Origin of the sequence: Rheinheimera pacifica (genome assembly GCF_024809855.1) — a bacterium.
Taxonomy (GTDB): Bacteria; Pseudomonadota; Gammaproteobacteria; order Enterobacterales; family Alteromonadaceae; genus Alishewanella; species Alishewanella pacifica_A.
Map to the genome: position 1 here is coordinate 1 of NZ_JANUEM010000018.1, position 56,626 is coordinate 56,626.

Annotated in this window: 54 protein-coding genes and 3 pseudogenes (1 of these 57 cut by a window edge); 28 read left to right on the forward strand and 29 right to left on the reverse strand. The window is 48.6% G+C overall.

The genetic code is table 11. From position 1 onward, the window contains the following. The 4 genes and pseudogenes from M2404_RS17900 to M2404_RS20365 all read left to right on the forward strand — a co-directional run. Positions 1–265 (forward strand): annotated as a pseudogene (locus tag M2404_RS17900) (mercury(II) reductase); the annotation flags it as partial. Between the two features lie 17 nt (positions 266–282). After that, positions 283–648, forward strand: coding sequence for a mercury resistance co-regulator MerD (gene merD, locus M2404_RS17905; protein ID WP_001277463.1), 366 nt, complete (start codon positions 283–285; stop codon positions 646–648). Next, positions 645–881, forward strand: coding sequence for a broad-spectrum mercury transporter MerE (merE, locus tag M2404_RS17910; RefSeq protein WP_001087807.1), 237 nt, complete (start codon positions 645–647; stop codon positions 879–881). The genes merD and merE overlap by 4 nt, the downstream gene beginning before the upstream one ends. Before the next feature lie 65 nt (positions 882–946). After that, on the forward strand, positions 947–1,168 hold the full coding sequence (locus M2404_RS20365; protein WP_083844212.1) for a DUF3330 domain-containing protein: 222 nt from the start codon (positions 947–949) through the stop codon (positions 1,166–1,168). Here M2404_RS20365 and lspA read toward each other — a convergent pair. After that, the gene (gene lspA, locus M2404_RS17920) at positions 1,062–1,574 is read right to left on the reverse strand and encodes a signal peptidase II (protein ID WP_259241124.1); all 513 of its coding nucleotides are present in this window, start codon (positions 1,572–1,574) and stop codon (positions 1,062–1,064) included. The genes M2404_RS20365 and lspA overlap by 107 nt on opposite strands. A 3-nt stretch (positions 1,575–1,577) precedes the next feature. Continuing rightward, on the reverse strand, positions 1,578–2,474 hold the full coding sequence (locus M2404_RS17925; RefSeq protein ID WP_259241126.1) for a cation efflux transmembrane domain-containing protein: 897 nt from the start codon (positions 2,472–2,474) through the stop codon (positions 1,578–1,580). A gap of 95 nt (positions 2,475–2,569) precedes the next feature. On the opposite strand from M2404_RS17925, the gene cadR reads away from it, so the two are divergent. The 5 genes and pseudogenes from cadR to M2404_RS17950 all read left to right on the forward strand — a co-directional run bounded on the left by cadR (position 2,570) and on the right by M2404_RS17950 (position 8,252). Continuing rightward, positions 2,570–2,977 carry a Cd(II)/Pb(II)-responsive transcriptional regulator gene (gene cadR / locus M2404_RS17930; protein WP_259241128.1) on the forward strand — a complete coding sequence of 136 codons (408 nt, stop codon included), beginning with the start codon at positions 2,570–2,572 and terminating at the stop codon, positions 2,975–2,977. 278 nt (positions 2,978–3,255) lie between these two features. After that, a pseudogene (locus M2404_RS17935) lies at positions 3,256–4,265 on the forward strand (IS3 family transposase); the annotation flags it as partial. A 143-nt stretch (positions 4,266–4,408) separates the two neighbouring features. After that, on the forward strand, positions 4,409–5,461 hold the full coding sequence (locus M2404_RS17940) for an IS110 family RNA-guided transposase (protein ID WP_259241129.1): 1,053 nt from the start codon (positions 4,409–4,411) through the stop codon (positions 5,459–5,461). Positions 5,462–5,484: 23 nt separating this feature from the next. Further along, a pseudogene (locus M2404_RS17945) lies at positions 5,485–5,682 on the forward strand (IS3 family transposase); the annotation flags it as partial. 53 nt (positions 5,683–5,735) lie between these two features. Continuing rightward, positions 5,736–8,252: a tetratricopeptide repeat protein gene (locus M2404_RS17950; RefSeq protein WP_215399366.1), complete on the forward strand. Its 2,517-nt coding sequence runs from the start codon at positions 5,736–5,738 to the stop codon at positions 8,250–8,252. Between the two features lie 161 nt (positions 8,253–8,413). Here M2404_RS17950 and M2404_RS17955 read toward each other — a convergent pair whose 3' ends face one another. The 3 genes from M2404_RS17955 to M2404_RS17965 all read right to left on the reverse strand — a co-directional run bounded on the left by M2404_RS17955 (position 8,414) and on the right by M2404_RS17965 (position 10,631). Further along, the gene (locus M2404_RS17955) at positions 8,414–9,199 is read right to left on the reverse strand and encodes a hypothetical protein (protein ID WP_215399367.1); all 786 of its coding nucleotides are present in this window, start codon (positions 9,197–9,199) and stop codon (positions 8,414–8,416) included. Between the two features lie 201 nt (positions 9,200–9,400). Then, positions 9,401–9,961: a recombinase family protein gene (locus M2404_RS17960; protein WP_215399368.1), complete on the reverse strand. Its 561-nt coding sequence runs from the start codon at positions 9,959–9,961 to the stop codon at positions 9,401–9,403. A 295-nt stretch (positions 9,962–10,256) separates the two neighbouring features. Next, positions 10,257–10,631 carry a hypothetical protein gene (locus M2404_RS17965; protein WP_259241130.1) on the reverse strand — a complete coding sequence of 125 codons (375 nt, stop codon included), beginning with the start codon at positions 10,629–10,631 and terminating at the stop codon, positions 10,257–10,259. 157 nt (positions 10,632–10,788) lie between these two features. Between M2404_RS17965 and M2404_RS17970 the strand changes: the two genes are divergently transcribed. Genes M2404_RS17970 through M2404_RS17980 form a run of 3 tightly spaced genes read left to right on the forward strand, consistent with a single transcriptional unit; the run spans position 10,789 to position 13,176 of the window. Then, entirely contained in the window at positions 10,789–11,400 is a 612-nt protein-coding gene (locus tag M2404_RS17970) for a DUF6795 domain-containing protein (RefSeq protein WP_259241131.1), read from the forward strand. A 27-nt stretch (positions 11,401–11,427) separates the two neighbouring features. Continuing rightward, positions 11,428–12,588: a lipase family protein gene (locus tag M2404_RS17975; RefSeq protein WP_259241132.1), complete on the forward strand. Its 1,161-nt coding sequence runs from the start codon at positions 11,428–11,430 to the stop codon at positions 12,586–12,588. A 24-nt stretch (positions 12,589–12,612) separates the two neighbouring features. After that, the gene (locus M2404_RS17980) at positions 12,613–13,176 is read left to right on the forward strand and encodes a hypothetical protein (RefSeq protein WP_259241133.1); all 564 of its coding nucleotides are present in this window, start codon (positions 12,613–12,615) and stop codon (positions 13,174–13,176) included. 204 nt (positions 13,177–13,380) lie between these two features. On the opposite strand, the gene M2404_RS17985 is transcribed toward M2404_RS17980, so the two are convergent. From M2404_RS17985 to M2404_RS18000, 4 genes are read right to left on the reverse strand one after another with little or no spacing between them, the layout of a single operon-like run. Beyond that, positions 13,381–15,126 (reverse strand): S8 family peptidase, encoded by a 1,746-nt coding sequence (locus tag M2404_RS17985; protein WP_259241134.1) that lies wholly within the window; start codon positions 15,124–15,126, stop codon positions 13,381–13,383. A gap of 20 nt (positions 15,127–15,146) precedes the next feature. Continuing rightward, positions 15,147–16,265, reverse strand: coding sequence for an InlB B-repeat-containing protein (locus M2404_RS17990; protein ID WP_259241135.1), 1,119 nt, complete (start codon positions 16,263–16,265; stop codon positions 15,147–15,149). Positions 16,266–16,306: 41 nt separating this feature from the next. Beyond that, the gene (locus M2404_RS17995; protein ID WP_259241136.1) at positions 16,307–16,885 is read right to left on the reverse strand and encodes a hypothetical protein; all 579 of its coding nucleotides are present in this window, start codon (positions 16,883–16,885) and stop codon (positions 16,307–16,309) included. A gap of 26 nt (positions 16,886–16,911) precedes the next feature. Continuing rightward, positions 16,912–17,955, reverse strand: coding sequence for a hypothetical protein (locus M2404_RS18000; RefSeq protein ID WP_259241138.1), 1,044 nt, complete (start codon positions 17,953–17,955; stop codon positions 16,912–16,914). A gap of 487 nt (positions 17,956–18,442) precedes the next feature. Between M2404_RS18000 and M2404_RS18005 the strand changes: the two genes are divergently transcribed. Continuing rightward, positions 18,443–19,171, forward strand: coding sequence for a DUF6710 family protein (locus tag M2404_RS18005; protein ID WP_259241139.1), 729 nt, complete (start codon positions 18,443–18,445; stop codon positions 19,169–19,171). A 40-nt stretch (positions 19,172–19,211) separates the two neighbouring features. On the opposite strand, the gene M2404_RS18010 is transcribed toward M2404_RS18005, so the two are convergent. Both M2404_RS18010 and M2404_RS18015 read right to left on the reverse strand, forming a co-directional pair. After that, positions 19,212–19,523 carry a hypothetical protein gene (locus M2404_RS18010; RefSeq protein ID WP_259241140.1) on the reverse strand — a complete coding sequence of 104 codons (312 nt, stop codon included), beginning with the start codon at positions 19,521–19,523 and terminating at the stop codon, positions 19,212–19,214. Further along, a complete protein-coding gene (locus M2404_RS18015) occupies positions 19,513–20,556 on the reverse strand; it encodes an Arm DNA-binding domain-containing protein (protein WP_259241141.1) in 1,044 nt (347 codons plus the stop codon). Before M2404_RS18015 ends, M2404_RS18010 begins: the two co-directional genes overlap by 11 nt. Before the next feature lie 100 nt (positions 20,557–20,656). Here M2404_RS18015 and M2404_RS18020 point away from each other — a divergent pair, with 100 nt between their 5' ends. Further along, positions 20,657–20,863 (forward strand): helix-turn-helix domain-containing protein, encoded by a 207-nt coding sequence (locus tag M2404_RS18020; protein WP_259241142.1) that lies wholly within the window; start codon positions 20,657–20,659, stop codon positions 20,861–20,863. 468 nt (positions 20,864–21,331) lie between these two features. Here M2404_RS18020 and M2404_RS18025 read toward each other — a convergent pair whose 3' ends face one another. The 7 genes from M2404_RS18025 to M2404_RS18055 form a co-directional block, all read right to left on the reverse strand. Further along, complete coding sequence (locus M2404_RS18025) at positions 21,332–21,742, reverse strand: hypothetical protein (RefSeq protein ID WP_259241143.1); 411 nt, start codon at positions 21,740–21,742, stop codon at positions 21,332–21,334. A gap of 2 nt (positions 21,743–21,744) precedes the next feature. Next, positions 21,745–23,937 (reverse strand): hypothetical protein, encoded by a 2,193-nt coding sequence (locus M2404_RS18030; RefSeq protein WP_259241144.1) that lies wholly within the window; start codon positions 23,935–23,937, stop codon positions 21,745–21,747. Next, on the reverse strand, positions 23,930–25,516 hold the full coding sequence (locus tag M2404_RS18035) for a tyrosine-type recombinase/integrase (RefSeq protein WP_259241145.1): 1,587 nt from the start codon (positions 25,514–25,516) through the stop codon (positions 23,930–23,932). The genes M2404_RS18030 and M2404_RS18035 overlap by 8 nt, the downstream gene beginning before the upstream one ends. A gap of 237 nt (positions 25,517–25,753) precedes the next feature. Beyond that, complete coding sequence (locus M2404_RS18040) at positions 25,754–26,947, reverse strand: site-specific integrase (RefSeq protein ID WP_259241146.1); 1,194 nt, start codon at positions 26,945–26,947, stop codon at positions 25,754–25,756. Positions 26,948–27,276: 329 nt separating this feature from the next. Then, the gene (gene ssb, locus M2404_RS18045; RefSeq protein WP_259241147.1) at positions 27,277–27,885 is read right to left on the reverse strand and encodes a single-stranded DNA-binding protein; all 609 of its coding nucleotides are present in this window, start codon (positions 27,883–27,885) and stop codon (positions 27,277–27,279) included. Between the two features lie 21 nt (positions 27,886–27,906). Then, positions 27,907–29,271: an MFS transporter gene (locus tag M2404_RS18050; protein ID WP_259241149.1), complete on the reverse strand. Its 1,365-nt coding sequence runs from the start codon at positions 29,269–29,271 to the stop codon at positions 27,907–27,909. A 99-nt stretch (positions 29,272–29,370) separates the two neighbouring features. Next, positions 29,371–30,597, reverse strand: a complete 1,227-nt coding sequence (locus tag M2404_RS18055; RefSeq protein ID WP_259241150.1) for an MFS transporter — start codon at positions 30,595–30,597, stop codon at positions 29,371–29,373. A gap of 167 nt (positions 30,598–30,764) precedes the next feature. On the opposite strand from M2404_RS18055, the gene M2404_RS18060 reads away from it, so the two are divergent. Then, entirely contained in the window at positions 30,765–33,101 is a 2,337-nt protein-coding gene (locus M2404_RS18060; protein WP_259241151.1) for a glycoside hydrolase family 65 protein, read from the forward strand. Further along, on the forward strand, positions 33,098–33,745 hold the full coding sequence (gene pgmB, locus M2404_RS18065) for a beta-phosphoglucomutase (protein WP_259241152.1): 648 nt from the start codon (positions 33,098–33,100) through the stop codon (positions 33,743–33,745). Before M2404_RS18060 ends, pgmB begins: the two co-directional genes overlap by 4 nt. 251 nt (positions 33,746–33,996) lie before the next feature. Here pgmB and M2404_RS18070 read toward each other — a convergent pair whose 3' ends face one another. Beyond that, entirely contained in the window at positions 33,997–35,028 is a 1,032-nt protein-coding gene (locus tag M2404_RS18070; protein WP_259241153.1) for a LacI family DNA-binding transcriptional regulator, read from the reverse strand. 280 nt (positions 35,029–35,308) lie between these two features. Here M2404_RS18070 and M2404_RS18075 point away from each other — a divergent pair, with 280 nt between their 5' ends. The 4 genes from M2404_RS18075 to M2404_RS18090 all read left to right on the forward strand — a co-directional run bounded on the left by M2404_RS18075 (position 35,309) and on the right by M2404_RS18090 (position 41,187). Next, positions 35,309–37,570, forward strand: a complete 2,262-nt coding sequence (locus M2404_RS18075; RefSeq protein ID WP_259241154.1) for a TonB-dependent receptor — start codon at positions 35,309–35,311, stop codon at positions 37,568–37,570. A gap of 119 nt (positions 37,571–37,689) precedes the next feature. After that, on the forward strand, positions 37,690–40,512 hold the full coding sequence (gene uvrA / locus M2404_RS18080; RefSeq protein ID WP_259241155.1) for an excinuclease ABC subunit UvrA: 2,823 nt from the start codon (positions 37,690–37,692) through the stop codon (positions 40,510–40,512). Positions 40,513–40,576: 64 nt separating this feature from the next. Next, entirely contained in the window at positions 40,577–40,900 is a 324-nt protein-coding gene (locus M2404_RS18085) for a type II toxin-antitoxin system RelE/ParE family toxin (RefSeq protein WP_259241156.1), read from the forward strand. Continuing rightward, positions 40,897–41,187: a helix-turn-helix domain-containing protein gene (locus M2404_RS18090; protein WP_259241158.1), complete on the forward strand. Its 291-nt coding sequence runs from the start codon at positions 40,897–40,899 to the stop codon at positions 41,185–41,187. The genes M2404_RS18085 and M2404_RS18090 overlap by 4 nt, the downstream gene beginning before the upstream one ends. 13 nt (positions 41,188–41,200) lie before the next feature. On the opposite strand, the gene M2404_RS18095 is transcribed toward M2404_RS18090, so the two are convergent. From M2404_RS18095 to M2404_RS18115, 5 genes are all read right to left on the reverse strand, one after another. Then, positions 41,201–41,662 carry a methyltransferase family protein gene (locus M2404_RS18095; RefSeq protein WP_259241160.1) on the reverse strand — a complete coding sequence of 154 codons (462 nt, stop codon included), beginning with the start codon at positions 41,660–41,662 and terminating at the stop codon, positions 41,201–41,203. A 14-nt stretch (positions 41,663–41,676) separates the two neighbouring features. After that, positions 41,677–43,005 carry an ATP-binding protein gene (locus M2404_RS18100; RefSeq protein ID WP_259241162.1) on the reverse strand — a complete coding sequence of 443 codons (1,329 nt, stop codon included), beginning with the start codon at positions 43,003–43,005 and terminating at the stop codon, positions 41,677–41,679. A gap of 100 nt (positions 43,006–43,105) precedes the next feature. After that, positions 43,106–43,861, reverse strand: a complete 756-nt coding sequence (locus M2404_RS18105) for an HNH endonuclease (protein ID WP_259241164.1) — start codon at positions 43,859–43,861, stop codon at positions 43,106–43,108. A gap of 119 nt (positions 43,862–43,980) precedes the next feature. Continuing rightward, positions 43,981–44,772 (reverse strand): putative porin, encoded by a 792-nt coding sequence (locus M2404_RS18110; RefSeq protein ID WP_259241165.1) that lies wholly within the window; start codon positions 44,770–44,772, stop codon positions 43,981–43,983. A gap of 229 nt (positions 44,773–45,001) precedes the next feature. After that, the gene (locus M2404_RS18115; RefSeq protein ID WP_259241166.1) at positions 45,002–45,391 is read right to left on the reverse strand and encodes a hypothetical protein; all 390 of its coding nucleotides are present in this window, start codon (positions 45,389–45,391) and stop codon (positions 45,002–45,004) included. Positions 45,392–45,548: 157 nt separating this feature from the next. Between M2404_RS18115 and M2404_RS18120 the strand changes: the two genes are divergently transcribed. From M2404_RS18120 to M2404_RS18140, 5 genes are all read left to right on the forward strand, one after another. Further along, positions 45,549–45,935, forward strand: coding sequence for a DUF4920 domain-containing protein (locus M2404_RS18120; protein ID WP_259241167.1), 387 nt, complete (start codon positions 45,549–45,551; stop codon positions 45,933–45,935). A 182-nt stretch (positions 45,936–46,117) separates the two neighbouring features. After that, positions 46,118–48,391: a TonB-dependent receptor gene (locus M2404_RS18125; RefSeq protein WP_259241168.1), complete on the forward strand. Its 2,274-nt coding sequence runs from the start codon at positions 46,118–46,120 to the stop codon at positions 48,389–48,391. A 13-nt stretch (positions 48,392–48,404) separates the two neighbouring features. Next, positions 48,405–48,671: a hypothetical protein gene (locus tag M2404_RS18130; RefSeq protein ID WP_259241170.1), complete on the forward strand. Its 267-nt coding sequence runs from the start codon at positions 48,405–48,407 to the stop codon at positions 48,669–48,671. After that, positions 48,661–48,924 (forward strand): hypothetical protein, encoded by a 264-nt coding sequence (locus M2404_RS18135; protein ID WP_259241171.1) that lies wholly within the window; start codon positions 48,661–48,663, stop codon positions 48,922–48,924. Before M2404_RS18130 ends, M2404_RS18135 begins: the two co-directional genes overlap by 11 nt. Then, positions 48,925–50,448 (forward strand): PepSY-associated TM helix domain-containing protein, encoded by a 1,524-nt coding sequence (locus tag M2404_RS18140; protein ID WP_259241174.1) that lies wholly within the window; start codon positions 48,925–48,927, stop codon positions 50,446–50,448. Between the two features lie 45 nt (positions 50,449–50,493). Here the strand turns inward: M2404_RS18140 and M2404_RS18145 are convergent, their stop codons facing one another. Together M2404_RS18145 and M2404_RS18150 are read right to left on the reverse strand one after the other, a co-directional pair. Next, positions 50,494–50,961 (reverse strand): hypothetical protein, encoded by a 468-nt coding sequence (locus tag M2404_RS18145; protein WP_259241176.1) that lies wholly within the window; start codon positions 50,959–50,961, stop codon positions 50,494–50,496. Continuing rightward, complete coding sequence (locus M2404_RS18150; protein WP_405047796.1) at positions 50,954–51,493, reverse strand: DUF6942 family protein; 540 nt, start codon at positions 51,491–51,493, stop codon at positions 50,954–50,956. The genes M2404_RS18145 and M2404_RS18150 overlap by 8 nt, the downstream gene beginning before the upstream one ends. A 101-nt stretch (positions 51,494–51,594) precedes the next feature. On the opposite strand from M2404_RS18150, the gene M2404_RS18155 reads away from it, so the two are divergent. Continuing rightward, entirely contained in the window at positions 51,595–52,458 is an 864-nt protein-coding gene (locus M2404_RS18155; protein WP_259241180.1) for a DUF817 domain-containing protein, read from the forward strand. A gap of 48 nt (positions 52,459–52,506) precedes the next feature. Here the strand turns inward: M2404_RS18155 and M2404_RS18160 are convergent, their stop codons facing one another. From M2404_RS18160 to ccoG, 3 genes are read right to left on the reverse strand one after another with little or no spacing between them, the layout of a single operon-like run. Beyond that, positions 52,507–53,142, reverse strand: a complete 636-nt coding sequence (locus M2404_RS18160; protein ID WP_259241182.1) for a thiol:disulfide interchange protein DsbA/DsbL — start codon at positions 53,140–53,142, stop codon at positions 52,507–52,509. Positions 53,143–53,192: 50 nt separating this feature from the next. Next, complete coding sequence (locus M2404_RS18165; protein WP_259241186.1) at positions 53,193–54,188, reverse strand: serine/threonine protein kinase; 996 nt, start codon at positions 54,186–54,188, stop codon at positions 53,193–53,195. Positions 54,189–54,196: 8 nt separating this feature from the next. Continuing rightward, on the reverse strand, positions 54,197–55,624 hold the full coding sequence (gene ccoG, locus M2404_RS18170; RefSeq protein ID WP_259241188.1) for a cytochrome c oxidase accessory protein CcoG: 1,428 nt from the start codon (positions 55,622–55,624) through the stop codon (positions 54,197–54,199). 266 nt (positions 55,625–55,890) lie between these two features. On the opposite strand from ccoG, the gene M2404_RS18175 reads away from it, so the two are divergent. Together M2404_RS18175 and M2404_RS18180 are read left to right on the forward strand one after the other, a co-directional pair. Next, positions 55,891–56,253, forward strand: a complete 363-nt coding sequence (locus tag M2404_RS18175) for a hypothetical protein (RefSeq protein WP_259241189.1) — start codon at positions 55,891–55,893, stop codon at positions 56,251–56,253. Between the two features lie 14 nt (positions 56,254–56,267). After that, a protein-coding gene (locus M2404_RS18180; protein ID WP_259241190.1) for a DUF3010 family protein crosses the window boundary here: on the forward strand, positions 56,268–56,626 show its 5' portion. Its footprint extends 64 nt past the window's final position; the window shows 359 of its 423 coding nt (coding positions 1–359); it begins with the start codon at positions 56,268–56,270; its stop codon lies off the right edge, out of view.

The window sequence follows — 56,626 nt, forward strand, 5'->3', positions numbered from 1 at the left end:
GCCGCGTGCGCTTGCCAACTTCGACACACGCGGCTTCATCAAGCTGGTCATCGAGGAAGGTAGCGGACGGCTCATCGGCGTGCAAGCGGTGGCCCCGGAAGCGGGTGAACTGATCCAGACGGCGGTGCTCGCCATTCGCAACCGTATGACCGTGCAGGAACTGGCCGACCAATTGTTCCCCTACCTGACCATGGTCGAAGGGCTGAAGCTCGCGGCGCAGACCTTCAGCAAGGACGTGAAGCAGCTTTCGTGCTGCGCCGGATGAGGAAAAGGAGGTGTTCAATGAGCGCCTACACAGTGTCCCGGCTGGCCCTTGATGCCGGGGTGAGCGTGCATATCGTGCGCGACTACCTGCTGCGCGGGTTGCTACGGCCGGTCGCGTGCACCACGGGCGGCTACGGCTTGTTCGATGACACCGCGTTGCAACGGCTGCGCTTTGTACGGGCTGCCTTCGAAGCGGGTATCGGCCTGGACGCACTGGCGCGGCTGTGCCGGGCGCTGGATGCTGCGGACGGTGACGGTGCGTCTGCGCAGCTTGCCGTGTTGCGGCAACTCGTCGAGCGTCGGCGCGAGGCCCTGGCCAGCCTCGAAATGCAACTGGCCGCCATGCCAACCGAACCGGCACAGCACGCGGAGAGTCTGCCATGAACAGCCCAGAGCACTTGCCGTCTGAGACGCACAAACCGATCACCGGCTACTTGTGGGGCGCGCTGGCCGTGCTCACCTGTCCCTGCCATTTGCCGATTCTCGCCATTGTGCTAGCCGGCACGACGGCCGGCGCGTTCATCGGGGAGCACTGGGGTATTGCAGCCCTCACGCTGACCGGCTTGTTTGTCCTGTCTGTGACGCGGCTGCTGCGGGCCTTCAAGGGAAGATCATGACCGCTTCCCAGCCAGCCGAGAGTGGGCAGCTTTGAGCTTCGCTACCAATCTGGAGGAGTACCACCATGAACGCAAACGCCCCGAACACTGCCAGTTGCACCACCTGCTGCGTATGCTGCAAAGAAATTCCGCTCGATGCCGCCTTCACCCCGGAAGGCGCGGAATTGTATGGCGTAGGTGTCAGTCAGATCCATCCGGCTCGGCATTGGTGTTTGCTTTTTTACCCAACAAGCTGCTGGAAACGAAAAGTAAGGCACCGAGGACAATTGCAATATCAGCCAGGTTGAAGGCCGGCCAATGCCAGTCTCGCCAATAGAAATCAAAGGAATCCACAACATAGCCGCGAAAGACCCGGTCAATCAGGTTGCCCATGGCGCCACCGAGGATAAGACTGTAAGCGATGGCTTCTCCTTTATGACGATTTTCAAGGATCAGCTTGATCAGAAAAATCGAGACCACTACCGCGATTCCGATAAAAAAGTAGCGCTGCCAGCCTCCACCATTCGCAAAAAGACTGAATGCGGCACCGGTGTTCCATAGGTGCACCCAGTTAAAGAACGGGGTCACCGAAACATACTCGCCATAGGCCATTGATTGCTGCACCAGCCACTTTACAGCCTGATCAGACGCTGCCAGCAGGCCCGATATGGACAATAGGGCATACGGCGAGAGCTTTTTGCCAATAATGGACATTGCTTAATCCTTGAGCGCCAGAATGCGTCTAGCACCGTTAAGTACAATTACCCCCGCGATGGTGCCGATAATCAGATCCGGATAATTGGAACCGGTCCACGCGACCAGGGCGCCGGCGGTGATGACCCCCAGGTTGATCACCACGTCGTTGGCCGAGAATATCCAGCTTGCCTTCATGTGCGCCCCGCCTTCCCGATGTTTGGATATGAGCAGCAGACAACTGGTATTGGCAATCAATGCGACGAATGCGATAGCCATCATCACCAGCGATTCAGGCTCACTACCGAATACAAAGCGTCTCACCACCTCTACGAGCACGCCCACAGCCAAGATCAGTTGCAGTACACCAGCAAGATGCGCGGCACGTACCTGCATTTTCACGCTATGTCCAACCGCATAAAGGGCAAGCCCGTACACCGCCGCATCGGCAAAATTGTCCAGGGATTCTCCAATCAGGCCGGTGGACTGGGCGATCAGACCGGCAGTCATTTCCACCACGAACAGAAGTGCATTGATGCCGAGCAACCAGCGCAGGGTCCCGGATTCTTGCTTAGCAGAAGCTGCCGAAAACTCGGCGGCCTTGATGGTCTCCGGATTTGCAGCGACGGTTTCCTGAAGCGAGGCGCCTAGCCCCAAGGTCTTCAGTTTCGAGGTGACGGGCTCGACCTCGCCGTCATGCACGACCTTCAGCCGGCGGTTCGACAAGTCGAAGGACAGCGCCCGAACCTCCTCAAAGCCGTTCAGGGCTAGGCGAATCATTCGCTCTTCTGATGGACAGTCCATCTTCGGCACGGCATAAACACTGACCCATCTCCCTGGCGCCTCGGAGGAGGCCTGTATATCGGTATCCGCTGCGGACATTGCATCACCGCCACAGGCGCCACCACAGGATTTGCTCATGATACGACTCCACTTGAACAATGTTGTGGTACCATTTTAAACTATAAAGCTACTATAAGGTCAATAGAGTAAAGAATCCGTTGGGGAGGAGGCTGATGCGCATTGGTCAGTTGGCGCAGTTGGTAGGGGTCGAAACACAGACGATCCGCTTCTATGAACAGCAGGGCTTGTTGCCGCCGCCTGATCGGCAGGACAACGGTTACCGTGTCTATACCGAGAAGCATGGTGAGGGGCTGGCCTTCATCCGTCGCTGCAGAATCCTAGGCCTGTCACTGGCTGAGATTCACGAACTACAGAGCTATCAGGACGACCCTCATCAGCCTTGTACCGCCGTCAACGCCTTGCTCGATGATCACATCTCTCATGTGCGGTCGCAGATAACCGCTCTGCAAGCGCTTGAGAAACAACTCGTTTCACTGAGAGCGAGTTGCAACGATGACCGGGAAGTTGAGGCGTGTGGGGTTCTTGCTGGAATTAGCGAAGGAAACATGCACCAGCTGTAGGTGAAGCATCAACCAGATAATCCGATGAGATGCCGGTCTGTCTCACTCTCATGCAAAGGTAAGATCAACCATTTAATCCGCTTACCCAAAAATATCAGCTCTGTTCAAGTGGAACCAACATCGACCTAAGCTCAGTGGTATTGTAGGTAAAGAAAATATTGCTCAGCAGACACAACAGACGCACAATCAATAATCCAAATACCAGTCACTTTGTAGTGGTCTAATAAAACCGGACACCATTTTAGGTGGTAAGATTACCACGTTAGAAGAGGTGTTCAATGGCAAAACAACGTCGTACGTTTTCAACAGAATTTAAGCGTGATGCTGCCGGTCTGGTGCTTGACCAGGGCTACAGCATTGCAGAAGCAGTTAAGTCACTTGGTGTGGGCGAGAGCGCACTTCGCCGCTGGGTAGAGCAGCTTGAGCAAGAGCGCGGTGGTGTCACACCCAAGGCTAAGGCCCTGACGCCGGAGCAGCAGCGGATTCAGGAGCTGGAAGCCAGAGTGAGCAGACTGGAGCGGGAGAAGGCCATACTAAAAAAGGCTACCGCACTCTTAATGTCAGACGAGTTCGAACGTACACGCTGATAGACCAGTTAGGGGAACATGAAGCGGTAGAAGTGGTCTGTGAAGTGTTTGATGTGCCAGCCAGCAGCTATTACGAACATAAGCAGCTCAGTAAGCAAATCAACGTCGAACGGTTAGAGCAGCGTTGTAAAATCAAAGAGCTGTTCAAAGCCAGCCGTCATTCTGCCGGTAGCAGAACCTTGCTTGGCATGATGCGGGAGCTGGGTTATGAGATTGGTCGCTTTAAAGTCATGAGCCTGATGCGAGAGGCAAAGCTCATCAGTAAGCAGCCGGGGCCACATCGTTACAAAACGACCCAGGTTGAACGGCTTGATATTCCTAACCATCTCGACAGAGAATTTAATGTCAGCTCGCCTGATAGCGTGTGGTGCGGTGATATTACCTACATCTGGGCAGAAGGCCGCTGGCACTATTTGGCTGTAGTTTTGGATTTGTACCGTCGTAGTGTTGTTGGCTGGGCGCTATCAGCCAAGCCTGATGCAGAGCTGGCGATTAAAGCACTGGATATGGCGTATGAGCAACGTGGCAGACCGCAAGGTGTGATGTTCCACTCTGACCAGGGCAGCCAGTATGCCAGCCGCTTATTCCGTCAACGGCTGTGGCGTTATCGCATGACACAAAGCATGAGCCGCCGGGGTAATTGTTGGGATACAGAGAATATACTTACCAGTGCTGACAGTAATAATCTGACCCGTGCTGGGATTGACCTTGTGTCTTTGTGTTGACCTGTCGATTATTGCTCGTCAGTTAAAGTTGGGATCATTCCAGTATCCGTGACCTAATAGGAGCATTGTTTTGCATCTTCAGTGTCCAGTCCGGTGGCTGGTTTACTGAGGAAAAACTGATGAACCGTGATCACTTAAATAATCAACTCACCCTTGGAGTTGATACTCACCTTACTAGCCACGTTGCTGTTCTGATTAACAATATTGGTCAGGTTGTCGATACGCAGGAGTTTCCCGTCTGTTTTATTGGATATGAAGAACTTTTTAACTGGGCAAAGTCATTTGGAAATATTAAACAGGCTGGATTGGAAGGAACTGGCACTTACGGTGCTGGTCTTTGCAAGTTCCTTGAAGAAAGAGGTTTGAAAGTCTTTGAGGTCAATCGGCCAAACAGGGCGAAACGTCGACTCAGGGGAAAATCAGATCCCACCGACGCTGAGAATGCAGCGAGGTCAGTTCTTGCGAATGAGTCCACGGCTATCCCCAAGTCACATGATGGGGTTGTTGAAGCCTTGAGGTATCTTGTTGTTGCCCGAAAAAGTGCTGTTAAAGCCCGAACTCAGGCTATCAATCAAATCAGAGCGCTTCTAGTCACAGCCCCTGAACAAATTAGGGCAGCGTGCTATGTTCCATCGACCTGTCAGTGCATAGCTGCCTGTAAACGTATTCAAGGCGAGGACAGTGATGTGCTGTTAAGTACTTTGGCGGCAATGCTCAATCTATTAGCCGATCGTTGGCTTAGTCTAACTGAAGAACTCAGACTAATAGGAAAACGCCTGACAGAGCTGACTAAATCAACAGCCTGCCACTTACTTGAGCAATTTGGTGTTGGCCCATACGTTGCTGCCACACTCATGGTCACAGCTGGTGATAATCCGACCCGGCTTCATAAAGAGTCTTCATTTGCGGCGTTGTGTGGTGTAAATCCGTTAGAAGCATCATCAGGTAAAACTCAACGTCATCGCCTTAACCGAGGCGGTTCAAGGGATGCCAATAATGCGCTGTGGACAGTAGCTCTGATTAGAATGCGAAGTGACCCGAGAACAAGAGTTTATGCGGCTAAGCGATCAACTGAGGGTAAATCAATTAAAGAGATCCAACGATGCCTCAAACGTTACATTGCTAGAGAGCTTTACCCCATAATGGTATCCGATCTGTCCGTACTAACGTGATAGCTTGACATAGGAGCGTCACCCCAATGGAAAGACTGTTCAGAAGCTTAAAATCTGAGTGGGTGCCGGTAACGGGTTATATGAGCAAAGCAGAAGCACAGCGTGATATCAGTTTTTACCTGATGGATTATTACAACTGGCGCAGGCCACATCAATTCAACGATGGTGTGCCACCGGCAAAAGCGGAAGATCTATCTAATTTACTGTCCGGAATTAGTTGACCACTACACTTTGATTTGGTAAACGTCGACAATTAGCATGCAAAGGAGTGCAGGTGGTTTTTTCTACTGTTGAATATGACGGTCAAATCGATTTCAGCAAAGCGGCAAAGGCTGTTCGAGCTAAAAATGAAAAGTTGCTACGCGCTTACTTGAAGAAATTTGGCAGCAAAATAGCTGGCAGCGTAAGAATCGATTTCAGTAATTTGGATGGTATGGAGGAAGGTCGGCTTTTTAACGAAGTGGTATGCCATATTTTATGGCATGTGAAATTTAGTCGCGCTACGGATATCTTGCCATCTCTGTATTCTGCTTATGAGTGTGCAGTTCAATTAGATCCAGACGGAACTTACTCGAATGAACACTTCGCTATGCATTTCAGCAAACATATTCAAAGTATTACCCCGTCCGACGTTATGTCATTTTTCGAGAAGAAGAATACAAATGTTCCATTCTTATTCGGCTTTACCTTCTTTGCAGCCCAATATCATAGCGCGTGTACCTCGCATACTAAGCCTTCGTTGGACGATGAACTCCAGGCGCTTTTTGCGGTATTAGATGGTAATTGGAGCATCTACTTGCTCTTTGTTGCATTACGGCATGTCAACGACAGAGAATCACTTCATACCATCTTAAAAAGAGAGCTTTTGCATCTTGGGGAAGATCAATGGGGTATGGTACAAGCGCTGCTAACACCGGGTGATAATGCTTTCCTCCCAATAGCGGAGGGCGACATTCATTTAAGCGCCTATCGAGACTTCCTATGGACTCTTGAGAATGACGCTGAACCTGGATACAGCGATGTGAGGCGAGTGTTAGAAGCACTGCTCTATGTTCAGCAAAGTGTTACCTCGTTTTTCCGTGAATATCAGTCCATGTTGGATGATTTTCATATCATCATTCCGATGGTGATTTTCTATCAACGTCTTAAGGAATTTGATTGTATATATGCCTCCGCAATCAGTAAGTTGATAGAAGCGAAACATCTACCCGGCATGCCAGCTCGACCGTTTGAGACTATCAAGGCATTCTGCGACTATTTTTCCGATAGTGAGCGAAAATGGTTAGCAAAATGGGATATGACTCTGTGTTCCTTTGAACTGCAATATTATGCTGATGATTACAGCCATTCTGGGCTAAGAATGCGACTCATTGATTTACTGTGTTCAGTGGGGCAAGAAGACTCATATTTCGAAGAGTTCAATTTACTGGAAAAACCCGAGTTTGATGACGATGGCGAACAAATTAATGATATCAAAGCACACCTTAACGTTGCAGATTATATTAGGGAAGAAATGTATGGTAAGTGCGCTATCCAGCAAGTCCGCTCGGCATATAGGGTAGTCTACAGATGGCTTTCTGCCCATAGCCAGGCTACGTTAGCAGAGGAATGGGAGGACTCGCCTGACCCGGGAATACTCGATCCCTTCAGGTTGCAGTATTTTTACGACGAGATAATTGGCGATATTGTTCATCATCCAAAATACAATGACCTAGAAATTGCAGCCAAACTTACCAACAGTGTTTACGCTGCACTCGCAGAAACCCCATATTGCCTTAGTTTGCCACTTAAGTTCTTTAAAGCATATTTTTCAAAAGACTACGACGAGGCGATATCTCTATACCACGACGTTGTGAATAGCGACTCTGGTTACAGCAATTCGGCGGCCAACAATCTGGCTCTTATTTATATCAAACGTCAGGACTATGTGTCGGCTCAAAATGTAATTAATACTATGGATGAGGGGGAGTCGAAAGCTGCCAGACAAAAGCAATTGGAAGTTAAACTTAAAAAAGAAGCTGAAATTCAGAGTATCCTCGCAATACCGAAGTCAGAACTCATTTTATCCAATGTCAGCAATTTACACCTACTATATCTGGCAGCAGCCGTCTATATGGCGCATGCAAGCAAAGAAACCTTCATCCATCTCCGGCCAAACCCCATAGTGTCGTTGTTGGTACCCTATTATCACACATCACACACGATCATCAGAGAGTTAATGACTACTGAGGTACTGAGGTTTAGCGGAAATGGATTCGCGGACTTTGATCCTGAAACAGCGACTCAATATTCACTGACATCGCTTCCTCTAATACCCAACATAAAAGGCTATTTCAATATCGATATCTGCTTAGATTTGCTAAGAGATGAGATCAAGAAACGGACTTTTGAACAATCAGAAGTCACAGAGTGTGAGAACAAACTCAAGGTAGCATGGCTTCTGAATAGTTTCTATTACAACTTGAGTAAGGTATTTGACACAGAAGATGTTGTATTAACATCAGGCGATTATGAGGATATAACTCCTCTCGTAGAGCGTTTTACTCCCAGCCAGCTTTATTCCATTGCATGGAGCGCAGTTAACTTTGTATCCGGTAACATGACAATGTACGGGTTTGGACAAAAGACCGCTTGTGAGCGATTGCTGCCGAGATTGCTGAAAAGTTTAAGGGAGTATTCTCATATTGATTTTAAAGCCAAGACGTTTGGTCGCCCTAAACTACCAACTTTTCACCTAGAGCGTATACTCTTTTGGGTCGATGGAATTTCACCAGAAGATAGGTTCATTTGAAATTACATGTTTGAGATTAAAATGCCCTCAACCACTGCACGAGCTCTCTGTATTTCAAAACGAAAGAGCTCGCGTGCAGCCTCTTATTTCAAGACTAGTAAGGAGCTACGATATAATTTTGACTTGGATGCGTAGAGTACAGAACCCTGACTCGATAAACTCTAATCAGGACTCTTCGTTTTAGCCGCTTTTCTGGCTGCAGTTCTCTCTATTCGAGAAATCACAGAAGACATGGTCACTTTTCTCATACCTGCTTCTTGAGATGAAAAACTACCAGCTCGAAAGGTGCTAGAGAAAGCACTTCGTTTTTCCGCTGCTGTTTTGGTCATTTCAGTTTGCTCCAATTCTTGGTAGAGATAATCGACTTTAGTTCTAAGGTATGAAGTATAACGTAACTGATCAAACTCATCCAACAAATTGTTCATTTGTCGTACAAGATAACGCCCCGATTGCCAGATATCAATACTTCTCTTACCACCAGTGGCGACATCCTTGACGGAAGCATACCTCATCGCCCCTTCGAGGTTACACCCTAAATTACTGAGTTTCTTCTTTCTATGAGTATAGTAAAAAAAGTCAGCCGCATGCACACCTCCTGAACCCAAGTAAAATATAGGTTCATTGTTTATGCTTTTAGGATAGAGATTCGAATCTTGATGATCAATTATTGAACCGTCCCCTAAGCCAATAACTAGCTTTTCCAGTTTTTGTTCATGTTCAGAAACCATAGCCATCAATCTTAGATAATCATCGATCTGTATGACATCCATAGACCAAGCTTGATCAACGATTATGGCAATTTCATCACCTGCATACAGCATGATTTCATTATCAAAAAGGATAGCTTTTCTGGTATCGTGCGCATCGCTAAAATGATGGGTACCAATAAATGTCCATCGTGAATCAGCAGCCCAGAAATGCTGATTAATGCCAAAAACAGTTGTCATCTTAAAGTTGTGAGTTCCATTCTGACTCAGCTTAAATCAGGCATTGAATTGATGATTTACTGTGAATTTACATGACAATCATCGGGTTGTCATGCGTAATATTGATACTGAAAATTTAGTGCTCATAAATTATCCAGTTTCAGGAATCTAATAGCATGCTACAAATTTTAGGATGCATTTTTCTATTTTAGGTAAATTAACTTAATTCCCGAGGCGGCTATTAAGGGACTTGTTTAACGTCACCCGGCTAACACCAAAATGCTTTGCCACTTCGGTCTTAGTTATTCTAGGGTCCAACAGCATAGCAGCGGCTTTCTGAATATCCGCTGGGCTCATCGAGAGTTTCCGGCCTCCTTTGCGCCCTCTAGCCCTTGCGGCAGCCAAACCAGCGAGCGTTCGTTCCCGAATAAGGTTGTGTTCAAACTCGGCCAAAGCTCCAAATATGTGGAACACTAACTTACCGCCGGCGGTGGTCGTATCAATCGCCTCGGTAATCGAGCGAAAGCCGACCTGTTTTGCTTCAAGCTCAGTAATGAGCTCAACCAAGTCTTTGAGTGAGCGTGCCAGGCGGTCGAGTTTCCAAACAACTAGTACATCACCTTTACGAAGCATCCGCAGGCAGTTTTGCAGTTCAGGCCGCTCGCGCTGCTTGCCGGTGATCTTCTCACTAAAAATCTCCTCACAGCCGGCTGTTCTTAATGCATCGTTTTGGAGATCAAGAGATTGGTCTTGAGTACTCACCCGGGCATAACCAAAAATCATCGCACACCTCTGACAACAGACTCACCATTTGGATTCTAGCTCAAATGCATAGAAAAGGTACCTAACCTTTACATAGATTTATTTACAAAATTTATTTACACGTTTTGAGGTTGAAGGGAGTTGATTTGAGCGTCGGCAGGGAGTGTAAAGAAAACGATCGTTTTCTATCCGCTTTGCCTGTGCGCTATGCCTCATATTGGGACTCAGTTCACAACAAATCTAATGGGTAAGCGTATTACCTGACTAAGTTCATATCAACTCATTGAAGGGAAGATGTTCGATTCTGGGATTGGAGCTATTGCCTCTGCGCCATGAACTGCAGCGTACTCTGATATTCGTTAAGCAACCGATTGTAGTCGTTATTTTTATAACGCTTTTGCCGAATAGCTGTTTTGAGCTTCTTGATTTCTTCTACGGGTATGGTGCTCACGATGATACCTTGGACATCAACGCAAATCCTGTCGACCGCATCAACAAACTCTTGATCACGCAACTCCAGAAAAGATTTCTCCAGCCTTACCGCCGCCTCGTATAGTTTTAGACGATTACGGCTGCTGTACAACGGGACATCATGCTCTAACGCGCGCTTAGACTGTGAGAGAACAAGCAGGTACTCGATAACGAACTCCAAATCTGCAACGCTCACTTTTGTCGATGTTGTTTTTGGCATAGTTACCTTCAAATGCGTTATTTAACTAACGTTCATATTAGTTCAAACCTCCTATAAATGCCTCCCACCTCAAAAATTAACATCAATAAAACAAATTTGACATCATTGGGCAAAGTAATAAAATAACTGTCATTAAATAAACAACTGGATTGTAGTAATGCTTGGATGGCAGCCTATTGGTTACAAGGCGATGGCCGTTAGCTTGGGGCTTATACTTTCTGTGTTAACAACAAACGTGGAGGCAGGTGTGTTTGATTGGCTCAAACGAACAGAAATTAAGTGGTCGCCCGAAATACATGGAGTTGTCACCTTGCAAGGTAAGCCTGTAGTGAACAGAGAAATTAAGCGCCGGTCGTACTATGAAGGTGAAGAACGTTACGACAGCACAACTACAGATGATAACGGACATTTTCATTTTCCCCAGAAAACTAAGAAAGTTCGTCGTGTCTTATTTGATGTCAGCGTATCAATGGAGCTGTATGTTTCTGATTATCCAAGAAAAGACGAGAAAGATCTGGTTTTCCGTATCGCTAACCTGAATCACCTGAACTATAAAAGTCTCGACCTCATCCTCAGTGATCTGCAATGCGAATTGGCAACCGCCAGCAAAACTGAACAACTCAAATACCTGGAAAATCCTGAGCTGTCAGATATTGCTCCAACATTTACATCGAAATGCCAATTTACACATTCTGACAAAGCCATATTCTCAGATGATGAACTGCAACGCCTGATAGAGGAAGACGCTAAAAACATCGAGAGCCTTTAACGCCTTATCCATAAACAAGGACGGATTATGAAGACGATTACCCCAAAAACTGCTGTATGGCTGGCACGAGCACCTTACGAAGCCCAAGATATAAAAGCCGGGCAAAATTACACTGCAGGAAAAAAGTTTATCACTGAGCATTTTGACTTTAGCCAAACCGGTGGCGTGGTTCATGGCACGTCAGGCAGTATAATTTCTACGCTGTTTAACCGCACAACCGGTTTTGCCATTATCGGCAAAGGTAAAGGCCATTTTACCGGTGATGTCGCACTGGGTATTCGTGGCACAAATATGAAAAGTGGTCGTGACTGGTTCAGCAACGCCAATGCCAGCTTAGCGACCGCCGATAATAGTAGTGCTGTGCATTCCGGGTTTCAGAAGGTATTTAAAAGTATTCAACCGGCATTGGAGAAACAGCTAGCACCTCTACTGAACACCAACAGTAATGGCGTGGTTCATTGCGCAGGCCACAGCTTAGGAGGTGCCCTAGCAAGCCTCGCCGCCATCTGGATTAAACAACACTTTGGTAATCGTGTAGCGCTATATACCTATGGTGCACCACGAGTGGGATTAAACGATTTTGCGCTTAAATCATCCGGCAGTATAGATAAGATATTTCGCTGTTTGCATGGCGATGATCCAGTGCCTATGGTCCCCGTATGGCCATTTTATCACGCACCGCTAAATGGCAGTAGCGTACTGTTAACGGCAGCAACCGGTATTAATATATCTTCGCACTCAATGATGGAGAACCCGGGTTATGTCACAACATCTCGCGGCCAATGGGAAGATTTACAGCGCAAAGGCGACGTGGTTAAAGCTGTGCGATTAATGTATGACCGCCGTTTTGAATGTAGCTTTAGCACGCACTGGCAAGAACGCCTGAGCCACGCCCTGATAACTTTACTGAAAGATGCCGGCATGTTAGCCGGGATCTCGGTACAAATGACCATCAGTGGTATTATGACGTTTTATGACCATCTGGCTTTGACGGTTGAGAAAGTCGCGCTTATGTCGCCACAATTTGAAACACAGGTAATGGGCTTACTTGGCCATATGCTGGTATTTGCAGGCAAAGTCACTACCGCAGTTACCGAGCTTACCGCACGCTTCATTCGGTGGGTGTTTAAAGTAACCCTGGAAGCATTATATCGGGTAGCACGTCGCGCGATTGAAATGGTTAGTTAAGATTTTCATAGGCTCACCACATCGATGATTTATCGCTTGAAGCCGATCGTCAACAGTGTTGAAGTGCCCGATCTCAGCCTGCTGCAGTTTGCTGATCTTCTGAGGGATGACGATTATTCACTGATCCTGAGACAGCCCAGGACTAACGAGTCTTTATCTGCACGCTGGAAAACTGTTAAATGTGACTTAGCTCCTGAGTATATAGAAGGGAAAAAGATCCCTGACGTGTCATATTGGGGCTCGTATTTGTTTATGACCCAGCGCGCTTATGAAGCATTTGGCGGACCTTTAAAAGAAGAAGGTGAATTTTTACCCCTGACTGTCGCCGGCCAACCGATGTATATCTATATCCCGTTGACGTTTGGCCAAGAGGATACGACTCGCACAGTCAAACATTTTGAGGATGGGTATGAATGCGGCCTGGAACAGCTGGTATTTGTTGATGACGATGTCGCTAGTAGGTGGATATTTAAGTCAAAGCTGTATGGGTACCATGCTCTATTTTCCACCGACACATTTAAGAGGCAATTTGAGGAAGCGGGTTTTACCGGGCTGGAATTTGATGCTGATTTGGCTGGCGTGTTCTAAGGCGCACATCGTGTATTCGCATAGGTGTGTCAGTCTTCTGAAAGGCTAATTCTAACGTCTATCAACAGCCGTGATGTATATACGTTACGCAGGGTAACGTATATACATAGCCTGGCGGCAAGGTTTGTGTAAGAACCGCACCATCGGTGGCTCTGGAACACGTCAACAGCTCTGCCGGTTTCACCGACAAAGCTGTTCTGTTGGTTACTCCAAACAAGCTTCCGGCGTTTCATTCAGCGCCAGAGTCGATAGCGGGATAGGGTATTGACATTGCCCCTGCGCATCGCAGCGACGAACGAACACGGTGCGATCTACAAACTCAGACTTATCCATCACGATTGTTGATTGAGTGTAAGAACCTGACAACCCAGTGCCATCTTCTACCGTCTGTCCGCTGCGCAATGCATGAACTTCAATATACTCTCCCTCATTCAGTGCCGCCATTGAGCCCATTTTAATCACCGCCTGATCACACAGCTTCTGACCTTTTGACAGGTTTTCCAGCATCCATTTTTGGCGACAGGCTGACACGGCGTTCAATGACAGGGTTAAGCTGTCCAGCGTACCATCTTGCAGCTTCTGTGCGTTTTCATACAGTTTTACCGCATCTAACACACCATTGGCGCAGCCCACTTCATTACACCGAGCACCGTCTACCCAGCGGCTTACTGATGAGATCGGCATTAATGATGCCCACTGTGCAGGCGTAAAATCAAAGTCCTTTTTCGCGTTAGCAATCATACCCGCGACTAATGGCGAAGCACTGCTGGTGCCTGACCAGTAACCCACTTTATTGTCGATCACCAGACCCACCACTTCTTCGCCAACCGCCATCACATCCAGTTTAGGGCCATAGTTACTAAAGCTGGCAATATCAGCAGGGTGACCGCTCAAGCCTGTATTGGTTGCGCCTACGTTGATCACGTTTTCACAATTACCCGGAATGTAGAAATCCGCAGAATCACCTTCGTTGCCAGCAGACGTCACCAACACAAAACCTGCGGCAGTAGCGCGGTTAATCGCTGTTTGGATATAAGACGGGCATAATGCATCTGCATTTTTACCGCCTAAGCTCATGTTGACCACACCCGGCACACCGTCAAAATCAGGGAAGCCGTTAATGCTGTCACCACTTAACCAGTTTAACGCCGTCGCCACATCAGACATAAAACCTGAGCCGCAACGCATAACCCGTAAAGGGTGAATGGCCACATCGCCTGTCGTGCCTGCAACGGCCGTGTCATTGTTGATTTTCGCGCCCACCACACCGGCTACACCAACACCATGCATATTACTGCAAGATCCACCTTCTACGATGAAATCATCTTCAAGAAACCCCGGGCCAGGCCGTGAATTTTCATCGACAGTTTCAAAGTTAAAGCCTGGCTGGTAATCCAGATCATTGGCTACACGAAAGCCGGTATCCAGCACGTAAACGTGGATCAGCTTTTCCGGGTTTTTCAACAATGTCCATTGTGACAAAATAGATGAGCCGTTCGGGTTGTCAGCACTGTTGTCCGAAAAATAGAACTGTTCTGCAAAGTATTGGTCATTCGGCGCCTCAAGGTTCCAGGTGCCGACACTCACCGCAATGTCTTTTTCCACAAGCTGATACCAACCTGTTTCAGACAGGATCTGGATAGCCTGCTCCAACGGCAACTCCGCTGGTACGCTCACTACCTGGCTTTTCAGCTCGGCGGCTTTAACACTTGAAGCCTGCGCAGAGTATACCCGGTTTTGAACCGGCACCGGTACACACCAGTTAGTGCCACTGTTTAAGGTGAAACAGTGACTGTCAGTTTGTGACGTTGACTGTGCACTCACGCGTTCTGCACTATCTGTCTTAAAACTCACTACCAGACGCTGCAGTGCTTCAGCAGCCGCGACCGGCACTGACATTACCGCTGCGCTGCATGCAATGGCGAACAGGGTTGTGTTAATTTTCTTCATGTAAAGCTCCTTATCCGTCATTACAGGGCGCAGCCGGTATTGGCCAGCAAGCCGTCGAGGTAGGCCACATCGTGGTTAAACACCCAGACACCGTCTTGCACCGCACCAAGCCCGGTATTACCTGTAAACAAAGAGACGGTGCCAAGCTCAGGGCTAATATAAAACTCGCCCGTAGTAACAGGCGTCATACCCTCAGCCGGGAGCATGGCAAGGTAAGCATTAATATCCTGTTTGTATGTCGAGGCATAGCTGCTGAAACGGGCCAGGGCATCGTCAAACTGGGCCTGCAATGCGGTGTCGTTACTCTGACCAGCGAGGTAGGCGTTTAACTGCGCCAATAACATATCAAAGACGTTAGCGAAGGCTGCCTCAAGGTGAGGACGCTCTGCTACCATGACATTAAACGAGGCGTCATGGCCCAGCACATCCGCCACATCCTTGAGAGTTGTTACCAGGCGTTTTTCTTCGTCCAGGCCAAGCAGACGCTCATAGTTATCAGCAAAGGTTTGAATGCCGGCCAACTGACCTGCAAAGGAGCTATTTGTAATGTTCACATTGAGTGAACCGCTTTGTTGTCTTGTTGCATCTGCTCCATCTTGTACAGTCCAGATAAGGTTTACACTCAGGTCTCGGTCAGTTTCTGCTGCGGTATAGCGATAGGACGTCTCGCTCAACTTCGTCAGCGCCAGAGTGCTGCCGCCCACCGAGGTCGTAACGCTGCTGATCACTGCGCCGGAGGCAAAACGTGGTGTTATCACAAATTCGCCGCTGCTGCCCTCATCAACACTTTCTGATAAACCACTGATGCTGGCTTCAAAAGGTCTGATCACAAAACCGGCGCGCACCGTACAATTTGCGTTAACCGCCCCAGTGCGGTAAGTGTTGCCCTCCAGAGTCCCGTCACAGCCGGTGACACTTTGCACGGAATAGTTTGCTTCCGGCTGAACCGTGAGCGTGACCTGACTACCTCTGATAACGCTTTGTGATGCTGGGGTAATGCTGCCGCCAGTGCCCGCTGTGGCGGTCACTGTAACCTGGCTATCCCCTCCGCCACCGCCTCCACAGGCGGCAAGTAGCATACTGAGACAACTAATTAAAATAACCCTTTTTCGTTTGCCGGATGTTGCTCTTTTATACATAAATATTCTCCTACTGCTGAGTAAATCTAAACGGTGTGTACTTAAGATGCTTCAAGCACATCGCGCTTTTGCGTACGCTGCTTAACGGCACCACTTGTTGCCTCGTTAAACAGTCGCTTGATATCGTCCTGAATGAAAAAAGCATGGATATTGCGCACGATGACGCTGGCTATCATGCCCGCGGCAAACGCGATAAGACCTGCGATAAATCCTTCGCTGTACCAACCAATACCACCGGCAATAAATGCCAACAATATAGTCAGAACGCATGGCGCAGCATTGCATGCAAAATTGCGCGCTGCCGATTTGTCGTCAAAACGTGCAATATCACCGGTGCTGTAATTGAGATAACCAATGTAATCTGCATTGCCGCCATCGTCCTGCACTATCACCATGGCTATTGCATGCCCTGCTCTTGCATCGACTGCGACATTACCCAGCGTGATTTTCTCTTCATTGCCACCTGGGGTTTTAAGCCAAAACTCCTGGATAGTCATTTGCTGAGAGTGAATGCGAGTAGGGCTATCACGGGTGCCATTTCCGGTTGAATAAACATGCGTTTTTGAATGCTTACTGCCTTCAAGGTAGGTGCCTTCGAGCAAGCTTACAGTTAATTCCATTGAGTTCTCCTGCCTGTGTTGTTAAATCAAAAAAGCAGCCAAAGCAGCAACAACGCACCGCCGATGACGACAGCAACTTTCACTTTCACGCCAGAGGGATCTCGCTGATGAGCGGCTTTAAGTCGATTGAGTTGCTGTTGAAATTGACGAGCGTACTCAGCTTTACTGTCCAGCTGATGGGTCTGGGCGAAGGCCTTGGCACTCTCCATTCCTGTCGCAGTATGCTGCTGCACTTTCGCGCCAATCCCGCTAAAGCGGCCCAGGATTTGAGCTGCAGGGAGCGGGTTAGCGTTATATCCAAAGGTGTACACCAAAATACACACGAGGCTGATAAGGTGCAGAGTAAATGCTGTTAACAGCGAGGGAGGGAACACATCGAACACGTCACTGAAGCGGCGAAGCTCTGCCAGATAGGGCCGAAGCGAGAACAGCTCAACGACATACACTACCGCCATCAGGTAAAACACTGCCGAGACGATTAAGGCTGGTATACGATGCAACGCTAAGCCATAGGCCAGCATGCCACTTATGGCGAGCAGCCACATCAAGAGCACCGAGGAGTCTTCTTCGGCAAAGGGTGAGCCTTGCGATGCTATATCAATCCACTGAAAGGTGATGGCAAATACCAGCAGGCTGATTAGCATCCGCTTATTCATGACACAAGAGAGGTCAATCGGGTGAGCCCGGAGATAGGCCACAGCTTTGGGTGTAACCATCACAAGAATCAGGCTAATTAGCAGCGGGTTGCTACCGATAAGCCAAAATGGATCGATACCATTGCGCACAAAAAGTGAGCCAAGCATCCACAACACGACTGTCAATACAACCGCAGCCCCAACGGATGCAGCAATGTACGCAATGCCGGGCATACTGCTTTGTTTGCGGTATATGCTAATGCCCTTGTAAATAATCAGCCCGAGCAAACTCAGCAAAATAACGTTGCCAGCAAGCGGCGAGTAAACGAACAGCATCACAACAATGCTGAGCGCAATAGCTGCTTTACGTGGTAGCGTCAGAAGAATGATGGCAACGAGGCAAAGCAACTGGGGTAAGTTGTGCATAAAAAACATGTTTGGTTTCCTGTAAAGGGTAGTCGCACTCTTGTTACTGCCAAGCCGCCACGTGATTGCACGTTATGTAAACGAGGTGCCACAGCGAGTTCAGATGCGCTCTTTAGGCAGGCTTTCATCTGAAAGAGGCTTAATTTCTCGATAAAAGCATAAATTATCGAATTTCGATAATATTGATCAAAAGAATATGTTTTGCAACTATGAAGAGCATATTCAACGAACGCTATCGTCGACTGGTCGGGTGGATGATCGCCGAACGTAAATTTAAAAAAGTCACTCAGCTGGAGTTATCCAGGCGCCTGGGACACCCCAACTCGACCTATATTTCTAAAATCGAGCAGTTTGAACGTAGGATGGACATACTGGAATTCGTCAATATCTGCGATAGCATCGGAATTGACCCGCATGTTGGCCTATCAATCTTGGTTGAAAATCCAGCACAGATCTGAACTGACAATGTTCTACCTTGCCTGTCGTATGAGGCCCTATGTTTAGTTTTATGAAACCACCTATCCCCAGCACATTCACCAATGTCATGAGGCGGGCTGATATTCTTACCAATTCAGGCAATATCGAAGGGTTGAAAGATTTAATTAAGCTCATCATGCGTCCCGTCCAATCAAAACATCTGCTCCGTGCCTACACCTGTGATGATCACAAAGGAGGAACTGAGCTGCACTGGGCGACGGAGCTCGGGATTTTATGCTTTATCGGTGCTAAAGCCGGAGAGCGTATTATCGAAGATCGGACTTTCGCAGAATGGTGTTGGTCAGCAGAGTGCTTGATTAAAGACAAGAGCCGGTTCCCCCAATTAGAACTGTCGACGGATATCGTGTTACCCACACCGTGGCATCCTGGCAGAATAATGCGCAATATCGGTGTCATTGGCGCAGATCGTCCGTGGGGCCCATTTCAACAAGATTTCAGCAACCATTTTGTTACGTTTCAGTACCCGCTAATGATTGGCTGGGTAAATGGTGGCAACCATTCCATTGCTCAAGGCATTATTGCTGGCCAAGGCCATCTTATTCCTGACGAGGTTCATGACATTTCGTTGCTTATTGATGCCGTTGAGTTTAATGGTCTTAATTGGTACAGCCGTCTTTCCGGTTTGCGGTTGGGACGTCCGAGATATGAAGAGTTTGGATGGTGTTGGGAAATCGCCAGACGAATCATGTCCGTACAGCCGTCTCCTTTTCGTAACGCTAAAATTTAGTCATGGTAATACCAAACTTCACGTTATTCAGTAAGTAGGATTACTGTAGGGTTAATTTCACCGGCGCAATGATCAATTCGTCATCGATAACCGGAGTGATCACCTTAGAAAATAATTTGAACAGGATAGCTTGGTAAGCTGGGTCCGAGGTGAAATACAGAAAATTGTAACGGTTGAATAGTGTAAATATGTGCTGCTTTTTATGATCAACCTTCATAACCGGCGTTGTTCGGATGAAATGAGCCCCATATTCTTCTGACAGACGGACACCATAGGCATAGCAATAGGGTAGCTCATCGTCTTTTACCAACGTGAAAATTAGAAGTTGGCCAGCATACTTTTTATTCATCATACCTATTCCTCAGATTAAGCACATGCTTTGTGAGGATCTGATCAATGACAGGCCGGTAATAGAGCCCGGTTTGATGACAAATCTGGTTTACGCTTACGCCGGCTTCAAACAGATAGGCGACAGAGGCTTGTTTTAACGCAGCAATTCCTCTTCCGGGAAACCCGGCGATCTTACATGCCTCAGGCCAACAGTCTTTATGCAGCCAGGCCACATTAGGTTGCTTTTTCTTGCCGTATTTATCGGTAAAAATATACTTAAAATTACCGGTTTTTTTCATTAGTTGGAACAGTAGCCTACGGCCATAAGGCTCTACATAGATGTCTTTGCTCTGCGTTCTGAATGTCGATGCAGATAAGTCATAATCAGACCACTTTAGCGCCATCAACTCGCCTGTTGACAACCCAAGGTAGAATTTCAACAAAAAATACTCCCGATATTTGGCAGGTACCTGACTGGTGATCTGTAAAATATTCTGATGTGAAAGGGGAACATCAGAGCCCTCAGTATGCTCGGGTATGAAGCGGAAAGGGCGGGGGAATACATAGCATAACGCTGCACGATCAAGAACATCGAATACCATCGAGATGCAGTCTTCAACAACTCGCTTTGTCACTCCGCTTACAGTATTTAATGCTTCAGCCAATCTGACGATGTAATGCCCTGAGACCTCATCAATTCTCAGTTCACCCAGATATGCCATGACCAAAACCACTACTTTTTTTGGTACCATATACAGCGCATGATGAAACTGATGCGTATAAAAGTTCTTAAACGTTGGTAGCCCCCGCCAACCAGGTGAAAGAAACCGTGATTGGAGAGCACTGATCTTTTGCACATTCGCACTGTGAGGAAAATGCATCACATAGTCGAAGATACCGTTTTGGATTTCTTCGTGGATCTTGTGATTGATGCTTTTCAACAGCTTCCGGTTACGCACAGAGTCAGCAAAATACGTTTGCTCACAAAATCGACAACCTAAAACTTTCAACCGAAGCATCAGCTTACCACCTGGATCACGGATAATAGCTTTCATACTTCACTCCTATAATGCCAGATATGTGCTCATTTTTTTTGAAAACCCGTTATGATAGAAAGGGACTGCTATAGGAGGGGTGATGATCAAGTACCACCTAATGACATTAATTGAAAAAAAGTCATTTGATGACCAAAAACGCGTCACGCTGATTGACATCTCAGAAGCCACAGGTATCCATCGTGCTACGCTATCACGCATACTCCACAAGCCCGGTTTCAATACAACCGTTGATATAATTGACCGTCTTTGCACCTACTTCAAAGTTCCCGTCGAGCAGCTTATCGAGCATGTTCCCGACAAATGATGCTCCGGCCTGGCTAACCAGGCCATTGGTCCATACCACACTCTAGGCGTCTCAAAAGGCGGCCCTCTATTTCCCCGAGCGACAACGTCGTGAATTTGGGGTCAAATCTATATTGGCACTCCAGCCAGCAGTAAAGTGCCTCGGCATTGTTTTTCTCGCTGCCTTGGCCGAGGAGCATGACAAGCCCCTGCCGTTGAGGGGATATTTGAAGGGCGTTTAAGAGATGCTCCTTAATATTGTTCAAGCGGGTACGTTTGGTCTTTAACTCAAACATTGATTGCGTAAGGGTATTTGCAGAAAGAGTCATCATCGTGTTTCTCCAACATCAAATCAGAACCATCCCTGGCAAACAGTCACCTCCATGGTTAGCACTTACTTAGCCATGTTCAGTCGCTTAAGATTAATGTAGCTTATATGCGACATACGTCAACTATATGCGACATTAAATTGTTTATTTTTTGACCAGAGCTATCTCTTGTCTCTATTCCTGAGAGCTGTTTTCGGGCTGATCCCCATAGGTGTATCCAAATCCAGAGGGTTAACTCCTTTCATATGACAGTTGTGGATCCAGCGTGTAAAACGCCTTTCAAACTCCTTCACACGCCGATTTAACTCCTCGTTTTGATGCCGAAGGCGTTGTAGTTCATCATCCTCTGACAAGCTCGTTGACGACGATCGTTTGCGCTGCTTCAGTGCTTGCTTTGCCTCGTTAAACTTGTTTTTGATCAACGGGTTTGCGCTGAGTGCTTGGCGGGTGTAACCAAATGCCTTTTCAAGGCCCGCCCAGGATAACCCCGTCCCAAGCTGGCCTGTCGCCCACTCATCGAGTAAGGCGACGATTTTTTCAGCGGCAGTGTCGGTGATATACCTTGTGGTCATCCTTACACCTCGCAGGAGTCACGACCATTCGGGAAGATTTGCACGATATCTCCCTCTGCATAACTCGGATCTTCTTCAACCGCCAATGCCGTATTACAGCCATCCACCAGTTCTTTGTGATGAAGATACCATTCGTTGGCACCGGTAAATCCCTCATCTGCGTCCTTCAACGCTCTGTCCATTTGGGCTTGGGCGATGTTTCTGCGCTCAGTAAGGCGGGAAATTTCGGCAGGATCGCCTTTTGTACGCCGGTAATGCTTGCAGTTATGCAAACAGGCGTAATGCAAGCCACAGGGACCCTGAACATAATCATGCCGACACCGACCGATATCCATCATGTGAGAACTGCCAAAACTCTCCAGATCTTGTGTCAGTTCGTCCGGCGATAATAGTGGAAATTGCTGCGCCAGTTTGGCGGCTTGCTCTAATGAGACCTCATCAGAGGATTGATATACCGCCTTTTGCACATTTTTCAGGGCGCCGGTAACCGACTCCGGCTGCAAGCGATGGTTGTAGGCCTTGTTATCCCGGGTACCTGAGCGGAGGAAATTTTTTGCGATTTCTTCCTGAGAGAACACGTCCGATTCTTGCATGATGGTGTTAAGCAGATGCCTGAACTGATGGGTACGTACCTCCGGTGTCTCTTCCAGCCCTTCCAGTTCAGCAAAAGCGTAACGTTCGAACACGTTCAGCATACGTGACGCTTCGCCTGATACCCGAGAGACATAATCCCGCCCTTTGAAAAAGTCCTGGATCTGCGTTCCCGTCAGCGGCTCAGCAAAAACATTGAGCATCTCCTTGGGCGTATATTGATCTTTGAAGCGCAACGTTATCAAATTCCATATCGGCACTTTGATGCTCCCCATACCGACTCCATCCATGATAGGCGCGATGCGCTCCTTGTAGGCCTCACTGAATGCTTTGTGGATATCGGCAACCTTGAAAAAGGTACTTTTGTGCTTTGATCCGGGCGCCGGCATCACACCATAACGTTTTAGCGTGGTGATGGTGTTACTGATTGAAGACGCGCCAATGACGTCCATGATTTGCCGTGACGTCAGCAATTGCTCATCGTCAAAGTGAATGAACTTAGTCCACTTATTTTCTTGCAACAGCAGTCGACACGCTGCCCGATGCTCCTCTGATAGCGCTTTGAGCCGGTCAATTGCCGTAAAAATAAGCTCCGTCATGCTCGGTGGAACAATCTTGCTGTCCCACACATAGCGCTTCCTGGCCAGCACCCGGATTTTCAACAACCGGCAATAGCGACCACTTTGGGGATCGAGTTCCGGTTCATACGCCATAAACTCCTCCCGGGTCGGGATGCAATGCATGTCCAGACTGACAAACTCATCCATTCTGAAGCCGCAAGCCATCAGTACCACTGCCATGCAGGTTAACGCTTTGTCACGTTCTTCCAGCTCGTCATAGTGGTGCCAAAGCGCCGATATAAAGACTAACGCTTCAGTCTTAGGTAACATCTTCGCTCGGTGTTTCCGATGCTCAGGTGCATTACCTGATTGCAGGCTACCGCCGTGTTTAAAGCTTCGGCTGATAGGATTGACCCAGTTGATGGGCATAACTGTTAGTCCAAGCTCCTGCATCCGATCAGAGATATAGCTGAGCTTCTCGCCGGTAACGTAGAGTGTGGAATCCAGCTCACCTTGCTGCATTGCCAGCTTGATGGCCTCGTTAAACAGGCCAGGTGAGAATTGAATGACATGAGCGCAACCATGTAGCTCAGCAACCTCATACAGATAGCGCAAGGCTCGCATTACTACCATATGCGCATTATGGCCAATGGGCCGATTGGCATGCGCTGTAACAATAAGCGCTTTGGCAAACGAAGCGAAGGGCTCAGTAAAGGGTTTTTCATCGCCTCGCTTTTGTTTCTGCCGCGCTTTCAGGCCTGAGCGTTGAGTGAATAGCACATTGCTTTTTTCAGCCACAGCTCGCATGCTGACGGTCGACTCAAATCCGCTAATGTTCCAGATATGGCTATGCCAATCTACCTGCCCTTGAAAGACAAGTGAGCAGAGTTTCTGGCCCAGCGCTACCAGCTGCGCATAATTCTGCTCGCAGTTCTGTGTTGGCGTCCATAAACGCGCAATTTTACCCAGTGGACTTTCCTGATCCTGAACACTGATATCAGGCAGAAGCGAGTACGTTAACTTTAGTGCATTGGCGTTATTCATGATCCACCTCCAGGCGCAGAACTAATTCACTACAAGCGTTGATGTGAGGCACGGTATAAAACCCTGGCGGGGCATCGTCCCCGAACTTCTCTCTGATCTCGTTTTGCATAGCCGTCAGCACCTCCTGATGAACAGAGACATCGTTGGAGGCTTCAAACTTGTTACAGCCGTAGCAGGAATAGGGAGGTTGCAACGTGCATGGCGCCCCTTTTGCGCACAAGCCAATCCCCACGAGTTTCTTCAGTGAGTCAGGGCCGAATACCGTATGGACGTCGCTGCGTTGCACCAGCTCCTTGAGGGTGATTTTTCCTTCAAAAAAAGCCAGGTGGTCACTAAAGTGTTTTTGGTAAACCGCATCGACACGCAGGGCAAAGTTAACCCCTAATTGGTAATAGACCATGATGTGCTGCAGATCTTCATGGTCGAGCAATTCCATCAGTGCATAGGATGGCGCGCCCATTGCTGCGGCATGCGTAGCAAAGGTTTTCCGGAGTCGCCTTGGGGTTAACTTAAACTCCAACACAGGCTGGCCACGAGCAACGCGCAGTTCGTCCAGGAACGCCATCACCTCGATAGGTGCGTGATAGAAAAATGAAAAACCAGGCGAGCCTTCAAACCGCTCAAACGTTGCCTGTCGCTTGCCCCGACCAGAATCTCTTACCCGGACAAACATAAGCTGGTCGTCGCTTTTAGGTAGTAACTCGTTCGAGAACAGATCGCCGTACTGGACGGAGATTAATTGCTCCAACAATTCCCCCAAAAACATCGGCAGTAACCGGGTTTTAAATTGCTGCCGCGGTAGCTTGTATCGCTTTTTAACGGACGGGACGTTTAGCAGGTACGTTTTATTACCTGTTTCTTCATCAATGTTGACTGAAAAGTCGCAGGTCATCAGCAATAAAAGCTGTCTGGGCCGTACGCCTAAGACAACAAAGAGCCAAGTGGCGACCAGCTTAGCGAAAAGGGGGTGATAAGGCGTGATGTGTTTACGACAGTCAGTCAATGCTTTGCGAAGCCGTGCCAACTCGTCCGAGCGCAGAGGTGAACGTCCTTCCATATAAACCATGACATCCTGGCCCTTCTGATGGCCTTTAAAAGACAATCTGGAGAGCACCTGACAAGTCTTGCGCTGGAACAGCGACAAACCCAGATGGTATGACCGTAAATACCAACGCCTGAGCACGCTGAGGTTTGACTCGTCGTTATTGCTGCGATCAGACACGATGAAGTCAAAAACATATTCACTGAGTTGGTCAGCGAGAGTGAATTCGTCCTCCCATTCATCAACGGAATAAGAAAAGCGCTTGAGCACTTCGAAGAAGCCTGTGACCGAATCTGGTGCCAGTTTAGCCAGGAAGTATTCAAAGGCGTATTTGATTTGACTGACTAATTCGTCAGGGAGTCGACTGAGCGCAGACCAATTCAGCACGACGGCATCAGACTCACCGATCTGCCAAATGTAACCAGAGGTATCTATTCGCCGGGAACGGCTCATGATGAACGCTTTGTCAAACAAAGGTCTATCAATAGGGGGAATAATCGCGTTGGATTTCAGTCGAGCGCGGGTTGCTTGTGTCATGGGCTATTACCTCGTCAGCCATGAAGTACCCCTCCCTAAATCTTTAGGGCATGAGATAACTTCTTGTTTATATGGCTAAGTAAGGTAAAAGTGCGAATTCAACGAATTGCGCTTTACACAAACATCTATAACATCTTTGTGGAACTATCCTTCTGGGCATCCCAACGATGCCGACATGCAGTTGACTCTTCCTGAATCAACCCAACGCGAAATTTCCGCTCCAAACGGAAATAACATTTATAACATAAACTGCGATTCTATTTTTTGCAAGGTCTGGGCGGCTAAAAGTTCGTTTGCCCGTCTCGTGTAGGTTTTTCCCTGGTTACTGTCGGTCGTCCATCCACATAGATCACGTTGCAAGTTTTTAAACTCTTCTGAGTCCGGTTCCAATTCCGACGTCAGTACTAAAAGATCATTGAAGGTGTGTCGTAGCAAGTGAGGAAATAGCGATTTGAACATGTCAGGATCCAGCTCACGGACCCGCTCACAGATATGACTGACGACACGAATGGTCGCTGGCTTCGGTTCTAACTCTGTGTTCAAAAATAAATACGGTGCTGCTTTGGCAGATGCGCGTCCTCGTTGTTTACGCTCAGTCCGGATATAGGTATCGGTCATCTGCGCAATTTTGTCACTGACAGGAATATCACGCGCATAGGTTTTCACATTCGGGGGATACGCCCGCGGGTCTAGCTCAAGCGTGATATTTTGGGTGACCCTGAGTGCGTAGCCGTACGGTTTTTTAATCAGCGCGTCCGGTCGAAGCGACAGCAGCTCGCCATCGCGCACACCGGTCAACAACAGGATATGAACGATGAGTTGGTTTCGAAGCTTAACCCGGTCTTGAAATGGGTTCTGAGGATTCTGGGGATCGACCCATCGTAATAATTTTGCTATCTGCTCTTCCGTGAGGCCATAACGTTGGTTAGTGTGCCGTAATCCCTCATGCTCTTTGAGCAGTTGACCAAATTGCGTGATGAAGGTTTTCATCTGTTTGGCATAAGGATCTGAGCTCTTGCGTGTACCAGCAAAAACGTTACCGAGGAACTCAAGGTAATTGATGATCCGGACAGCCCGACGACGATAGGTATCAGAGCCGATAAAGCTGTTTTTCGCGATTTCTATTGATTGCGGAGAATGTGTGGGCGCGTTCACCCGATAACGTAAATATTCCTTGAATGACTCCATCTCAAAAAAGCCGAGAAACTCTCCACTTTTCATCCGTTCCTGCAGATCGATGTTCCGTTCATCTGCCCACAAATAAATCTTGGTGATCGCCCGGGCGAGACTTAGTCGATAGGAGTAGGAGCGGGCACGATACCGCGTGATGTACATGTTGATATCAATGGGCGGCATCCCTTCACTGTCGCACACAATGACTTCACGATCGCCATGCGATTCAACTTGGATGAGGCGGACGGAATAGGCCATGCGGGACTCCTTACAACCCTATAACAGGGTGTAAGTATAGCACTGATTTACAACGTGTTTTTCAGTTAAATAATGCTTGGTTTTATTGTGACGAAAAAACAGGGTTTCTCTTAAACCCGAACCATAGTATTTGTTAAAAACAGGCCTTTCTGTCGCATATAAACGACGACTTTACATTCGTCTTTACATTTCAAAGTGGTTGGAATCCCCAAAGACCAAGTTGATTTACCCAAAAGGTAGACAACTTGATTTTTGAGGATAACCTGCTAATCTACTTAGGTTATTTTCACTTTATCTTAAAATGTCTTTACATTCTAAGAAGTGGTGAGTCAAAACGGGATATCGTCGTCAAAGTCGATTGGCGGTTCCATCGGTGCGCGTTGTTGCGGCTGTGCCGGTTGCTGGTATCCGCCTTGTGGCTGGGCCGGACGTTGCTGATAGCCGCCTTGTTGTGGCGCCGCCTGCTGATAACCACCTTGCTGCGGAGCCTGGTAAGCTTGCTGTGGTGCCGCTTGCTGATAACCACCCTGTGGCTGGGCGGGTTTCTGGTAACCGCCCTGCTGGCCGCCGCCCATACCACCACCTTGTTGCTGGCCATCACCACGGCCATCTAACATTTGCAGCTCGTTGGCAATAATTTCGGTGGTGTAACGCTCTACACCGTCTTTATCCTGCCATTTACGGGTTTTCAGCTTACCTTCAATATACACTTTGCTGCCTTTACGCAGGTATTCACCGGCAATTTCAGCCAAACGCTGATAAATTACCACGCGGTGCCATTCGGTTTGCTCTTTTTTCTCGTTAGTGGCTTTGTCGGTCCAGCTTTCTGAAGTTGCTACCGTTAAATTCGCCACTGCGCCACCTTGCGGCATATAGCGCACTTCCGGGTCAGTACCCAGGTTACCAATCAGAATAACTTTATTAATGCCACGCGCCATGCGAATTCTCCTAAAAAGTGTTTAAGCCCCGGCGGCTGTAATAACAGCCTGCGCTGCTGTGTGATCAAACTGTGCTGAACTGACTTTCAGATAACAGCGCTGCTCTGCCAGAACAATTGTAACTTCCTGCACCCCATTCAGTGTGGTCAGTCGCGCTGCCAGTGTACTGGCTTGCTGTTCGCTGGTTAACGACACAGCCAGAGACAAACGCTGGGCGCGTGGAGGAAGCTGAAGGGTGCTGGCAACTGCCAGCCATATTAAACCAATAACAGCCAGTACGGCAAACAGTGAGTGGTAGCCAAAATGTTGCACTACGGCACCACCGGTTACACCGCCTAGAAATGCACCAAAAAACTGGCTGCTGGAATAAATACCCATAGCACTGCCACGCTGTCCTGCCGGTGCAATACGTGATACCAATGCAGGCAGGCTGGCTTCTAAAAAGTTAAAGCCAATAAAAAACAGTAATAAAGCTATTGTCAGCGCAGTGAAACCAGGCAGCAGCAATGCCATTAGCATAGCGCTGATCAGCAGTGCTATAGCCAGTAAAAAGAAGCCCTTTTCCTGCGCTTTGCGCATCGCAATAATCATCATCGGGATCATCAGCACAAAAGATCCCAGCAACACCGGCAAGTAAAACTGCCAGTGTTTTACCGATATCAGGCCATAGTTTTGCAGCAGGGCCGGCAACGCGACAAACATAGCTGTCAGCATTAAATGTAGCAGCAACACGCCTAAATCCAGCTGCAGCAGTTGGCGGTGTTTAAGCATGCTACCCAAACTTTGTGGCAACGCCAGCGTTTCTGCCATCGGCGCTTTGTTAACACTTTTGGGTAGTAACAATGCCACCACCAGCATAGCGCCACAAGCCAACACAGCAGTAAACCAGAATACGCCGCTAAGCCCGGCCCATTTAGCCAGCAAAGGCCCCAACACCATCGCCACAGCAAAACTTAAGCCGATACTGGCGCCAATTATTGCCATGACTTTGGGCCGCTGTTCTTCGCGGGTTAAGTCGGCAGCTAAGGCTAATATGGCACCGGCAATAGCGCCGGCACCCTGCAAAATACGGCCGAACGTAACCATATAAACAGAATCGGCCAGCGCAGCTACTACTGAGCCTGTGGCAAACAGCGCCAGCCCGCCCAGCATCACTTTATGGCGGCCAATACGGTCAGACAACCAGCCAAGCGGAATTTGCAAAATAGCCTGGGTTAAGCCATAAGCACCAATGGCCAGACCTACCCATAATGGCGAGAAACCATGCAGTTCGCTGCCGTACAGGGCAAACACCGGCAGCAACATAAACAGGCCCAGCATCCTGCTGGAAAACACCAGCGCCAGTGCCATAGCTGCACGTTTTTCTAAAGAATTCAGTTGATGCATCAGATAAGAACTAACCGCTGAAATAAGCGCGCCAGTGTAGCACAGAACCAGCACGCTTTAAGCGGATTTCAGCCCGGTTAGCCGGTGTTATGTGACAAATCAGGCTACAACCCGCTTACTCTGGTGATGAAATAACCCAACAGACAACAACAACAAGCTTAGTGGCAGCAGGCAAAGATAAAATGCCGTCTGGCCGTCAAAGTTGGCAAAGGTATAACCGGTAACCATAGAGCCTGTGGTGCCGCCCAGGGCAGAAAACACCACTATAAGGCCCGTCATAGCGGCATGCTTCGGCTTGGGCAGCGTGCTTAATATTACCGAGTTAATAACCGGATAAACCGGTGCCATAAACAGGCCAATCAGCGGAAATAAGTAGGCGGCCAGCGGGGCAGTAAATAAGCTAACATCAGCTGTGGGTTCAATATTATGTGTTAAGGGTAGCGTTAGCAGGATCAATAGCGCCATTGCCAGCAGGCAACTGTTTAGCAGCACATACCAGGATATTTTCTTCAATACCACACCGGCCAGAATACGCCCCAACGCCAGACTGGCGGCAAAAATGCTGGTTAGCTGCACACTAAGCTGATTTGGCAGCTTTAGCACTTCATTGTTAAAGGTTGGCAGCCAGCTGCCAATGCCTTGTTCTATCAATACATATAAAAACGCCGACAACACAAATACGAATACCAGCGGTTTATACACCAGTTGCAGCATAGCGATAAAATCCTGCTTTAATGGCTGGGTCGCTGGTAATTCCAGTTTGGGAAAAGACGTACTGCTTAGCAGTGCCAGATTGGCCGCACATAGCAGCGCCAGTAACCAATACACCTGCAACCAGCCGTCAGATTCTGGTGCAGCAGGGTCCATAAACGCCGAAAACAGCCAGTAGCCCGATAACACACCCAACATAAAACCGCCTTCAATAAAATTCAGCAGGGATGCATGTTCAGCTTTGGTATTAGTTACCACGCCAATGCTGGCATATACCGACACCTTAACCAGCGCAAAGCTGGCGCCAACGGTAAGAAATAACAGCTTGGTGGTCCAGAATGCCGGGATCAGCGGCATCAGTACACAGGCCAGTGTTACCAGCACCAATGCCATTTGCAGTGCCATTTTATACCCCAGCCGCGGCAGGTAAGAGGCAATAATAAAAGACACTACGGCAATAGGAATATCTTTAAAGCCTTCCAGCACACTGGCAGCTTCTTTACTGATTTGGTAAGTGTGGATCACCTGCAAAATCACCGTACCAACGCTGTTTAGCAGAATGGCAAATACAAAATAGGTTAACAGTAGCGACAAGCGGATACGCAAAGTGGCCATGATCTGGTTCTCATTTTTATGCTGTGTAACACAGCTATAGTTGTTTTACCCTGTTGCCAGTCTGTTTGCTGACATTTTGCACTATACAACGCTTTCGCCGCATATTGCAATCGATTGCAAAAGCTGTATATTAAGCTTATTAACTGCAATTAAGTCAGGTACGCTTTATGTCGTTACATCCCCATGCTGCCGTGCGGCCACTTACTACTGAGCCGTGGGCTTTAACCGACAGCCACTATCAGCCACAGCATTTATTGCTGCAGGAAACCCTGCTCAGCCTGGCTAATGGCTATATCGGCAGCCGCGGCACACTGGAAGAAGGCGCCCCGGCAGGTGTTGCCAGTTGCGAAGGCACCTATTTAAATGGCGTGTACAGCAGTGAGCCTATTCATTACGGTGAATCGGCTTACGGTTTTGCCAAACATAACCATAAAATGCTGCAGGTAGCCAACGGCAAAGTGCTGCAACTGAGTGTAGACGGCGAAACTTTTAGTGCGGCTAACGCTGTAAGCCATAACCGCGCACTGGATTTACAGCAGGGTGTACTTAGCCGGCACACTGAATGGCACAGCCAAAGCGGTAAACAGCTGCATATCGCCAGCCGCCGTTTTGTGTCGCAAGCTAACCCGCATTTAATGGCCATTGAGCTGAGCATTACCGCACTAAACTTTTCCGGCCAGATTAAACTGAGCAGCGCGTTGGATGCTGCTTATCCGGGCTTTTATAAAAAAGATGATCCGCGCGTTGGCGAGATGGCTATTGCCGACAGCTTAACTCTGCTTAACCAGCAATTCGATAACGAACACAGCCTGATGCTGCACCGCGCCAAAGGTGCTGATTTTATTGTTGCCGCAGCAAGCTGCCATATGCTGCCAACCAATGCTGCGTTGCAGGCACAGGACGACAGCCAGAGTAATAAACTAACCCAGCACTTTGCTTTGCAACTGCAGCAAGGCGAAACACAAACGCTGCATAAACTGGTGATTTACTGCCATAGCACTAATGTTGTTGATAGCGATAGCCTGGGCCAACAAGCACTGCAATTACTTAACAATGCCCAACAGCAGGGCTTTAGTAGCCTGTTAAGCGAACATCAGCAGTGGTGGCAGCAATTCTGGCAGCAGGCAGACGTAAGTATAGAGGGCGATGTTGCGCTGCAGCAGGCCATCCGCTTTAACCTGTTCAGCCTGGCGCAGTCTGCCGGCCGCAATGGCCAGAGTAATATTGCCGCTAAGGGTTTAACCGGCCCGGGCTATGACGGCCATTATTTCTGGGACACTGAAATTTACGTAGTGCCGGTAATGAGCCTGACCCAGCCGGACATCGCCCGCCAATTGCTGAGCCAGCGCTACAGCCAGCTTGATGCGGCGCGAGAGCGCGCAAGGCAGATGTCGCACAACCGCGGCGCACTGTACCCGTGGCGTACTATTGGCGGTGAAGAATGCTCGGCGTATTTTCCGGCCGGTACTGCGCAGTATCATATTAATGCCGCTATTGCCTATGCTATCCGCAGTTACTATCTGGCCACTGACGACTGGGCCTTTATGCAGCAAATGGGCGGCGAAATGTTAGTTGAAACTACACGATTGTGGCTGCAACTGGGGTTCTTTTCTGCACGCAGCGGTAAGTTTGAAATTCATATGGTCACCGGGCCCGACGAATACTCAGCGCTGGTAAACAACAACTTTTATACCAATGCTATGGTGCAGTTGCAGCTACGTTTTACGCTGGAAACAGTGCAAAAACTGCAGGCAGAACAAAGCCCGCTGCTAAACCGGCTGGGCGTAACAGATACAGAAATACAACAGTGGCAGCAAGCCGCTGAGCATATGTATCTGGCGTTTGACGAACAACTGCAGGTGCACCCGCAGGATGACAGCTTTTTAAGCCGCCAGCCGTGGGACTTTGCCAACACCCCGGCCGATAAATACCCGTTATTGTTGCACTACCATCCGCTGGTGATCTACCGCCATCAGGTCCTAAAACAGGCCGATGTGGTACTGGCGCTATTATTGCTGGACGACGCCATTCCACAGGCACAAAAGCAACGTGATTTAGCCTACTACGAGCCACTGACCACGCATGACTCCAGCTTATCCAGCTGTATTCACAGCATTCTGTTTGCCGAAACCGGCGATACTACACGGGCACATGAATTTTTTGGTGACAGCGCGCGGATGGATTTAGACAACCACCATGCCAATACCGAGTTTGGTGTGCACATTGCCTGTATGGCCGGCAGCTGGCTGTCGCTGGTAATGGGTTTTGCCGGTGTGCGTTCACGCCCCGCAGGTTTGCATTTTAACCCACAGCTGCCAGCACAATTACCCCGCTTAAGTTTCCGTTTAAGTTACCGAGGCCGGGTGCTGCAGTTTAGCGCCAATCAACAGAAAGCCAGTTATCAGTTGCTTAGCGGCGAGCCGTTAACTTTGTATCACGCTGGCCAGGCTGTAGCGTTAACCCGCGGCCAAACCGTTAATAAAGCGATTGGAGTATCTGTATGAGCTGCCGCGCGGTAATTTTTGATTTGGATGGTGTACTTACCGATACTGCTATTTACCATTTTTACGCCTGGAAAGCCTTAGCCGATGAGCTGGGTATTGCCTTTACCGAACATGACAATGAGCAGCTAAAAGGCGTTGACCGTTTGGGCTCACTACGCTGGATCTTGCAAAAAGGCGATTTAACATTAAGCACGGCTGATGAAGCAAGGCTGATGCAGCAAAAAAACGCCCATTATCTTGAGCTTATTGACCATATTACGCCGGATAACCTCTATCCCGGCGTACAGCCATTGTTTGCTGAGTTAAAACGCAGTGGTATTAAAATTGGTTTGGCCTCGGCCAGCAAAAATGCCGCCTTTGTTGTAGAACGCTTAGGTATAGCAACGCAGTTTGACTATATTGCCGATGCTAATCAGGTAACTAACAGCAAACCCGATCCGGAAGTGTTTTTACTCGCCGCCAGCGGCCTGGGTGTAGCGCCACAGCACTGTATCGGTGTCGAGGACGCACTGGCCGGCATAGAAGCGATTAACCGCGCCGGTATGAAAGCGATAGGTATTGGTGATGCAAAGGTGCTTAGCGGGGCATCAAAGGTATATCCGGACGTAGCTACAATTACACTGACAAATTTGCTGAAGTTGTAATTACCGCTGCAGCAGTGGCGGTTAGCATTTTCAGTCAGGTGACAACGCACAGACTGTAATACCCGCTGGGCTCGCCACAGCAACTCGCCCTTTTGCCTACGGCAGGGCTCAGACACTCTGTGTCGCCCCATCTGGCATCACAGTCTGTGAGGACAAGCAGATTGCTCCGTCAGCAGGTTTGGCGTTCAATAAACGCAAGCCACGACAAAGTTTAGCAGTTCTATCTGGCATTACAGTCTGTGAGGAAAAGCTTAGTTTCCCCGCAAACTTGACTGCCGCTCAATTAGCTTCACCGGCAACAGCTGCGATGCGGCTTTGCCGCCGTTAATCCGGCTAAGCAACTGCGCTACCAGCAATTTACCACCGGCATGGGTGTCCTGCTTTACTGTAGTCAGCGATGGGGTGCAGTAGGCCGACATCGCAATATCATCAAAACCCACCAGCGCCAGTTGCTGTGGCACTTTAATGCCATGCTCCAGCAGTGCTTTCATTGCGCCCATGGCAATAGCATCACTGGCAGCGAAAATGCCGTCCAGGCTGCCAAGTTCACTAAACAGCGCCTGCTGTGTCTGTAAATAACCGGCCTGGGCAGTAAAATCGGTATTAAGCTGTAATTTAGCCTCTGGCTTAATACCAGCAGCTTGCAGCGCATCCTGATACCCCAGATAACGCATTTCAATTTCGCTATGGCGGATATCACCTAAAAAAGCGATACGCTTGCAGCCCTGCGTTAGCAAATGGGTAACCGCTAGTTGTGCACCCTGGCGGTTATCGGAGCCAATTACCGGAAAATGCTCTGTGCCGGTAGCGGCGCCCCACACTACAAAGGGCACACCGGCGTTACTGAGCTGTTCTACCCGCTCGTCGTGTTCGCCCTGGCCGATAACAATCAGGCCATCGGCACGTTTTGAATCAAAGTAGTAACTACGCCAGTCTTTATCAGTGGTTTTACTGGTACTTAGCAGCATGTCGTAGCCCTGGCGTGTTAACTCGTCGGCTATCACCCCCAGAATATCCAACAAAAACGGATCCGTAATAGCCTGCTGGGTTTTAGCGTCAAACAGAATAATGACGGCAATAGTGTGGCTTTTTTGCGTACGCAGGCTACGGGCTGTGGCATTCACCTTAAACTGATGATCAGCGGCAATTTGCTGCACTTTCTGCCGGGTTTGCGCATTAATTACCGGATTATCGCGCAAAGCGCGCGACGCGGTAGACTCCGACACCCCGGCCAGCCGGGCAATATCAGATAAGGTCATGGTTTTTGCCGGTTTAATGGTCACTTTACCTGCCTGGATTTACTGCTTTGTCCTGTTGTGCGATCAATAATGCCTTAAGCAGTGCAGTGTCGCAACGCCGCAGGCAAGCTGGTGGCATATTTTCTATATATAGCGGACAAATTTGTTTTGCAATCGTATGCAAAAACAGCATTAAGCATATTGCAATCGATTGCAATATGTCCTATGTTTAAATCCGCACGGCATTATATCGACTAAAGCAGCGCTTAAAAGCGAGCAAAAACCAGCCAGTGTAATCATCGACAGGATAGCAGGAGAACAATACATGGTAGCCAGACTCAACAAGATCAGCGCCGCTCTGGCGCTGGTTTGCAGTATGCCCCTTATCGCACAAACCACTACAGACGCCACAACCGAAAGCCAGGGTGACATAGAACAAATTGTTGTTACCGGTAAAGCCAGCGGTATGTCTGGTTTTAAAGTTGATACCAGTTATGCCATTACCAACGTGTCGGCCGAAAATATCGGCAGGCTGGCACCAAAAAGCACCGCAGAGCTGTTTACTGTAGTACCTGGCGTATGGGCAGAAAGCTCAGGCGGCATTGCCGGGGCCAACGTTTTTGTACGCGGCTTTCCCAGCACTGGCGACGCACCGTTTTTAACCATACAACTAAACGGCGCACCAATTTTTCCGCCGCCGACGTTATCTTTTTTAGAAAACTCGTCTATTTTCCGCCTCGATGAAACCGTACATTTTATGGAAGCACTGCGGGGTGGTTCAACGCCGGTACTGTCAAATGGTCAGCCGGGCTTAACCACTAACTTTCTGTTAAAAGAAGGCAGTGAAGTTACCGAAGGCTTAGTGAAGTTTTCTACCTCCAGCTATGGCCTGCGTCGGGTAGATGGTGTGGTTAGCGGTGAAATTGCTGATCGGCTGTATGTCATGGCCGGCGGTTATATCAGCAGCTCAGAAGGTCCGCGCGAAACCGGTTTTAACTCAGAAAAAGGCCATCAGTTTACTATTAATGTCACCAAAGAGCTGGATAATGGCAGTATTAATGTATACACCCGCCAGACAGACGATCACGGTGTATGGCATTTACCGGTAGCACTGAACGCCCCCGGAGTAGATAACAAATACAGCCAGATTGGCCCCAATAACCGCTTAGGCCGTATAGCCTATGGCCCGGATAACGAGCAAAAAAGTTATGACTTTGGCGACGGCCGTGGCTGGAACGGCGGCATTACCGGCGGTACCGTCGATTTAGACTTAACCGACAGCTGGCGCTTAATGTACCGCTTTAGCCATATTGAAGGCGAAGCCAATACCTTTGGCCTGGTGCCGGAGGGCGGTGCTACCACGCTGGGTAATGTAGAGGGTATTAATGGCCCGGTAACCGGCGTTACCACTGGCACCACTTATGATAACGACACCGTAGTACAGCAAATTGGCCGCTGGGTGGTGCTAAAAGATATTGAAGCTTTTACCAACGATTTGTCTTTCAGCAAAACTACCGACAACGCCGTATTTACCCTGGGTTACTACGCCACCAACTTCTCAGTGCAAGACTGGTGGTCTATCGGTAATCAATCCTGGTTTGTGGTTGAAAAAGGCGGTGAAGAACTCCGTGGCATTGATTGTAACGACACCCTGGCAAGCTGCAGCTGGAACTACGATATCGATGCCACCGGCGATGGCGATACCAGCGCCTTTTATGCTGCAGTAGAATATCAGTTAAACGAACAATGGCGGGTAGATGTAGGCGCCCGGCGCGAAAACCATAAAATTACTTATGTGGTTGATGAAGGCTTAACCGGCGATATCAGCAAAGCCGTAAATTACGACGAAAGCAAAACCGCCTGGACAGCCGGCGTAAACTGGATGTGGCAGAGCAATATGGGTATGTTCGCCCGGGTGAATAAAGGCAATAAAATGCCGTTTTTTGATGACTTCCGCGATAATTGGGACGCCGTCGAAAGTGGCGACAAGCTGATTAAAGAAGTAACCCAATATGAGCTGGGTTATAAATGGGCTGAACAGAATTACAGCATGTATCTGACAGCCTTTTACAACGAAGTTGACGGCGAGCTGTTTGTTTCCCGCCCCGGAGCCCCGGCCGAAGTGTTAACCACTGAAGCTGTGGGTATTGAGTTTGACGCCAACTACCGCGCTGATAATGGCTTTGCAATAAACCTGAACGCCACCGTGCAGGACACCGAAATTACCAACCACCCGGATCCGCTGGTAGTGGGTAATCAGGCTATCCGCCAGCCGGAATGGATGCTGCGGATAACACCAAGCTATGGCTTTGATGTAGGCGATATGTACGCCACGGTATACGGCACTTTATCATCGGTAGCGGATCGTTACGGTGACAATGCCAATAGTGTGAAGCTGGATGGTTACAATAAAATTGACCTGGGCGTACAGCTGGATATTACCCAACAGCTAAAAGCGCAGTTGTCGGTAGCCAACCTGACCGATAAAGACGGTATTACCGAAGGCGATCCACGCAGCGCAGGCAGCCCAAACGGCCGCTATATTATGCCGCGCAGTATCGATTTTAGTATCAGCTACACCTTTTAACATCCACTCCCTTGCTTCACCCGTATTGCCTCCGCTTAGTGCGGAGGCTTTTTTTTTGCCCCACATAGTGTATATTTGTACAGTTTTAATGCCTTCACTGCTGATAACCGGAAACCACAATGGACAAAATCGATATTCGCGGGGCCCGTACCCATAACCTGAAAAATATTTCGCTAACCATTCCACGCGATAAGTTAATTGTGATCACCGGTTTATCCGGCTCCGGCAAGTCGTCGCTGGCATTTGATACGCTGTATGCTGAAGGTCAGCGCCGTTATGTTGAGTCGTTATCCGCTTACGCACGGCAGTTTTTAAGCTTGATGGAAAAGCCCGATGTTGACCATATCGAAGGTTTATCACCGGCCATTTCGATTGAGCAAAAGTCCACTTCGCATAACCCACGCTCAACCGTTGGCACCATTACCGAAATTTATGACTACCTGCGGCTGTTGTTTGCCCGCGTTGGCGAGCCGCGCTGCCCCACGCATGATTTACCGCTGGCGGCACAAACCATCAGCGAAATGGTCGATAAAGTTACCGCCTTCCCCGAAGGCACCAAATTAATGGTGTTAGCGCCAGTGGTGCAGGATCGCAAAGGCGAACACGTAAAAACGCTGGAAACCTTAGCCGCCCAGGGTTATATCCGCGCCCGTATCGACGGCGAAGTATGTGACTTATCTGACCCGCCAACGCTCGACTTACATAAAAAGCACACTATTGAAGTAGTCATCGACCGCATTAAAGTGCGCGATGATGTAAAAACCCGGCTGGCTGAGTCCTTTGAAACCGCGCTGGCATTATCCGGAGGTGTGGCCAAAGTAGCACTGATGGACGAGCCAAACGCCGCCGAACTGGTGTTTTCTGCCAACTTTGCCTGCCCAAGCTGCGGCTATTCGATGGTAGAGCTGGAGCCGCGGTTATTTTCATTTAACAATCCGGCCGGTGCCTGCCCCAGCTGTGATGGCTTGGGTATGAAGCAGTACTTTGACCGCAATAAAGTCATTGTCAGCGACGAGCTTAGCCTGGCTGGCGGGGCTATAAGGGGTTGGGATAAGCGTAATTTTTATTATTTTCAGATGCTGAAATCACTGGCCGAGCATTACGGTTTTGCGCTGGATGTGCCCTTTAACAGCCTGACCAAACTCCAGCAAGACGCAATTTTACACGGCAGTGGCAAAACGGTAATAGATTTTAAATACCTGAACGATCGTGGCGATATAGTGCAGCGCAGCCATCCGTTTGAAGGTATTTTACCAAATATGGAGCGGCGCTACCGCGAAACCGAATCTAACGCTGTACGCGAAGAGCTGAGCAAGTATCTGGCGCATCAGGCCTGCCCCAGCTGTAACGGTACCCGTTTACGCGAAGAAGCCCGCCATGTGTTTATCGGCCAGACTAACCTGCCGCAAATTGTCGAGCTGTCTATCGGCGATTGTATGGCATTTTTCCAGCAACTGGCCCTTAGCGGCCAGCGCGCACAAATTGCCGAAAAAGTACTAAAAGAAATTCAGGACCGCTTAAGCTTTTTGGTTAACGTTGGCCTTAACTACCTTAACTTATCGCGCAGTGCCGAAACCTTATCCGGCGGTGAAGCACAGCGTATCCGTCTGGCCAGCCAGATTGGCGCCGGTCTGGTTGGCGTAATGTATGTACTGGATGAACCCTCTATTGGCTTGCACCAGCGCGATAATGATCGCCTGCTTGGCACGCTGCGCCACCTGCGTGATTTAGGTAATACCGTAATCGTTGTAGAGCACGATGAAGATGCCGTACGCTTGGCCGATCATATTATTGATATCGGCCCCGGTGCCGGTGTACATGGCGGTAGTATTGTAGCCCAGGGTACGCTGGAGCAGGTTATGGCCGCGCCGGAATCGCTGACCGGCCAGTATTTATCCGGTACACGCAAAATAGAGGTACCGAAAAAACGCCATAAACCAGGCAAAAAATGGTTGCAGGTAGTTGGCGCAACTGGCAATAACTTAAAAGATGTTGATATTGCTATTCCGTTTGGCCTGATGACTTGCATCACCGGTGTATCCGGCTCGGGTAAATCTACCCTGATCAACGACACACTATTCCGCGTGGCGCACCGGGTACTGAACAAAGGCGAGGGCGATGATCCGGCACCACATCGCGAAATTAAAGGCCTGGATCACTTTGATAAGGTTATTGATATTGATCAGAGCCCTATCGGCCGTACACCACGCTCCAATGCCGCTACTTACACCGGTATTTTTACCGCCGTGCGCGAGCTGTTTGCCGGTACTCAGGAAGCACGCTCACGCGGTTATCTGGTGGGCCGTTTTAGTTTTAACGTTAAAGGCGGCCGCTGTGAGGCTTGCCAGGGCGACGGTGTGATTAAGGTAGAAATGCACTTTTTACCCGATGTGTACGTGCCTTGCGATGTCTGTAAGGGCAAACGCTACAACCGCGAAACGCTGGAGATAAAATACAAAGGCCAAAATATCCATGAAGTGCTGGATATGACAGTCGAAGACGCGCTGGCCTACTTTGAAGCCATACCGGCAATTAACCGTAAACTGCAAACCCTGATGGATGTGGGCTTAAGCTATATCAAACTGGGGCAATCAGCCACCACGCTATCGGGTGGCGAAGCACAACGGGTAAAACTGGCACGTGAGCTAAGCAAACGCGACACCGGCAAAACGCTGTATATTCTGGATGAACCCACCACCGGCCTGCATTTTTACGATATTCAGCAATTGCTGAACGTACTGCACCGGCTGCGCGATCACGGCAATACCATAGTGGTGATCGAGCATAATCTGGACGTAATAAAAACCGCCGACTGGATAGTAGACTTAGGCCCCGAAGGCGGCAGCGGCGGCGGTGAAATACTAATTGCCGGTACGCCAGAGCAGGTAGTCGCTTGTGATAAGTCCTATACCGGGCATTACTTAAAGCCGTTGTTAAATTAGTAGAGCAATAATTCGACAACACAGCGGCAGGGAGTTATCATATAAAGCAACTAACGGGTCATCTATGAACTGGAAAGTCGACTTTTACAAAGGAGTAGATGAACAAATTCTGGCCATGCCACCGAAGATCCAGGCAAGAATGCTTAAGTTGCTTGAACTGATGGAGCGGCATGGCGCAAATTTAGGCCCGCCGCATACTGATGCTGTGGGTGGTGGTTTATTCGAGATCAGGGCCAAAGCACAGGAAGGTATTGGCCGGGGATTATTCTGTTATTTGCAGGGTAAACACATATACGTATTACATGCCTTTATCAAAAAGTCGCAGAAAACACCAAAGGCGGATCTGGAACTGGCCCGGCAGCGACAACAAGAGGTGCAAAAATTATGAGTCTGCAAAAGTTTAAGCAACGCGCTTTAGCCAACCCGGCAGTTAAAGCTGAGTATGAACTACTGGAAAATGAATTTGCCTTTATTGACCAGCTACTGTCTATGCGCACTGAGGCAGGACTTACCCAGGCACAGGTCGCGGAGAAAATGCAAACTCAGAAAAGCAATATCAGCCGTTTAGAGCGTGGCAACGCTAACCCCAGCTGGTCTACGTTATTAAAGTATGCTCATGCCTGCGGCTTTGAGTTGACCATTAAGCCGCTAAAAACCCAAAGCCACAATCACTAACTTAAACTTAGCTCTACAACCAGCGCCTTACCTGCGTGGAGTAAGCCTGATACTCAGCGCCAAACTTCTGCAGCAAATAGCGCTCTTCCGGCACAATCTGAAACCGGTTCATATACAACACAAACAGCGGCAGCAACAGCAACGCTGCCGCGCCCATTAAGTAACAGGCCAGTGCCGCCAGTAACAGTAAGAAGCCTAAATACATAGGGTTGCGGCTGTAACGATAAATACCCCGCGCCACCAGGCTGGATGTTTGCTGCGGCACGCGCGGATCTACCGTGGTATTCGCCCGGTGAAATGCCAATACGCCCCACAGTGCAACTACAACGCCAGCAACTGCAAAACTACTGGCCAATATCAGCCGCCAAACCTCCGGCAACGCCCAAGGCGGTAAAAGCTGCGCCAGCAAGCACATTGCTAAAGCAAATAGCACCACCAACACAAGCGGCGGAATTTTAAGTTCTAGTGCCTTCATAAATTCGTCCTGCTTTATGCTAACGACAACAGGTGTTTGCGTACAGCATGCGCGGTGTAATACAGCGGATAAACCAGATGCTGTTGCTCAAGCGGCCCTGAGCCCTGAGTACCGGTCAGTTTAATGGTTTTAACCGGGTTGCACTTTTCAATATAGGACTGCAGTGACCTGGCCTTGGTACGCTTACCACTTTTTACTTCCAGCGGTATGATATTGCCGGCGCCATCAGCCAGAATAAATTCTATCTCAGCACGGGCATCGCTCCAGGAAAACGTAGGATCAACGCCCAGCGCGGCCAGCTCCTGCTGGACAAAATTTTCTGCTATATAACCCTTGTAGTCATAATTTTGCTGCTTAATCTCAAGATAGCTAACACCCAGCATATGGTTAAGCAGGCCAACATCAAACAAAAACAACTTAACCATATTGTCTTTTTTATAGGCAGCTAACGGGCTGCGCGGTGTGCCTTCGACAGGATAGTTTTTTAAGATCAGCCGACACTTTTCCAGCCAGACAATACCGTTTTCCAGCTCCTGATAGCGCGATTTGCGCTCATGCACCTGCTTAAACTTAAAGCGTTTAACCGACTCGTCCAGCACAGCAGCAAGCTGAGCCGGCACGGCGGTAAACACAGATTCAATAAGGCCGGCATCAACCTTACCGGAATATTTGCCAAAATCCCGCACATAACCAGCCAGTAAATCAGCATGCACCTGCGATACCGCTTTTACCCGCTCAAGAATGCTTTGCTCCGCCAGTTTAAACCACAGGCTGACAGCCTCTGGCATACCGCCGGTAAAGTAATAATCGGTCAGTTTATCAAACAACTTAGTGTGGGCTGCAGCTGAGTTTTGCCCAGCATCATAAGCGTTTAGCAACACAGCCTCGCCAGAGGCCAGTAAGAACTCGCGAAAAGTTAATGGCCGTAAATTATATTGCTCAACCTTGCCTACCGGGAAAGTATTCAGCAAGCCGATATTAGAGCCACTGGCAGCAATAAAAGCCTGCGGGGTTTGCTCGGCAAAGTACTTTAATGCCGTTACCGCACGGGGACATTCACCAATTTCATCGAGGATCAGCAGGTCGGTTTCAATATTAAAACGCTGCCCTGTTAATAGCTCGATATTGCTCAGCACATCGCCTGGGGCCAACGAGCCGGCAAAGGCGTCCTGCATTTGTGGCGACTCAAGAAAATCAATCCGCAATACCTGCGAAAACTGCTGGCCCAATAGCACTTGCAGTAAATAGGTTTTACCGGTTTGCCTGGCACCGTCAACCAGCAGGGGTTTCCGCTCAGGCTTTGCCTTCCAGCTAAGCAGTTCTGTTAATAAATCGCGCTCCATAGCACCACCTAAACACCTTCATCTTGCGCAACACTACACTTTTATGCGCATAAAAACAAACAAACCCACACTTTTATGCGCATAAAAGTGAGACACACCATCAGGCTTGCTGAAAAATATGCTCGCGATGAAAGGCTAAAAACTGTGCTGCTGGGTAAAACTTTTCTGGCAGCGCTATAGGCCTGCCATGAAAACTAGCAATCGCCGTATTAAAAAACAGGTCATTTGTATCCGTGTTTTGGTTAGACACTACTACCCGATAATCCTCATCAATGGTGATCACACCCAAATCGAAGGCTTTGTCATGCAGTGCCGATAGCGCTAAACCATTATGCGGATTTAACCTGTTATGTTCGTCTTCACGCCACGGCACTATATGGCTGGCTACCAATAATTTGGTGTTAGCTAAGCCACTAATACAGCAACGCTGATTGTAAGCACTTAACACCGCATCGCGAAAGAACTGCTGGCCAATTCGTACTTTCACTTCGGCTATTTTTGAGGTGGTTCGGTTGCTGGGCCCGTCGATGGCAGTTGGCAAGCTCGTTGTACAAAGTTCCTGCTCTGCTTGCGCCATCGCAATAGAAAAAGTAGCCCAATCTTGCTGCATTTCTTGCCACATTGCTTTATCCGCACTAGATGCACCGCTTAAACCCGAGCGTCCCGTAGAGGTGATGGCAGGGTCTAAGCTGGCAATATTGGATAGCTTCATTGCCAACGCTGAAGGTGTGCGGCCAATCAAATTTGCATACTGAATAATTTCAGGATTACGCATATGAAAGCGGCCAAAAGATAAGCGGCAATACAGGCTAAAAGCCACTAAACTTTGCTGTCTTGTCCAGCCTGATAACGCCATGTTCTATTCCGAAATGCCTGAATATTTGTGTTTAAACAACATAATGTCACTGAAATAGATAATAAAAAAGGGGCAACAATTGTTGCCCCAAAAAACGCTAGTGTAGCTACCAGGGAAATTTAGAACTGGCCGATAACGCCTAAGCTGTAAACTTTAGTATCTGAAGTATCGGCATTACTGCCAAAACCAGCTTCTAATGCCCAGCTGCGGTTAAAGAAGTGCTTGGCTGTCAGACCGTAGTTGTCAACTTTGTCGTAAGACACGCCAACTGAGGTCATTTTGCTGAAGTAGTAATCAGCATCAACCGCCCAGCTTGAGCGATCGAATTCTTCTTTCAGTGATGCACCTAAAGCAATAAAACGGTCAGCGCCCAGGCTGGCGAAATATTTACTGCTGATACCATATTGATCAAACTCATCATCAGTATGGGCAGTAAAACCAACATAATCGTTGCCCTGTAACTGATGGTTGTAACTTGCTGAGAATAGGTAAGACGTGCTGCCTTCTTCAGGTTTTGCAACTTGTGCGCGGACAATAAAGTCTTTTGAAATCAGATAGCCGATACCAACAGATGTAGTATGGAAGTCGGCATTTTCAGTAAAGCGGGCAGAGAAAACAAGATTGTTGTCAGCAAAATACTCACCGCCAACAGCCCAGAAGTTATCGCCATCAAAGCGACTGAATGCTGCATTTACATTAGTGACTTTATTAATATATTCAAACTGATCCAGCGGGCCTAAGGTTTGTTTTTTATCAAAGAAGTAAGTGCCATTTACAGACCATAAATTATCACTGTCGCCGCTAACGCGTACATGGTGTGCATTCAAAGCGGTGAATAACTGATATTCTTCTGCAGATACAGCTGCAGAAGCGGCCAGTGCGATAACAGGTAATACATACTTTAACGTCATTGTTTTCATTCCCTAAGTTGGTAATTGCGGCGCGCATACTAACGGCGGGAAATACAAATGTAAAACACAAATTCAAATTAAATTCACAAAACAATCTAAATGTTTACTTTTTAAGCGTTGTCATAAATAAACTAACCAAACTCATTACTATTCAGGCGGTAAAAGCAAAAAGGCGCAGTGCAAAAAATTATGCCGTTATTGTTTCACTGGTATTGCACAGCACTGCTTACTATTTGGTTTCAGCCGTTTTGAACAGTACATCACAATCGTCACAGGCAAAATAACGATACATATCACCACACTGAATATGTCCGGTTGCGCCAGCCCGTACCTGCCAGTTACAGCTTTGCTGCTGGTACTTTAGAGTGCCTTCAATAGCGCAGGGCGCATAATTATAATGGTCGTGTAAGGTTTTATGCTCTACTTCACGAGCCTGCTGAAAAAACTGCATTACTTCTATATTGCTAAGATCAACATCCGATGGCCGGCATTGCTCTGGCGCATCTGAAACAAAGTCGGCAATATACAGCGAGCTGATTCGGTTAGAATCAAAAGACTGTTGCTGGCTGCCACAGGCCAGTAGCCATAACGATAAGCTGCATAATATAAATACCCGCATTACCAGTTTGCCCCTTCGTGATGGTAAAGCCGATGCCAGTTATAGCGCAAAACCCGGCTTGCAGAAATATTAAATTCACAAATTTTCAATTATTATTTATCCATTTGCTTTTCTAAACTATTGCGCCAGAATACGGCATCTGACAGGGAGAATAACTATGTTAAAAACACTATTGGCAGTGACTATTGCAGGCTTGGTATTTACTGCTCAGGCCAGCACACTATTTGGTGCTGCAGTTGATAAAACGGCGGTAATACCGATTGAGCAATTGCTGGTGCAGCCTGCGGGCTATCTGGATAAAGTGGTTACAATCAGCGGTAAGATAGACTCGGTATGCAGCAAACAAGGCTGCTGGATGAAGTTTACTGCCAGCAGTAACCAGGGGCCGTTCCGCATTAAAGTACGCGATGGCGATATGGTGTTTCCGCTAAGCGCAAAAGGCAAAACCGCTTACGCCACCGGCACTGTGCGGTTGTGGCCACAAGGTGAAGATGAACCCGACGCATACCAGCTTTACCCTACAGCAGTAGAAATAGCCGATTAACAAAGTGGGCATACTGACATGCCCCCTTTATTTAACCGCATTTAACCGCTGCTACACGTATAAATATTATCAGGCGTGTTTCAGGCGAAAAATTTAGACTGCAACAACAAATTGTTATTGAGATTTATTATCATTAGCGTTAGCCTTTGTAAAAAAACAGCTTGCCTGCGCGTGGAAATAAAATGCCAGTACCAATTAAACGCTTTAACCTTTCTGTTTTAATGGCCTGCCTGAGCCTGCCATTAGCCGCACAGGCTCAGCAGCCACCACTGCAAGAAAGCCAGATTGAAACCATTACTGTACGTGGCGAAAAAACCGATCGCTCATTGCAGGACACCTCCAGCAGTGTTGCGGTAACCACCGCATTGAGAATTGAGCAGGAAAACCTGCAAAGCCTGGACGATATCTTAAACCGCACCGCCAACGTCTCGGCCATGTATGGCAGCCGGGGTTTTACTATCCGTGGTATAGCAGACGAAGCCGGTGCCTCTAACCCACTGGCTACTATTTATCTGGACGGTGCAGCATTGTCCAGCCAGATCAGTGATTCCGGCCCGACTGATTTATGGGATATTGCCCAGGTAGAGGTTATGCGTGGCCCACAGTCTACCATTCAGGGCGAGAATGCACTGGCCGGCGCTATTATTATGCGTTCAGCAGAACCGACAATGGACTGGACCGGCAAAGCCAGAGTGCAGTGGTCTGATCCTTCAGATCGCCGTATCGCTGTTGCCGGCGGTGGCCCGTTAATAAAGGATGAACTGGCCTTTAGGGTCGCACTGGAAAAGCGGGACTTTGATGGCTTTGTACATAATGTTACCCGCAACGAGCCGGAAGATGCGGTTGACTCCCTGCAGGGACGCATTAAGTTATTGTGGACCCCGTCAGCCTTGCCGGGGTTTACCGCCAGATTAAGCCATATGCGCGATGACCGCGACGGCCCCTATATGTATGTCTACAGCGATATTAGCGCTGGCAATTATTATGATGACCGTATCAACAAGTCTGACGCCAAAGGCAGTACCGATATTGTAACGGATATCACTACGCTGGAACTGGACTACCAGCTCAGCGAACAGTGGGCATTATCTGCTGTTACTGCGAAAAGCCGCTCTAACGTAAGCCGCACTTATGATACCGATCAAACCGAGCAAAATACCTCTTTCGGTAATGTCACCGGGTTGCACGATACCTTGTCTCAGGAGCTGCGGCTGCATTTTAGCGGCGATAAACTACAGGGGTTGGTTGGCGGCTACTGGTCGAAGCGGGAAAACGATACCCTGACTACCACCCTGAGCAATGTCATTACTCCGGTAGGAACAATCAGTGCGGTATTGCAGGGTAATGGCCTGGACAGCACTACTGCAGCACAATTGGCAGCGCTGTACGCCAGTGAACTGCCACTGATCCCGGTAGACTACCAGAGCAAAGCCCCGACCCAATCGGAGAATCTGGCAGTGTTTTTTGATGGTGAATACCAGTTATCGGCGCAATGGGCCCTGCTTGCCGGTGCCCGGCTGGATAAAGAGCAATATGATTACCAGTCAGATACCACGGCTGTATTTGCCGGCACACTGCCAAACCCGGCTAATTACGGCCAGCCGGGTTCGGCATTACATACAATATTCAGTGGGGTAAACGCTGCTGTATTAGCCATGGTAGATGACGCCAGCAGCAATGCACCGGCCAGCAGCCGCGACTTTACTGCATTTTTGCCCAAACTGGGCGTGCGCTGGTCTTATCACCCGGAGCAATCTCTGGCATTTACGGTACAGCGTGGTTACCGCTCGGGTGGCAGCTCTTACAATATTGCCCGCGGCGAAGTGTTTGCCTATGAACCGGAATACACCACTAACTATGAACTGGCCTGGCGCAGTAACTGGCCCGATCAAAACCTGACCATTAACAGCAACCTGTATTACATCGACTGGACAGATAAGCAGGTTATAGCCAATTTTGGTATTAATAACTTCGACAGCCACACCGTTAATGCCGGTAAGTCACATTTGTATGGTTCAGAGTTCGAGCTGCGCCAGCGGCTGAATAACCAGCTCGACTGGTATGGCTCTTATGCCTATTCGAAAACCCAGTACGACGAGTTCGATACTATAACAGACGCTATTATCAGCAACTTTTCCGGGCAGCCTTTTGCTTACGCACCGCGTCATACCGCAGCAGCAGGGGTAAACTGGTACCTGGCAGATAACTGGGCACTGAATGTAAATGGTAACTTTCGTAGTAAAGTCAGTACCGGCCCACGCGACAGTACGCTGTGGCTGTCATCCAGAACACTGTTTAATGCCCGGCTAAGTTACGATCAAACCAACTGGTCTGCTTATCTGTTTATCAATAACCTGTTTGATAAAGGCTATCAGCAGTACCGCTGGCCTGATGAGCCGGTGGCGATCCTTGGCGCACCAAGAGTCATTGGTGCCGGTGTGCAATGGCAATGGTAGTGGCAACTGCATTATGACGTTACTGCTGGCCTTAATCTGTCTCAGTATCACTGCCCTGGCGGTGTATATGCTGGCACCACAACAGCAATTGATACACCGCAAACCCACAACGGTATGGCTGCTGAGTATTACTATTGGCAGCCTGCTGGCTGGCGTACTGCTGCTAATACCTCACTATGGTTTCTGGCCGGCCTGTTATCTGGCATTAACCTGGTTAATGCTGGTTTGGCTGTTGCTACCGTTAATTGCATTATTTAAACAGGCTAAGTATGGCAGCTAAACATTGGGCAGCCGCATTGTTCGGTTTGCCACTTACTATTGCCTGGGTTGGCATACTGGCGTTGTTATTTCCCGGTACCGCACAGCAGGCTGTTTTGATGTGGTTATTGCTTACTTTTCCGTTGTGGGTGGCTGTAATGGCGCTAATGTACTTAAGCCGCAGCGGAAAACGATTATGGCTGGTGGTAAGCAGCTTAACCATCCTCAGTTATGCCGCATTATGGCTGCTAAAAACAACCGGCACGGCGGTATAAATGAAGGTTATAACTCAAAAAACATTCCGCAATCTGCACACCTGGACCGGCCTGCTTACCGGCTTACTGCTGTTTATTGCATTTTATGCCGGTGCAATATCAGTATTTGTGCACGAACTACAACAGTGGCATGCCACCATTCAGCCTTCAGCATCAGCCGTATCGCTGCAGCAGGCTCAGCCACTTATTGAGCAGGTACTGCAGCAACACCCGGAAGCGGCACATGGTTTTAACCTGATGCTGCCGGGCGCACATGGTGCCGATCTGGCGCTGCTCTGGTATGACAGCGACACCGCCACCCAATACAAATTTGTTGCCGACAGCCAGCAGCAACTGCAACAGCACACCGCCCGGCGGGATTTTATCAGCCTGATTTATGATCTGCATTTTACGGCTGGCTTGCCGCGTCAGGCCGGTTTGTACCTGTTTGGTTTGGTCTGTATTTTATATGGCCTGGCGCTGGTCAGTGGCGTAGTTATTTACGCACCGGTATTTATTAAAGATTTGTTTGCGCTACGGTTAACCCAGAGCACCAAACGGCTGTGGCAGGATGCCCATAATCTTATTGGCGTACTGTCGCTGCCGTTTCATATTATTTTTGCCTGGAGCGGCGCAGTGCTAACCATCGGTTTCTTAATGCTGGCGCCGTTTCAGTTTGTAGTGTTTGACGGCAAACTAATGCAAATACTGGAGCCCGACTTCGATGTAGTCGCCCATGTTGAGCCTGCCGGTATTGCTGCCCCGTTGTTACCACCACACACTTTGCTGGCCATGGCTGCGCAACACGTGCCTGAAATGCAGGCTGAGATGCTGTTTTACCATGATGCCGGCGATGCCAACGGCACGGTTACCGTCTATGGCGATTTGCCATCACCAACGCTTACGCAAAGGGCGGTAGTGGTGTTAAACAGCAGCAGCGGTGAACTGTTGGGAATACAAACACCAGAGCAGTTCCGTCCGGGAACAACTTTTCTGCGTGGTTTACAAAACCTGCATTATGGTGATTTTGCCGGCTATACCTCCAAGTGGTTGTATTTTATCTTAGGCCTGGCAGGCGCTTTGCTGTTTTACACCGGCAACCTGCTGTGGCTGGAAGTGCGTCGGCGCAACGGCACCACGCAACCGGCCAAAATAAGGCTGATGGCCTCACTTACACTTGGCGTATGTTTGGGCGCGATGGCCGGTATTTCAGCGTTGTTTATCGCCGGTATATTGCTGGCAGAACCCTGGCATAAAACCGTGTACTTCAGTGTGTTTTTTGCAGCGTCAGGTTGGGCTTTTCTGCGCCAGCCAGCTAAAGCCGGTGCAGAATTATTGTATTTAACGGCACTGTTAACCTTGCTAATACCTTTTGCAGCCTGGTACCACAGTGGTCAGTTTTTCCTAACAGCTTTATCAGACGGCAACGTCTTGCGCTTTATGGTAGAAGGTGCAGCAATACTACTGGCAGTATTGTTTTGGTTACTGGCTCGCGCTGCTCAAAAGCGGGCGGGCAAAGCTGATAACAGTATCTGGGCAAAATAGCTAAAAACCTTAGCTAAGCGTATGGCAAAGCCAAAGCGTATCAGCTTAAATACTTTTTGCTGTTAACTGCAGCAAGTAAGCTTTAAGCTGCGCTACCCGCTGTGGCCGGTTAAACAGCTGATACAATTGCAGCCAGTCGGCCGGCGGCATCCAACAAATGCCGTCTTGCCAGTGACAACGCTGTGGTTGAAATTGCCAGCGGGTGATTACCCCGCCCCTCTTTATTGCTATACCGGCCATAACATCAATATCGGGCCAGCCATCCCGGCAAAAACGGGCAAAATGTGCAGAGGCATAATCCGGGTGCGCCGGTGTTATCTTCAGCGAAAACTGCGGCTGCAGCGTCTGACATATCAGCTCATAGTCACTTTGTGTGCAGACAATATCAATATCATTCGGTTCAGTTTCCAACCCCAATTGCCATAACAGGCAACTGCCGCCAATTCCAAACTGAAAAGGCTGCAGTACAACGCAAAGTTGCTGTAATTGTGTCAGTAAATGCGGGTTATTCATCCAATGCCTTTATCAACCGGGCTAAAAAAGCCAGCTTTTCGTTATTAAGTTGCCGGTAGTCAAAGTAAGGGCATACTAACACCCGGTTGTGTTTATCCACGGCAAATTCGTTATTCAGCCAACTAAACTGAACCGCTAAACCGGCTTCCAGCAAAACTTTGGCGTGGGTACGGCCGGCGATAATATGCACTGTTTCTTTGGCCGGCTGAAGATCAGGTGTGCTGAAAACCAGCGCAGTATTGCTGCCGGCCTGCAATAAGCACTGCTCACGGTATTGCTGCCAGGTAGCGGCTTGCTGTGTAAAGGCAAACAGCTTAGTATCCAGCGCAAACAATAGCTTGGCATACACATTAAATACCTTGCGCCAGCCATTGCCGCAGGCACGGTTGATTAGCTCTGTTTCGCCGCTGTGCAACGGCTGTATTGTCACTAAGTCAGCATACTCAGCCATGGGCGGCCGGTTGGCAATATATACTCGGATGCCGGCGGTTGCATCACCAAAGCCCGCGGCTGATATAGGTAGGGATTTCATAGCCTTGCTCAGCTTTTATTCAGGAAGCTACTTTAGCATAAGCTCTTGCCTGTAGTGTGGTAGCAGGCTAATTTTAGCTGTTACTTTGCCAGGGACTGCCTATGTCATCTTTTTCTGTTACTGCTGTTAACCGGCTCGACGTTTGGTTAATGCAGGTTACCCCGCCAGCCAATACCAACGGCTTTCGCCGCTTTTGCTGGGAATTCTGGTTTTTTGGTTTAAAGCAGGCACGGGCCTGTTTATTTGTGGCGTTGTTTTTTGCTTCGGTGCTGCTGGTGCCACGCGCCGGTCTGCTGGGTATACCCCGCTATGATGTCTTGCTTATTCTGGCGCTGTTAATTCAGTATTGGATGGTGTGGAGCAAACTGGAAACCGTCGATGAGCTAAAAGCGATTTGTTTGTTCCACCTGGTTGGTTTTGCCCTGGAGGTATTTAAAACCTCGGGCACGATTCAATCCTGGAGTTACCCCGATTTTGCTTACACTAAGGTATTTGGCGTGCCACTGTTTGCCGGTTTTATGTATGCCGCCGTCGGCAGTTATATTATTCAGAGCTGGCGTTTAATGCAGCAAAGGGTTGCACACCATCCGCCTTACTGGATGGCGGTGCTGGTGGCCCTGCTGATATACGCTAATTTTTTTAGTCACCACTATATTGGTGATTACCGCTGGTATATCGCCGCGGCCACACTGGGGCTTTATGCCCGCACAGTAGTGTACTTTACGCCGCTGGATCGTGAGCGCAGTATGCCGCTGTTACTGGGCTTTGTGCTGGTGGGTTTCTTTATCTGGCTGGCGGAAAATATCAGTACTTTTATGGGGCTGTGGAGTTACCCTAATCAGTTAGGTGCCTGGTCGGTAGTGCATTTAGGTAAGTGGAGCTCGTGGTCACTACTGGTGATCATGACCTTTACCATAGTGGCGCAGCTAAAATACGTAAAACAACGTATTGATGTACCACGCTAACACCATAAAAAAGGGCCGCCTCTGGCAGCCCCTCTGTGATAAAAATACTTAAGCGTCTTTTTGCAGCAGGAAGCTAATCAGTTCCTGCATTTCTTTTTCATAATTACGCGAATCCAGCGCGGCATTATTAATTTTGTACTTACCGTTTACTACCAGCATAGGCACGCCGGTTAAAATACGTTTTTCAGATAGCTCATCCTGCTCTTTTTTCATCTGATTAACCGCGCCACGTACGGCAAAGCTTTTCATCGCTTTATCATAGGTGTCGGCGTCAATATCGTGAATTAACACCAGACTGCGGATCTCGTTTTCATTGGAAAACGGCGCACGGTTACGGTGGATCTGGTTAAAAATGGCACTGGCAACCTGATCACCTTTACCCTGGCTTTTTGCTACCACGTAAGCACGGGCCAGCGTATTTTGTAACTCTGGTGAAGCCGCACGGATAAAGTCAACGTGCACTTTTTTAAATTCAGTATCCCCGGGCAGCTTTTTAGCAATGTTCTGCGCTATCGGTTCAAACGCATTACAACCGCCGCAGTAAAACGAAAAATACTCTTTTACTTCCGGCTTGGCGGTTTTTTGCTCAGAGATAACGTCATAATGCTTGCCCTGTTCAAACTTGGCCTGGGCAGCAAAAGGCAGCAGTAGTGTTAACACAATTACAGATAACAGCTTTTTCATTTTGGAGGATGTCCTTTAATAGACCAGATGGAACACAGCTTAACAAAAACTCAGTAGTCTGGCACTAGCGAAAGTGGTGCTTGTTGCAACAGATAAAGTTGTTCTTTTAATGCCAGACATTGTTGCTCCCAGTATTTGTCTGTGGCAAACCACGGAAAGTTCATCGGAAACGCCGGGTCCTGCCAACGCCGGGCCAGCCAGGCCATGTAATGCACCATACGCATGGCTCGCAGGGGTTCAATTAATTTAAGCTCGGCGGGGTCAAATTCACAGTACTGCTCGTATTCTTCCAGCATCAGCTCCAGCGTATCACGCTGTTGCTGGCGGTCACCGGACAACATCATCCAGATATCCTGGATCGCCGGGCCACTGCGGCAATCGTCCAGATCAACAAAAAACGGCCCCTGGTCAACATAAAACAAATTACCGGCATGGCAATCACCATGCAGCCGTATCAGGCTGCCGGGTTTGTACTGCTTAACACAAAGCGTAATAACCTGATCCAGCGCAGTGTCAAACGCCGCCCGCAGATAAGACGGAATAAACGGCAAGGCGCTAAGCAGCTCGCGGCTTTGCAGCAGATGGCTTTCAACGCTAAAAGCCGGGCGATAGCTAAAAGGTTTTACTTTACCAACCTGATGCAAACGACCAAGAAAACGCCCCAGCATGGCCAGCTGTTCATCGTTATCAATTTCCAGCGTACGGCCACCGCGGCTTGGAAACAAAGCAAAATAATAACCACCATACTGCAGCAATGACTGCCCATTTACTTTTACCGGCGCAACCACCGGAATATCAGCCGCGGCCAGCTCAAAGGCAAAGTCGTGCTCTTCCTGCAGTTGCTCTGCGCTCCAGCGCTGTGGCCGGTAAAATTTTACGACAAACTTTTCCGGCTTTAATGCCTCTCCGCGGTAGGCGCTGAACTGATACACACGGTTCTCATAACTATTCAGTGCCGACAAGCCAGAACTGACATCCAGCCCCAACTGCTGCAAGGCATCAATAATCAGATCCGGCTGTAAGGTAGAAAAATCAAAGGCCGTCATAAGGCTCCTTAGCGGCCAACAAAAAAGGTGGTGGACTGAGCCAGTTTAATATCCGGGTTATCTGCCTGCTGCACAGTAAAGCGGATATCCAGGCTACGCTGATCTGTGCTGTAGGGGTCTAATGCCAAACTTACCGGCACACTGCGGGTTTCACCGGCACTGATACTAACGTGTTGCGGACCAATCCAGGTAAAACTTTCACTGCCGGCAACGCTAAGATCAAACTGCACCGTATGCTGCGACTTATTAGAAATACTCAGCGTGTAGGTATTTTCAATCAGGCCTTCGTTTGTTTCGCGGTACAGCTCGCCACGGTCGCGGATAATGTTCATCTCCAGCGGTACCCGGCTGTACAGTGTCCAGGCAAAGGCCGCACATACGGCTACCAGCACCAGCATATAGCCCAGCAGTTTGGGCCGCAGTACCTTGGTGGGTTTGCCGTTTAAGCTATGTTCGGTGGTGTAGCTGATAAGCCCGGGCGGGTAGCCCATTTTGCTCATGGTGTCGTCACAGGCATCGATACAGGCGCCGCAGTTAATACACTCGTACTGCAGGCCGTTGCGAATATCTATGCCGGTTGGGCATACCTGCACACACAGGTTACAGTCAATACAGTCACCCAGGCCTTTTTCTTTGTAGTCTTTATCTTTACGGCTACGTGGGCCGCGGTTTTCGCCGCGCTTTTCATCATAGGTCACGGTAAAAGTGTCTTTATCAAACATTGCCGACTGAAACCGGGCATAAGGGCATATGTGAGTACACATAATTTCGCGCATCCAGCCGGCATTACCGTAGGTACACAGGGTAAAAAACAGCACCGAAACTACCGCCCAGAAGCTGGCTTCAAAGGTAAAAAACTGAATAAACAGCGGCCCGACAGGAGTAAAATAGCCGACAAAAATCAGTGCAGTAAGCAGGGCGAATGCCAGCCAACAGAAATGCGTAGCGGCTTTTTTGAAAAACTTGCTGGCAGACCAGGCATCGTTATCCAGCTTAATGCGCTGGTTACGGGTACCCTGAATTTTCTCTTCAAACCAGATAAAAATAAAGGTCCATACCGATTGCGGGCATAAGTAACCGCACCATACCCGGCCATAAAACGCGGTAACAAAAAACAATGCATAAGCAGCAATAATAAACAGCCACGCCAGAATGGTGAAATCCTGCGGCCATAACGTCAGGACAAAAATATTAAACTTCTGCTCGGTAATATCCAGCAATATAGCCTGGTGGCCGTCATACTGCAGCCAGGGCAATACCATAAACAGCCCCATAAACACAAAACCCATATAGCGCCGTATAGCCTGATGCAGGCCTTTTACTGCCCGCACATAAATGCGGTCACGCGGGTTATAATGCCCGCTATGGCTGTTATCCGGCTTATGAACTTCAACGTGAACCGGAATATTTCTAATGTCTATTTTTTGCTGATCCAAGGAAAACCCCGTTACTGCATGTTGCGCCAGTTGCCAAGTATAACAGTTTGCCCGGCTGATTTTTTGACATGAAACAAAGCAATATCTGTGCCTGCAGCATTTTAGCTGCATCTGGCCTGAAACAACACGGCAAAACGTCAACCAGGTTTACAACTGTTGGTTAAAGCGTAAACTTACTATACAGCTGACAGATATTAACACCTGCCCCGTGCGCCGCGCCGCACTATCCGTTACAATGCCGCCATTGCTTACCGGAGTAGAAGCTGATGAAAAAGTTGTTTTGGCTGCTTGTTGTTATTCTGCTGATAATCACTTTTTCTGATCACAACCTGAGCCGCCCCTATAAAGACCAGCTATTTGCGTTAATAGCAGACAAAGTCGCTATAACCGGCGATAGCAAAGAAGCAGCACTGCGCACAACACGTAAGCAATTGCTGGCATTGTCTGAGCAATGGGGCGAAGGCCAGCAAACACAACTGGATAAAGCCAGTAGCAGCATCGACAATTTGCTAAGATTTCAGCGTAATTACTGCAAAAATGGCGATTTTAACCCATTTTTGTATGGTGAGCCGTTAAAGCAAAGCTGTGCAATAATTGAAAGCCAGATACACAACCTGACCAAACCCTAAGCAGAGGATTGCCAATGCGCACCTGTGGTATCGAAATTAAAGGCAGCGAAGCCATTATTTGCCTTATGACCCTGAAAAATGGCCTGTTCGACTTACCGGATTGCCGGCAAAACCGCTTTGCACTGAGTAAAGATCAGGATCAGCAGCAAATGCGCCACTTTCAGTTTACTTTCGCTAAGTTTATCGAAGATTATCAGATAACCCAGTTGGTTATAAAAGAGCGGCCACAAAAAGGTAAGTTCGCCGGAGGTGCAGTAGGTTTTAAAATTGAGGCCGCATTGCAGCTTATCCCTGGCTGCAATTGCAGCCTGATCAGCGCCACTGAACTGAAAGAGAAGCTAAAACGCCACCCGGTACCGGTTGATTTTAAAGC

What these genes read in the sequence shown, in the direction of transcription:
- merD (WP_001277463.1), top strand. Translation starts at nt 283, where the DNA reads ATGAGCGCCTACACAGTGTCCCGGCTGGCCCTTGATGCCGGGGTGAGC.
- merE (WP_001087807.1), top strand. Translation starts at nt 645, where the DNA reads ATGAACAGCCCAGAGCACTTGCCGTCTGAGACGCACAAACCGATCACC.
- M2404_RS20365 (WP_083844212.1), top strand. Translation starts at nt 947, where the DNA reads ATGAACGCAAACGCCCCGAACACTGCCAGTTGCACCACCTGCTGCGTA.
- lspA (WP_259241124.1), bottom strand. Translation starts at nt 1,574, where the DNA reads ATGTCCATTATTGGCAAAAAGCTCTCGCCGTATGCCCTATTGTCCATA.
- M2404_RS17925 (WP_259241126.1), bottom strand. Translation starts at nt 2,474, where the DNA reads ATGAGCAAATCCTGTGGTGGCGCCTGTGGCGGTGATGCAATGTCCGCA.
- cadR (WP_259241128.1), top strand. Translation starts at nt 2,570, where the DNA reads ATGCGCATTGGTCAGTTGGCGCAGTTGGTAGGGGTCGAAACACAGACG.
- M2404_RS17940 (WP_259241129.1), top strand. Translation starts at nt 4,409, where the DNA reads ATGAACCGTGATCACTTAAATAATCAACTCACCCTTGGAGTTGATACT.
- M2404_RS17955 (WP_215399367.1), bottom strand. Translation starts at nt 9,199, where the DNA reads ATGACAACTGTTTTTGGCATTAATCAGCATTTCTGGGCTGCTGATTCA.
- M2404_RS17960 (WP_215399368.1), bottom strand. Translation starts at nt 9,961, where the DNA reads ATGATTTTTGGTTATGCCCGGGTGAGTACTCAAGACCAATCTCTTGAT.
- M2404_RS17965 (WP_259241130.1), bottom strand. Translation starts at nt 10,631, where the DNA reads ATGCCAAAAACAACATCGACAAAAGTGAGCGTTGCAGATTTGGAGTTC.
- M2404_RS17970 (WP_259241131.1), top strand. Translation starts at nt 10,789, where the DNA reads ATGCTTGGATGGCAGCCTATTGGTTACAAGGCGATGGCCGTTAGCTTG.
- M2404_RS17975 (WP_259241132.1), top strand. Translation starts at nt 11,428, where the DNA reads ATGAAGACGATTACCCCAAAAACTGCTGTATGGCTGGCACGAGCACCT.
- M2404_RS17980 (WP_259241133.1), top strand. Translation starts at nt 12,613, where the DNA reads ATGATTTATCGCTTGAAGCCGATCGTCAACAGTGTTGAAGTGCCCGAT.
- M2404_RS17985 (WP_259241134.1), bottom strand. Translation starts at nt 15,126, where the DNA reads ATGAAGAAAATTAACACAACCCTGTTCGCCATTGCATGCAGCGCAGCG.
- M2404_RS17990 (WP_259241135.1), bottom strand. Translation starts at nt 16,265, where the DNA reads ATGTATAAAAGAGCAACATCCGGCAAACGAAAAAGGGTTATTTTAATT.
- M2404_RS17995 (WP_259241136.1), bottom strand. Translation starts at nt 16,885, where the DNA reads ATGGAATTAACTGTAAGCTTGCTCGAAGGCACCTACCTTGAAGGCAGT.
- M2404_RS18000 (WP_259241138.1), bottom strand. Translation starts at nt 17,955, where the DNA reads ATGTTTTTTATGCACAACTTACCCCAGTTGCTTTGCCTCGTTGCCATC.
- M2404_RS18005 (WP_259241139.1), top strand. Translation starts at nt 18,443, where the DNA reads ATGTTTAGTTTTATGAAACCACCTATCCCCAGCACATTCACCAATGTC.
- M2404_RS18010 (WP_259241140.1), bottom strand. Translation starts at nt 19,523, where the DNA reads ATGATGAATAAAAAGTATGCTGGCCAACTTCTAATTTTCACGTTGGTA.
- M2404_RS18015 (WP_259241141.1), bottom strand. Translation starts at nt 20,556, where the DNA reads ATGAAAGCTATTATCCGTGATCCAGGTGGTAAGCTGATGCTTCGGTTG.
- M2404_RS18020 (WP_259241142.1), top strand. Translation starts at nt 20,657, where the DNA reads ATGACATTAATTGAAAAAAAGTCATTTGATGACCAAAAACGCGTCACG.
- M2404_RS18025 (WP_259241143.1), bottom strand. Translation starts at nt 21,742, where the DNA reads ATGACCACAAGGTATATCACCGACACTGCCGCTGAAAAAATCGTCGCC.
- M2404_RS18030 (WP_259241144.1), bottom strand. Translation starts at nt 23,937, where the DNA reads ATGAATAACGCCAATGCACTAAAGTTAACGTACTCGCTTCTGCCTGAT.
- M2404_RS18035 (WP_259241145.1), bottom strand. Translation starts at nt 25,516, where the DNA reads ATGACACAAGCAACCCGCGCTCGACTGAAATCCAACGCGATTATTCCC.
- M2404_RS18040 (WP_259241146.1), bottom strand. Translation starts at nt 26,947, where the DNA reads ATGGCCTATTCCGTCCGCCTCATCCAAGTTGAATCGCATGGCGATCGT.
- ssb (WP_259241147.1), bottom strand. Translation starts at nt 27,885, where the DNA reads ATGGCGCGTGGCATTAATAAAGTTATTCTGATTGGTAACCTGGGTACT.
- M2404_RS18050 (WP_259241149.1), bottom strand. Translation starts at nt 29,271, where the DNA reads ATGCATCAACTGAATTCTTTAGAAAAACGTGCAGCTATGGCACTGGCG.
- M2404_RS18055 (WP_259241150.1), bottom strand. Translation starts at nt 30,597, where the DNA reads ATGGCCACTTTGCGTATCCGCTTGTCGCTACTGTTAACCTATTTTGTA.
- M2404_RS18060 (WP_259241151.1), top strand. Translation starts at nt 30,765, where the DNA reads ATGTCGTTACATCCCCATGCTGCCGTGCGGCCACTTACTACTGAGCCG.
- pgmB (WP_259241152.1), top strand. Translation starts at nt 33,098, where the DNA reads ATGAGCTGCCGCGCGGTAATTTTTGATTTGGATGGTGTACTTACCGAT.
- M2404_RS18075 (WP_259241154.1), top strand. Translation starts at nt 35,309, where the DNA reads ATGGTAGCCAGACTCAACAAGATCAGCGCCGCTCTGGCGCTGGTTTGC.
- uvrA (WP_259241155.1), top strand. Translation starts at nt 37,690, where the DNA reads ATGGACAAAATCGATATTCGCGGGGCCCGTACCCATAACCTGAAAAAT.
- M2404_RS18085 (WP_259241156.1), top strand. Translation starts at nt 40,577, where the DNA reads ATGAACTGGAAAGTCGACTTTTACAAAGGAGTAGATGAACAAATTCTG.
- M2404_RS18090 (WP_259241158.1), top strand. Translation starts at nt 40,897, where the DNA reads ATGAGTCTGCAAAAGTTTAAGCAACGCGCTTTAGCCAACCCGGCAGTT.
- M2404_RS18095 (WP_259241160.1), bottom strand. Translation starts at nt 41,662, where the DNA reads ATGAAGGCACTAGAACTTAAAATTCCGCCGCTTGTGTTGGTGGTGCTA.
- M2404_RS18100 (WP_259241162.1), bottom strand. Translation starts at nt 43,005, where the DNA reads ATGGAGCGCGATTTATTAACAGAACTGCTTAGCTGGAAGGCAAAGCCT.
- M2404_RS18105 (WP_259241164.1), bottom strand. Translation starts at nt 43,861, where the DNA reads ATGGCGTTATCAGGCTGGACAAGACAGCAAAGTTTAGTGGCTTTTAGC.
- M2404_RS18110 (WP_259241165.1), bottom strand. Translation starts at nt 44,772, where the DNA reads ATGACGTTAAAGTATGTATTACCTGTTATCGCACTGGCCGCTTCTGCA.
- M2404_RS18115 (WP_259241166.1), bottom strand. Translation starts at nt 45,391, where the DNA reads ATGCGGGTATTTATATTATGCAGCTTATCGTTATGGCTACTGGCCTGT.
- M2404_RS18120 (WP_259241167.1), top strand. Translation starts at nt 45,549, where the DNA reads ATGTTAAAAACACTATTGGCAGTGACTATTGCAGGCTTGGTATTTACT.
- M2404_RS18125 (WP_259241168.1), top strand. Translation starts at nt 46,118, where the DNA reads ATGCCAGTACCAATTAAACGCTTTAACCTTTCTGTTTTAATGGCCTGC.
- M2404_RS18130 (WP_259241170.1), top strand. Translation starts at nt 48,405, where the DNA reads ATGACGTTACTGCTGGCCTTAATCTGTCTCAGTATCACTGCCCTGGCG.
- M2404_RS18135 (WP_259241171.1), top strand. Translation starts at nt 48,661, where the DNA reads ATGGCAGCTAAACATTGGGCAGCCGCATTGTTCGGTTTGCCACTTACT.
- M2404_RS18140 (WP_259241174.1), top strand. Translation starts at nt 48,925, where the DNA reads ATGAAGGTTATAACTCAAAAAACATTCCGCAATCTGCACACCTGGACC.
- M2404_RS18145 (WP_259241176.1), bottom strand. Translation starts at nt 50,961, where the DNA reads ATGAATAACCCGCATTTACTGACACAATTACAGCAACTTTGCGTTGTA.
- M2404_RS18150 (WP_405047796.1), bottom strand. Translation starts at nt 51,493, where the DNA reads ATGAAATCCCTACCTATATCAGCCGCGGGCTTTGGTGATGCAACCGCC.
- M2404_RS18155 (WP_259241180.1), top strand. Translation starts at nt 51,595, where the DNA reads ATGTCATCTTTTTCTGTTACTGCTGTTAACCGGCTCGACGTTTGGTTA.
- M2404_RS18160 (WP_259241182.1), bottom strand. Translation starts at nt 53,142, where the DNA reads ATGAAAAAGCTGTTATCTGTAATTGTGTTAACACTACTGCTGCCTTTT.
- M2404_RS18165 (WP_259241186.1), bottom strand. Translation starts at nt 54,188, where the DNA reads ATGACGGCCTTTGATTTTTCTACCTTACAGCCGGATCTGATTATTGAT.
- M2404_RS18175 (WP_259241189.1), top strand. Translation starts at nt 55,891, where the DNA reads ATGAAAAAGTTGTTTTGGCTGCTTGTTGTTATTCTGCTGATAATCACT.